This window comes from Frankia sp. R43 (genome assembly GCF_001306465.1).
Taxonomy (GTDB): domain Bacteria; phylum Actinomycetota; class Actinomycetes; order Frankiales; family Frankiaceae; genus Parafrankia; species Parafrankia irregularis.
The window spans coordinates 288,357-346,027 of the sequence record NZ_LFCW01000001.1; the positions used below are offsets into that span (position 1 = coordinate 288,357).

A 57,671-nucleotide genomic window follows, 5' to 3' on the forward strand; every position below is an offset into this window, starting at 1 on the left:
CGGCCGGCTGGCGGGTATGGACGACATCCTGCGCGGCGTCGACACCCCCGGCCGGAAGGTCTTCGGCCGGCACTGGAGCGCGGTGCGCGGGCGGATCAAGGCCGAGGTGCCGCTGAACCGGCTCCAGTACGAGTTCCGGGCGATGACCGCCGGCGACCCGATCGAGGTCGCCGTGCCGGGCGGACGGGTGCTGATCACAGCCTCGGTGCCGGCGGCCGGCGGTGGCCTCGCGCACATCGGCAACACCCCGCAGACCGCCTTCCACACCGGCACCGAGCAGACCAGCATCATCGCGACCACCGACGGCATCACGGCCCTCGGGCGCTCGCGCAGCCACGTGGTCAACACCCAGCTGCTCAGCAGGATCGACCCGACCGGCGGCGGGCTGCCGGTCGCGCCGCGTGTCGGCGGCACCGTCATCGGCGGTACCGGCCGGGACGACGTGGTGACCGCCTCGGTGACCACGCGGACCTCGATGTCGATCAAGACGAAGACGCCCGGGGCGGTGTTCGACGGGCCCGTGCTGATCCACTTCCGGATGGAGCGCAAGCCGCGGCTGCGGCGGCCCCGGCTCTCGATCGACGACGCGGGCGCGCGGCTGCAGGTGCTCTCCGAACAGGTCGAGTCGGAGCCGCTCCCACCCGCACCCGCCGTCACCCCCGACCCGACGAAGACCGACCCGACGAAGACCGACACCTCGAAGACCGACGGCGTGAACACCGACGGCGCGGCGAGGAGCACGCCCGCCCCGCCGGCCCGGGTCTGGAGCGACGGGGAGGACCGCGGCCTGCGCGACACCGACGTCGTCCGCAGCCTGCCCGACACCACGGGCCTGCACCGCGCCCTCGACATCTACGGCCCGCGCGTCTTCGGCGCGGGCAACTGGGCGAAGGTCGGCGACGTCGTGAAGGCGACCTTCAGCAACGCGAACCTCGCCACCTCGCTGCCCGGCATGACCCGCGGCCAGCCGCTGACCACACCGCGCCTGCTGAACAGCGCCACCGCACCGGACGTCACCGCCTCGGCCTCCGCGCAGATCATGCATCTGCGCCAGCTGCGCGTCGACGAGGGCGCCGAGCTCAACCCGGTGAACGAGACCACCACGCAGGTGTCCCGGCAGCGCCAGTACTGGTCGCAGAGCGGCCTGACCGTCCAGGTCGGGCTGGAGGGCGATCTCACCGAGGCCGTGCAGGGCAGTGTCGACGTCGCCGGCGGCGGGGCGTACCGCAGCCGGAGCGCCGACGTCATCAGCTCGACCGGCAAGGTGGTGGGAAACGGGAAGTTCGTCAACCCCACGGCGAACTACGAGGGGTTCACCGTCATCTCGATCGAGCTGAGCAACGGCGGGCGGACGGAGACCCTCACCGGCGTCGTACCGGTCGAGCTCGGCTTTCCCGTCGAGGAACTGTCCGCCAGGCTCGACCCGAGGTTCGTCACCACCTTCGAGCTGCCCGGTGAGAACGGTGAGCCCGTCCAGTGGTTCGGGCCGCGGACGATGGACCTGCCACTGCCGCCGGTGCCCGCGGTCACGCCAGCTCCCACGGACACATCCACCCTGCCGGTCACCGATCCGGTGACCTCCACGATCCCGCTGGCACCCGTCACCGAATCGACCGGCAGCACACCCCAGCCAGAAGACACCGCCCCGCAGCCCCAGCCCCAGCCCCTGTCTCCGCAGCCGCAGCCGCAGCCGCAGCTCGAGGCTTCTGCCCCGCAGCCGCAGCCGCAGGATCTCGCCCCGCAGCCCGTTCCCCAGGCGGAGAATCCCGCGCCTGTCCGGACCGACCACATCGGCGGATCAGAAGTCCCGGCCCCCCAGCCAGAAGCTCCTGCTCCGCTGCCAGAGGCTCCTGCTCCTGTGCCTCAGGCCGAACCCCAGCCGGAGAATCCCGCGCCCCTCCCCACCGACCAGCCGACTGTGAACCCTCCCGAGCTGGAAACCCTGCCGGCGGCGGCAGCGGCGCTGGCCGCGGCAGGAGTCACCGGGGTGACCACCGAGATCCCGGCACCGGCCGAATCGGCCAGCGCACCCCAACCGGAGAACTCCATCCCCCATGAGCAGCCGGAACCGGAACCGGCACCGGCGCCTGAACCAGAACCGGTACCCGGAGTCACCTCCGCGATGGAAGGCATCCCACAGCCAGCTCCGGCACCGGAAACACCCGCGGAAGTCGCGGTGCAACCCGGACCTCCACCACTGGCCGCCACCGCCCGGGAATCCCGGCGGCGAACCGTCTCCCGGAACAGTTCGGGAGAGATGGTGGTCGACGGCCGCAGGTTCCGGCCGCGGGCGGTCGGCCGCGACGGTGACTGCTTCTTCACCGCACTGATCATCAGCGCCCGCAGCCAGCGCCCGGGCAGCCGCCTCGCCAACCTGACGGTGCCCGAGCTGCGCGGTCTCGTCCACCAGTGGTTCACCGGGCCCGGCGGCGCGGCGCTACGAGCCGAGCTCGACGACCTGAACGCCAGCGGCTACGCCGCGATCGTCAACGATCTCCTCGACATGCTCACCACCGCCGACCTCGCGGCCGTCCTGCGCGTACCGGACCCCGGGGACGACGACGCCTGGCCCGCACTGCGCGCCCGGGCCGGGGCGGTGATCCTCGGTGACCCGCTCGGCGCCGCCTGGGACCGCCTCCTGCGACTCGCCCCCGAGCTGCGCCGGTTCGACCTGCGACCAGGCATTTCCGTCAGCGAGCTCGTAGCCCTGTCCATCCGGTCCCGACTGCTCTGGGAGACACCGGCCTTCGACCGGGTACCCGAAATCACCACTCACGTCCTCAACTCCGACCTCGTTGTCGTCCGACCCGAACGACCCGGCAGGTGGCAGGGCCCGCTCCGGGCCTACGACCTCAACCCCGCGGCCGGACCAGGGGACGACAGCGCCATCCACCTTCTCTACAACGGGCACAGCCACTACGACGCCCTGATCGCCGCCGCCACCCCGGACCAGAACCAGCCGAACGAGGCTCCGGTGCGGCCGCAGACCGCGGACCAGCCGAACGAGGCTCCGGCCCGGCCCCAGACCGAGACGCCCGGCCCGCCCGTGGACGAACCGCGAACCGTCCGGCCGGGTGTTCTGGTGAACTCCGCGCGGGGCACGGTCTTCACCTCCCGGACCGCCGGCCTCGCGGCCGGAAGGCGTCCCAGCCGGCAGATCACCACCGTGTTCCTGCCGCGCACCGCGGACGGCCGGATCGGCCTGCCCAACCCGACCGGCCCGGTGGGCCAGAGCAACCCGGTGGGTCAGGCCGGCCCGGGCGGTCAGGCCGGCCCGAACGGCCAGAGTGACCCGACCGACGCCTCCGCGGTCGAGGCACTCACCCCCGAGGCCCTGCGCGAGCTGCTCGAGCAGGCCGGCTGGCGCGGCGGCCCCGTCCAGCTCTGGCTGCCCGCCCCCGACCCGGCCGCCGTGAACCCGGTCCAGGGGCAGGCGCAGGAGCAGGAGCGGGCCCGGGCGCTGAACGCACAGCTGGTCGGGTTCGCCGACAGCCTGCGCACCGAGATCTGGACGCCGAACCCTGCTGCCGCGCCGCGCGTCGAGGGCGGCCTCCTGCGCATCGACCCCCGGTTCCCGCACGCCTGGACCGTGACCCCGCCGCGCCCCCAGGCCGAGGGCGGCTCACCGGTCGTGACTCCACCCGTCTGGCTGGCGCCGACCGACGACGGCAGCCTCGGTCCCAGCGGCCGGATCGACGATCCCGTGGTCTGGCCCGGCGGGATGGCCTCGATGAGCCTCGACGAGTACCTGACCGCGCTTCCGGCGCTGCGCGGGCTGGCCCAGGCCGGGCCGACACCGGGGCTGTTCGACCTCATCCTGCCCGACGGCGCGGACGGCGCGGACGGCCCGCAGCTGCGGCGTGCCGACGGCACACTCGAACAGCTGCCCGCAGACCGCACCGAGCTCCGCGCCTGGCTGACACGCGGCGGCTGGCGGAACGGCGAGGACCTGCGGATCTGGTTCCGCGCCGGTCCCGGTGCCGCCCGGGAGACGCTGCGGAGCCTGGCAGTCCACAACCAAATCGAGATCCTGATGCCCGCCGCGGGCAGCCGACCGTCCTTCCACACTCCCGGCGGGGCGCCGGTGCCCGCCGGTCCGCCGCGGCTCGTCACCGGCGACGGCACCCCGGGTGTCTGGCAGGAGATCGGGCGTCCCGGCGACCTGGACGCCAGCCGTTGGGAGACCGTCGACGGGCAGCTCCGGCGCCGCACCACCGACGCCGTCGCCCACACCGCCGGCGGCCTCGCGCTGCTCCCACCCGGCGGCCGTGAGGTGCCCGCCCGCACCACGACCCGTCCTGATCATTTCGAGATCTCCGACTCATCGACCCGGCTCACCGCCGGCGACTCCCCGGCACTGGTCGTGGGCCGCTTCGACGGGACGTCCTACGAGGTGCCCGTCGCCGACGTGCCCGCCTTCCTGGCCGCGTACGGCTGGGCGGGCCAGCCGCTCGTGATCGCCGACGACGACCTCCCAGCCGAAGCGCGCGCCTTCTGGGCCCAGGTCGGCGCCGCCGCCGGCACCTTCGTCTTCGCCCCACGCGCCTACGCCGTTCTCGGGCGCCAGCACGATGGCGAGCCCTTCATCATTACGCAGGGCAGCCCTCGGCTGAGAGCCTGGGAGGTGCTGCACCACCCGGAAGGCCGGCCGCTGCCCCTGGTCACCGACCCGATCGGCCGGCTGCGGCCACCCGACGACCCCAGCTGGCTGCCGCTGGCCACCCTCGGCCTGGCCTCACCGACCTCGGCGGACCTCAGCAGCGCCGTCAGAAACGTCATCGCCGACGACGTCCTTCCCTACCCGTCCGCAACCTTCGTGGTGGACCTGCCGGTCCTCCCTGACGGCCACCTCGGCGTCACCTTCGGTGACGGGACGGTCCGCCCCCTCACCGCGGAACTGACGCCCGCGCTGATCGACCAGATGTGGAGCATCCAGAGCGGACCCGTCCGCACCCTGGTCCTGTGGTCACAACCACCACCCGCCGCCACCGAAGCCGCCGGCACCTTCGGCCGGGACGTCCAGGCTCTGGCCGACGCGTCCGGTCTCGCCGTCGTCCGCATCCGCGCCGGTGCCGATCCGAGCTTCCGCCGGGACGTCCCCGGCGGGCCCCTCCACACCACCGGCTTCGACGACGACGGCGGCGAGTTCCACCCGCCGGAGATCGAGATCGTCCGACCCCGAGGCCAGGAGGATCTCCCGACCCACCTGACGGTGGACGACGACAGTGTCCTGATCCAGGCACCGACGCCGGACCAACCCCCCGGCCAGCCCCGCCCCCGGCCCCAGCCGCAACCGCAACCCCCAGCCCCCGGCACCAACCCCAGCCCCAGCCGCAGCACCAACCGCAGCACCAACCGCAACCGCAGCCGCAGCACCAACCGCAACCCCAGCCCGAGGCGGCGGCCGAGCAGGAGACAGAGACGGAGATCCTGCCGGGAGACGAGCCGCGTACCGTCCGGCCGGGTGTTCTGGTGAACTCCGCGCGGGGCACGGTCTTCACCACCCGGACCGCCGACCTCGCGGCCAGAATGCGTCCCAACCGCCGGATCACCACCGTGTTCCTGCCACGCACCGCGGACGGCCGGATCGGCCTGCCCGACCCGAGCCGCCAGACCGACGCCGCGCCCGAGGCACTCACCCCGGAGGACCTGCGCGAGCTGCTCGAGCAGGCCGGCTGGCGCGGTGGTCCCGTCCAGCTCTGGGTTCCCGCTCTGCGCCCGAACCGCGTCGACCCGGCGCATGAACGGGCGCTGCTGGGACAGATGGGCCAGTTCGCCGACAGCCTGCGGGCGGAGGTCTGGGCTCCCGAAGCGGGGGCTGGCCCCGGAGTGCGTGGCGGTCAGCTCCGCGCCTTCGAGGTGCTACATGATCACTGGCAGGTAGCCACGCCACAGCCCGCGGCGGACGAAGGCGCTCCGGTCACCCAGCTCACCGCACCCACCTGGCTGGCACCGACCGCCAACGGCGGCCTCGGTCTCAACAGCCGGATCGCCGGGCCCGTGGTCTGGCCCGGCGGTATGGCCTCGATGAGCCTCGACGACTACCTGACCGCGCTCCCGGCGCTGCGTGAGCTGGCCCAGGCCGGGCCGACACCAGGGCTGTTCGACGTCATCCTGCCCGACAACATCGACGGCCCGCGGATACGGCTGCGCAACGGCCACCTCGGCCAGCTCCCACGGTGGCCCACCGAGCTCGGCGCCTGGCTGGCGCGCGGCGGCTGGCGGGAAGGCGACGACCTGCGGATCTGGTTCCGCGGCGGTCCCGGCGACGCCCGGGAGAGGCTGCGGAGCCTGGCAGTCCGCAGCAACATCGAGATCCTGATGCCCGCCGCCGGCACCCGGCCCTCCTTCCACACCCCCGAGAGTGCACCGGACCCCGAGGGTGCGCCGGACCCCGAGGGCGCGCCGGACCCCGCCGGCCTCGCGCGGCTCGTCACCGCCGACGGCGCCCCGGGGCCCTGGCAGGAGATCGGACGTCCCGGTGAGCTGGACGCCAGCCGCTGGGAGACCGTCGACGGGCAGCTCCGGCGCCGCACCACCGACGCCGTCGCCCGCACCACCGCCGGCATCGCGCTGCTCCCACCCGGCGGCGGCGGAAATCTTCCCCCGGCCGGCCACATCGCCGCGCGACCTGACCGTTTCGAGATCCATGGCGGATCGACCCGGCTCACCACCGGCGGCTCCCCGGCACTGGTCGTGGGCCGCTTCGACGGGACGTCCCGCGAGCTGCCGGCCACCGAGGTGCCGGACTTCCTCGCCGCGCACGGCTGGGCGGGCCAACCACTCGTGATCGCCGACGACGCCCTCACCGCCGGGGAACACGCCTTCTGGGCCCAGGTCGGCGCCGCCACCGGCGCCTTCGTATTGGCGCCGTCCCCGGGCGCCACCCTGGAACACCTGCCCACCGGCGACCCGGCCATCCGGCAGGACACCACCCAGTGGGGCCGGCGGGAGTGGCAGGTGCTGCACCATCCCGCGGGCCGGCCGCTGCCCCTGGTCACCGACCCGATCGGCCGCCTGTGGCCACCCGGCGACCCCGTCTGGCTACCTCTGGCCGCCCATGGCCTCCTCTCGCCAGCCACGACAGACCTCGGCGACCTCGCCAGGGAAGCGATCAGGAACGACGACGGCAGCTACCCGCCCTCGGCTTTCATCCTGGACCTCCCCGTCCTCTCCGACGGCCAGCTCGGCCTCGCCTACGGCGACGGAACAGTCCGCCCCCTCACCCCGGACCGGATGCAGATTCTGATCGGCCAGGTACGGGCCACCCAGCGCGAACCTGTCAGCACCCTGGTCCTGTGGTCGCCACCGCCCCCCGCCACCGACGGCGCGGCCAACGCCACCTTCGACCAGGACATCCAGGCCCTCGCCGACGCCTTCAACCACCCCGTCGTCCGCACCCTGCCCGCTGGCTCAGCCGCCTCCGCCGGCTCAGCGGCTTCCCTCGCCTCCTCCGCACAGCAGATCGAGATCGTCCGCCCCAGGAGCCAGCGAGCCAGCCAGGACCGGCCAGATCTCCCGACCTACCTGACCGTGGGCAGCGACGGCAATCTGGCAGAGAGATCAGACAGGTACACCCCGCAGGCGTACGGCGACGGTTCGTACATGTTCGGATCGCACGCCACCGACGTGGGTACCGCGGCCGAGCTCGAGACCTGGGACTCCGGCCTCGCCGCCCTGGACACCGCCGCCGGCGCGCTGCCGCTGCTGGTCGTGCACACCGATGCCGCTGGAAACCCGTCCTGGGATCTCGAGAGACTCCGCACCCTCACCGCCGGGGAGGTCGCCGCCGTCGTCCGCGCCGACCGCGAGGCGCGGTGGCAGCTGGCCGGGCGCGACGCACAACGAGCCCGGCTCGACTCGCAGTTGGCCCAGCTCGATGCCGAGCTCGCCGCCGCACAGCAGGACCAGCCGTCGACGTCGGACACGTCCACACCGACACCGGGCACACCGGAGCCGGGCACACCGGAACCGGAGCCGGAGCCGGGACCCAACACACCGCTACCAGAGCCGGGATCGGGGTCGGGGCCGGTTCGGATGGTCACCATCCGAATCCTCACCCCCGAGGAGGAGAGGGCGTTCGAGGACTTCGCGCGAGAAGTCTCGGGACTCATCGGCGGCGACACGATCTACGTGGGTCACAACGCACGTCTGTCGCCCACCGCCCGTGACGTCATCGCCGACCGCTGGGTGCCGGTGACCGCGGCGCCACCGGACGCGACCCCGAGCGCCATCCCAAGCGCCATCACGAGCGCCACCCCGGGCACCACTCCGGACGTCACCCACGTCCGGGACAGCCTGACCGGGCGGCTCGTCCCGATCAGTGCGAGCCTGGACACCCCCGCGCTGGACTACACCGAGTGGTACCAGTTCGGCGCCTCGATCTCGGACGTCGCCGTGACGGTCCACTCCGACGAGCGGGGCGTCTACGCCATCGAACTGACCGACCCGTACGAATCCGCCGCCTCCCGGCGGGTCGTGGAGCGGGTCGACGGCGTGTTCCAGGTCTTGGTCGACGGCGACCGTGACCGGGTGACCGGGTGGCTGATCGAGATGGGTCCCGTCACCATCCCGCCGGAGCAGCTCGCGGGGCTCGTCCACCGGCACCTGCCGGACCCCGATGACGGGGTGTCCTTCACCGCCGTCGTGCTGGTGCCCCGCGAATCGCTGCCGCCGGCACTCGCGACGCCCTACCTCACCGCCTACCCGGTCCTGTTCGGGATGGAGCTGGACACGCCGGAGCGGACGATAAGGCTGGAGTTGCTGGCGGCGCACCTGCAACCGTCGTCGTCCACCCCCCTGTGGCAGCCGGTACCGCGACCCGCCCGGCTGCAGCCGAGGCGGCAGAACCTTCACCCGGTCTCGCTCGACCTGCATTCCACCGGCGACCTGACGCCAGCCGGCGACCTGCCCTCCGGCCTGGTGCAGGACGCCGAGAACGGCAGGTTCGTCGTCCTCGTCGGCAGCGCCCCCGACGGCAGACTGGTGCTGCGGGTGAACGGTGTGCTGGAGCCGGCCACCCCGCGGGTGGTCGTCCGCCTCATCGTCACGGGTGCCGAGAACCTCGGCGTGAGACCGACGCCGCGGATGCTGGCGATCTGGGCCCTGCCGCCCGCGGGCACCACCCCGAACACACCCCTGCCGCCCGGCGGCACCGGGCACCCCGCACACCCCGCGCAGCCTGAGCACACTCCGCCGCTGCCACCCGGCTACCTCGAACGACTCGATCGCTTCCGCCAGCGGGTCGCCGAACTGCTACCCCTCATCCCCGCCGCCACCACCCTGGCCAACCGGGAGCTCATCTACCCCGGCCCCGGCGGGATCGTCACCCTCCCCGACGGCTCCCAGGCCCGCGTCATCCCCGTCCCGACCGACCACTCCCACGACCAGGGCGGCCTCCTGAGCGCCATCCTCTCCAGCGCCGCCGCCCAACACCCCACATCACCCCTCGCCGGGATGCACCGACAGCTCGCCCTCGCCCCCGGACCAGTTCTCGCCCACCTGCGCGCCGCGCTCGCCGACATCCATCAGAATCTCGTCGCACCCCTCCTCCACCCCGACGACCCCCGCCCCGGAACCGACTTCCTCACTCACGCGGTGCTCCGGTACCTGAACGACGACGATGTCGCCGGCCTGCTCACGGACGGGACCACGGACAGCGGCGGGCCCGCGGAGACCGACGGTGGCACCGAGGACAGCGGCGGTACTGAGAACGGCGGCGGTACTGAGAACAGCGGCACAGATCTGCGCGGCTCTGTCGACGGCGGCACGGAAACCGGCGGCTCGGTGGACGGTGGCACCGCCCGCCCCGGTACGCCGGAAGGCGGCGACACGTCCGGGATGGCCGCGGCCCTGGCGGCCATCGAGGCATCCGTGGAGCGCGCCGGGCGGGCTGTCGCCGACGCCGCGGCCATGCTCGCCACGAGCCCCGCCCATCCCGCCTGGGACCGTCTCGAGACGCTGCTGTCCGGCCGCCGGGCGAGGCGTTTCGAACTGCTTGTGCTCCAGTCCCTGCGCGCCACCATGTACGAGCTCGGCGGACGCATGCCGACTGTGAGCGAGGTGGAGGCCCACGAACTCCGCGGCCCCGACCCGAGCCGCTGGCTGAGCGAGCGAGAGCTCCGGCAGATGCTCGTCGACGCCCTGGGAATACGGCTGGTGCTCCACACACCCGAATCGGCGCGGAGTGGAAGATTCGCCGAACCCGAGGAGGTCACCAGTGTGGCCGCCCCGTCCGAAACGGCCGAAGCACCCGAAGAGCTCGTGATCCACATCTTCCATGACGTCTACGCAGGGCGGTCACCCGGTTCCGACCGCTCCGGCGAATCCGGTGAATCGGACGCACCCAGTGAAGCGAGCGCACCCAGTGAATCGGGCGCGCCCAGCGAATCCAACGAATCGGATGCGCCCGGCGAATCGAGCGTGCCCGGCGGATCCGGCCGGTCCAGCAGTCCCAGCGGGTCGAGTGAGTCCGGCGAGTCCACCGAGTCCACCCAGTCCGGCGAGTCCACGTCCGCCGGCGTGTCCGTCCCCGACCCGTATCTCGCCCTGCACCCGCTCGGCGCGACGGCGCCCCCTCCGCTCCGGGACGCGCCGCTCACCCCCACCTCCACCACCGGCCCCGCGGAGGAGGGACTACGACTGCTGGGGGACTGGACCAGCGGACGTTTCCCGCCCCCCGGCTACGAGGAGGCGCCGGCCGGGCAGGGGACACAGACGGCGACCCAGCCCACGGACGAGCCGCGGACCGTCCGGCCGGGCGTCGTGGTGAACTCGGCCCGGGGCACCGTCTTCACCCCCCGGACCGCCGGCATCGCCGCCGGCATCCAACCCAGCCGTCTGATCACCACCGTGTTCCTGCCCCGCACCGCGGACGGCCGGATCGGCCTACCCGACCCGGCCGAGCGGACCAGCCCGGCCGGCGCCACCGCCTCCGAAGCGCTCACCCCGGAAACCCTGCGGGAGCTGCTCGAGCAGGCCGGCTGGCGCGGCGGCCCCGTCCAGCTCTGGCTGCCCGCCGTCGACCCGACCGACGACCTCGAACCAGCCCACGACGAGGCCCTCGCGGCCCAGACCGCCGAGTTCGCCGACAGCCTGCGCACGGAGATCTGGACGCCGAACCCCGCCGCCGCGCCGCGCGTCGAGGACGGCCTCCTGCGCGTCGACACCCGGATCCCGCAGGCCTGGAACGTCACCGTGCCCCGCCCCCCGGCGGCCGGCGGCGCACCGGTCATCACCCCGCCGACCTGGCTGGCCCAGTCCGCCGTCGGCGACGGAGCCCTCGGCCCGGGGGCGACCGCCGGCCCCGCGCCCGGGCAGGGCGGTCTCGTGCGCTGGCCCGGCGGCATGGCCTCGATGACCCTCGACGAGTACCTCACCGCGCTCCCGGCGCTGCGCGAGCTGGCCCAGGCCGGGCCCACCCCGGGCCTGTTCGACGTCATCCTGCCGGACACCACCGAAGGCCCCCGGCGGCGCTCACCCGACGGGACACTCGAACAGCTACCCGTCCAGCGCCGCGAACTCGCCGCCTGGCTGCGCGGCGGCGGCTGGCTGGAAGGCGACGACCTGCGGATCTGGTTCCGCGGTGGTCCCGGTGACGCCCGGGAGACACTGCTGGACCTGGCGGAGCTCAACTACACCGAGAACATCGAGATCCTGATGCCCGCCGCCGGCAGCCGGCCCTCCTTCCACACCCCCGGCGGGGCGCCGGTCCCCGCCGGCCCGCCGCGGCTCGTCACCGGCGACGGCACCCCAGGCCGCTGGCAGGAGATCGGGCGTCCCGGTGAGCTGGGCGCGAGCCGCTGGGAGACCGTCGGCGGCCGGCTCCGGCGCCGCACCACCGACGCGGTCGCCCGCACCACCGCGGGCATCGTGCTGCTCGCACCCGGCAGACGCACGGCACTGCCCAGGCCCGATCGTCTCTCCACCCGAACCGACCGGTTCGAGATCCAGGAAGCATCAGTCCAGCTCACCGCCGCCGGTACCGCGGTGCTGGTCATCGGCCGCTTCGACGGGACGTCCTATGAACTGCCCGCCGTGGACGTGCCCGCCTTCCTGACCGCGCACGGCTGGGCCGGCCAGCCACTCGTGATCGCCGACGACACCCTCACGGACGAGGGACGCGCTTTCTGGGCCCAGGTCGGCGCCGCCGCCGGCGCCTTCGTCTTCGCGCCGCCCCCGGGCGAGACGCTGGGCATCCGACCCGGCGGCGACCCGAGCCTGGTGATGCGCAGCGAACGGCACCCGGTCGCCTGGGAGGTGCTGCACCACCCCGAGGGCCGGCCGCCGCCACTGGTCACCGACCCGGTCGGCCGGCTGTGGCCGCCCGACTCCCCGGTCTGGATGCCGACGGTCACCCCGGGCCTGGCCTCACCGGCCACATCGAGTTTCACCACCCCCGTGCTGCGCGGCGGCTTCGCCTACCCACGCTCGGCCTTCGTGCTGGATCTCCCCGTGCTCCCCGACGGCCACCTCGGCCTCACCTACGGCGACGGAACAGTCCGCCCGATCACCCCGGACCGGACGCGGACGCTGACCGACCAGGTGCGGGCCACCCGGAACGAACCCGTCAGCACCCTGGTCCTGTGGTCGCCACCGCCCACCGCCACCGCCACCGACGGCACGGCCGACGCCGCCTTCAGCCAGGACGTCCAGGCACTGGCCGACGCGTCCGGTCTCGCCGTCGTGCGCATCCTCACCGGCACCGACCCCTACGCCGACGGCGGGATCCCCGGTGCCCTCACGTCCGTCTTCGGCATCCCCGACGGCGACTCCGTTCCGCTGACGATCGAGATCGTCCGCCCCCGGGGGCAGGAGGGCCTCCCGAGCTACCTGACGGTGGACAGCGGTGTCCTGACCGACGTGACCAGCAGGGACGTCCCGCGGGCGTATGACAACGGCTCGTACCTGTTCGGGTCGCACGCCACCCAGCCGGACATCGTCGCCGAGCTGGCGGCCTGGGATTTCGGTCTCTCCGTCCTGGAGACCGGCACCGGCATGCCGCCGCTGCTGGTCGTGCACACCGATGTCGCCGGAAATCCGTCCTGGGAGCTCGGGCGGCTGCGTGCGATCTCCGCCGGGGAGGTCGCCGCGGTCGTCCGAGCCGACCGTGGGACTCGCCGGCGACAGACGCAGCTCGATGCGCGGCAGGCCCGGCTTGATTCCGCACACGCACCGAGGCCGGGTAGACCGAGGCCGGGCGAACCGGAACTCGAACCGGAACTCGAACCGGGGCTGGAACCGGGGCTGGAAACCGCATCGGAGCCGGTGCCGGATCCGGTACCGAACGCATCGGTCCCGGACCCGGCACCGGAAACGCTTCGGATGGTCACCACCCGGATGCTCACTCCCGTGCAGGAAAGGGCGTTCGAGGCCTTCGCGCGAGAGGTCTCGGCACTGCTCGGCGGCGAGACGATCCATGTGGGTCACAACGCGCGCCCGGCACCCGCCAGCCGTGACGTCATCGCCGAACGCTGGGTGCCGATCGCCGCGACACGACCGGGCAGCACCCCGAACACCATCCCGAACGCCACCCACATCCAGGACGGCCTGACCGACCGGCTCGTCCCGATCAGCGCGGATCTGGGAATTCCATCGCTGGATTTCTCCGACTGGCAGCTGTCCGGGGCGTCGATCTCCGACGTCGCCGTGACGGTCTACTCCGACGAGCAGGGCGTCTACGCCATCGACCTCAGGAATCCGGACGAGGAACGCACCTCCCCGCGGGCCGTCGAACGGTCCGACGGGATATTCCAGGTGCTGGTCGACGGCGACCGGGACCAGGTGATCGTGCAGCTGGCGGAATTCGGCCCCGCAGCCATCCCGCCGGAGCAGCTCGCCGCGCTCGTCCAGCGGCATCTGCCCGGGCCGCGGGACGGTGTCACCTTCAACACCGTCGCACTGGTAACCCCCCGACCGCTACCGGCATCCTTCGGACCGCCCTACCTGACCGCGTTCCCCGTCCTGCTCAGGACGGAACTGGACCTACCGGTCCGGATTCGGCTGGACTACCAGCAGGATTCGGCGCCCGTCGCCCAGTGGCCGACGACGCCGAACCTCGACCAGACACAGCCGAGGCGAAGGAATCCCGAACATCCGGTCTCCCTCGACCTGCATTCCGAACGTTTCCCGACGCCCCGGCAGGATCTGCCTCCCGGCCTGGCACAGGATGCCGAGAACGGCAGGTTCGTCGTCCTGGTCGACAGCGCCGCCGACGGCAGGCTGATGGTGCGGGTACGCAACAGAGTCGAACCCGTCACTCCGCAGGTACTCGCCCGGCTCATCGTGACGACCGCCCACCGCGTCTACGGTGTGGAAATCACCCCGGATCAGCTGGCGATCTGGGTCTTCCCGCCCGCGGGCGTCACCCCGAACACTCCCCTGCCGCCCGATAGCCCCGCACAGTCCGGACACACCCCGTCGCTTCCGCCTGGTTACCTTGAGCGGCTCGACCGATTTCGCCTGGAAGTCGCCCGGTATCTGTCCGTCGCTCCCGAGGCGGGTGTGATCGCGCGGCCTGAACCGGTCTATTCCGGCCTGGGTGGGATCATCACTCTGCCGGATGGGACCCGGGCTCGTATCATGCCTGTTCCCACTGGTCATCCTCAGGATCGGGGTGGTCTTTTCGCCGCGGTTCTCGCGAGTGCCGCCGTGCAGCTTCCGGTGTCCGCGCTTGCCGCGATCCACCGTCATTTCCGGCAGGCGCCGGAGCTGGTTCTGGCGCGGTTGCGGGCTGCTCTCGCCGATGTCCATCAGAACGTGATCGCCCCGTTGCTGTCTCCCGGTGCCGTCCGTCCGGGGACGGATCTTCTTCGTGACCGGGTACTCGCCGTCCTGAGCGCGGATGAGCTGCGCGGTCTGACCACCGAGGACGGCGCTCCGGCCGCCGGGGATGGAGCTCCAGCCGGCGGGGTTGAAGGTGTGGTCGCGGTGCTCGCGTCCGATCCTTCTCACCCGGGCTGGGATCGGCTTGAAACGCTGCTTCTCGCGGGTGGGTATCCCGCCGAGGCGCTGATTCTCACGGTGACGATCCGTTCCGCCATGTGGGGGCTGGACGGTCGTGTGCCTACTGTGACGGAGCTGGAAGCGTCCGAGTTGCGGGTCGCTGGTCCGTATGGCGGGGGGTGGCTGGCTGCGGCCGGTTTCCTGGGTCTGGTCGCCGATGCTCTCGGGGTGCGGCTGGTACTGCACACGGCGGATTCGGTCAGTCAGGAACCGCCGGACCCGTTGCGGATCACCGGGCCGCTGGCCGCGGCATCCGAACCCCCCACCGCCCCGGCACCCGAAACACCCGCATCAGAAACACCCGCGGCCGCATCCGGAGCAGCCGAGGCCGCCCCGGCGCTCGAAACGGCCGAAACACCCGAAATTCATGTCTTCCTCGGCCAGGAATCCGGCCGGCCCGCCGACCTCACCTCCGACCCGGCCGACCACCAGTACTCCGCCCTGCGCCCACTCGGCGCCGACGACCCACCCCCACCAGCCGCGGTCGAGCCCGCGACACCGGCCGGCACGACACCCACCCCCGCGGACCAGGCACTCCGACAGCTCACAGCCTGGACCAACGAACGTTTCCCGCCCCCGCTACCCGCCCCCCACCGACCAGGCCGCACCCGTCGACCCGCCGGAGAACCGGTCGTCCCGCACCGCCGGACCGGAAAGCTCCACCGGCGCGACCGACAGCGCCCCGGGGGCTCAGCGCGAGAGCACCCCGGAGCCGCCGCGGGAGATCGCCAGCCAGCCTCGGCCGGAATCACCGCTCGCGCCGGACCACGTGGGCACCCTGCCTCCCGGTGTCCGCGTCGACGCCGGAAGGGGGGTGGTCTACACGGAGACGACGGCCCGGCAGGTCGGGCTCCTCACCCCCAGCACCTCCGTGATCACCTTGCTGCTCCCGCGCGCCGCGGACGGCCGCATCGCCCTGCCGGGCCCCGACGGCCCCGACGGCCCCGACGGCGCGATCAGCGACGAAGGATCGACTGAAGCGACGCCTGAGGCGGCACCCGAGACGGCGCTCGAGGCGCTGACGGTGGCCACCTTGCGTGAACTGCTGGCGGCTGCCGGCTGGCGGGGCGGACCGGTCCAGCTGCTGCCGATCGGCCCCCGGGCACAGACCCCGGAGCAGGCCGCCTCCTGGGACGAGGCCCTCACCAACCAGATGGAGGACTTCGCCGACAGCCTGCGTGCGGATTTCTACTCGCCCGACCCGGCCGCCCGGCCGCGGATCGACAACGGGCGCGTCCGGGTCAGCTCCAGCCTGCCGAACGGCTGGTTCCGGGCCGTGCCCCGCCGTCCGGAGAACGGCGGTGAACCGGTGGTGACGCCTCCCGGCTGGCTGCGGCCGGACGGCCTGGGCGGGCTCCGGCTGATCGGCGGCGGCACGGTGCACTGGCGCGGCGGAATGGCGTCGATGACTTTGAGTGAATACCTCGTGGCGCGCCCGACGCTTCAACAGATGGCACAGGCGGAACCGGAGTCCACGCCGGCCCTGTTCGATCTCGTCCTGCCGATCAACGCCCAGGGCCCCGGGCGGGTGACGGACGCGGGCCGGGTCGGAGCGCTGCCGCGGGACCTGACCGACTGGTTGACACACGGTGGCTGGCAGCCGGGAACGGACCTGCGGATCTGGAGTGAGGGCGGACCCGGTGGCCTCCTCCCGGCGCTGCGGGACCTCGCGGCCGGCAACGGCATCGAGATCCTGATGCCCGCCGCGGGCGGCAGGCCCTCCTTCCGCGCCTTCGGCTGGAACGCCGACCGTGCCGCGGGCGGCCCGCCGCGGGTCGTCGGGGCGGACGGGTCGCCGGGCACCTGGCAGGAGCTGGGTCAGTACGGCGAGCTGGGCGTGAGCGGGTGGGAGTCCGTCGACGGCGGACTGCGGCGACGGACGTCCGACGCGGTGATCCGCACCCCGGCCGGAGTGATCCTGCTACCACCGGGCGGCCGCGGGCCACTGCTGACAATCGCCGCGCCCGGTGCGCCCGGTGCCCGGCCGGACCGGTTCGAGGTGCGCGGCGGCACCCTGCGGGTTCGGGCCGACGGTACGCCGGTCCTCGTCGTCGGCCGGTTCGACGGGACATCCCGCGAGCTGCCGGCCACCGAGATACCGGACTTCCTCACCGCGCTCGGGTGGACGGGCCAGCCACTGGTGATCGGAGACGACGGGCTGAGCCCCGCGCTGCGCGACCTGTGGGCCCAGGTCGGCGCCGCCGCCGGGACGTTCGTCTTCGCGCCACCCGCGACCGCCAGGTTGCTGACCTGGCCCGACGGCGCCCCGTTCCTGATTGGCAACGCGCTGGACCCAGACGCCCTGGACAGCCTCGAAGACCTCGCCGAGGGCGCCCTCACCACCCGCGACCTCGCGGGCTGGGAGCTTCTGCACAGCACGGAGGGTGTTCCGGCGCCGCTGGTGACCGACCCGTTCGGCCGGCTGTCGCCGCCGGACGCCCCGATGTTGCTGCCGATGACCTCGCCCGGCCTCGCCTCGTCGACCGCGCACGCCTTCGACGGCCTCGTCCTGGACTCGATGCTGCCCTACCCGGACTCGGTCTTCGCGCTGGATCTGCCGGTGCTGCCCGACGGCCGCCTCGGGCTGCTGTTCGGTGACGGCTCGGTGCGCCCGCTCGGCCCGGACCTCCTGCCCGTCCTGGTCGCCGCGGTGGCGGCGCGCCAGGATGGCCAGCCGGTGGCGGCGTTCGTGCTGTGGTCGCCTCCGCCTGGCTCCGACGGGCCGGCCGCCACCTTCGAACTGGCGGTCCAGAACCTCGCCGACGCGCTCGGGCGCCCCGTCGCACGCATCGACCGGGGGGCCGACCCGTTCGCCGAGCTGTACGTCCCGGGCGCGGCCGCCCGCCGGCCGGGCGCGCCGGGCACCCCGCGCAGCACACCGCACCTCACGATCGTCACGCCCCGTGGCTGGCGCGGCGCCCGGGCCGAGGGCCTCCCGACCGAGGTGCGGCTGGACGTCGACGGCTCCCTGGCCGAGACGGAGGTCGACGGCGACCCCGCCCCGCTCCCCATCGCTCCCGAGACACCCGCCGTTCTCGCGGTTCCCGAGGCACCCGCCGTTCCCGCGGCACCCGCCGCTTCCGCGGTTCCCGAGGCACCGGCCGCTCCCGCGACGGTCGCTGCTCCCGCGGTACCTCCCGTCCCCGCCCCCGCGGCCGGGACGGATCCGGAGCCCGCCGGCCCGGTGGAGGCGGTGCGCCCGCTGCCGCCGGGGGTCCAGGTCGATGCCACGCGGGGAACCGTCTTCACCGCGGAGACCGCGGAGCTCGCGGCCCGCCTCCGGCCCAGTGACCGGATCACCACTGTCTTCCTGCCCCGGGGCCGGGACGGCCGGATCGTGCTGCCCGTCCTGGACGTCATGCCCGGCCTGCCCGGCGTGGACGGCCTGGACGTCACTCCGGACATCCTGCGCGGACTGCTGGAGAACGCGGGCTGGCGCGGCGGCCCCGTCCAGCTCTGGGTGGCCCCGCTCTATCCGGACGACGTGGAGCGGGAGCGGGAGCGGGCGCTGCTGGGCCAGATGACCGAGTTCGCCGAAAGCCTGCGTGCGGAGTTCTGGGCACCCCACCCGGGCGGCCAGCCGCAGATCCAGGACGGCCGCCTCCGGGCGCGTACGCCGGCTGCCTGGCGGATGGCCAGGCCACAGACTGGCGACGCGTCGGTGGTCACCCCACCGACCTGGCTGATGACGAACGACCTCGGCTGGCTCGTGTTCGAGATCGGCGGGCCCGTGATCTGGCCCGGTGGCCTGGCCTCCCTCACCCTCGACGAGTACCTCGACGCACTCCCGGCGCTGCGCCTGCTGGCCCAGGCCGGGCCGACCCCGGGACTGTTCGACCTGGTCCTGCCGGACACCACCGGAACCGACGCCGCCGGCCCGCGACTGCGGTCCACCCGCGGCAACCTCGAGCCGCTGCCCGGACGTGCCAACCAGTTCGCCGCCTGGCTGAGAGACAACGGCTGGCGGGGCGACGACATCCGGATCTGGGCCGCGGGCGGTCCGGGTGACGCCAGAGCGACGTTGGCGACCCTGACGGACCGGCATCAGATCGAGATCCTGATGCCGGCCCCCGACAGCAGACCTTCCTTCCACCTTCCCCCGGGCGGGCCGGTCGCAGCCGGCTCTCCACATCTCGTCGTCACCACCGCCGGCGCGGGCACGACCGCCGGTGCGGGCAGGACCGCCGCCACAGGTTCCTGGGAGACGACAGGACGTGCCCGTGAACTGAACGCCAGCCGCTGGGAGACCGTCCAGGGCCGGCTCCGGCGGCGCACCACCGCCGCCGTCGCGCGCACCGCCGCCGGTGTCGTTCTCCTGTGGCCCGGGGGCGGCAATCTGCCCGCCCCGGCCGGGATCGCCGCGCGAACCGACCGGTTCGAGGTGCGGGGCGGATCAGTCCGGCGCGCCGGCGACGGCACCCCGATCCTGGAGGTCAGCTACTTCGACGGGAGCAGGGAGGAACTGCCAGCCGTCGCCGTACCCGCCTTCCTGACCGCGCACGGCTGGGAAGGCCAGCCACTCGTGATCGTGACCGACGACCCGACAGGCGAGGAGCGCGACTTCTGGGCCCAGGTCGGCGCCGCCGCGGGCGTCTTCGTCTTCGGACCGCCGGACGACACGACCCTGCTGCTCCGGCTCGGGGGTGACCCGAGCTACGTGACCGGCTTCCCGCCCCGGCCGGCACCCTGGCAGGTGCTGCACCACCCGGAGGGCCAGCCGGTACCGCTGGTCACCGACCCGATCGGCCGGCTCTCACCACCGGGCGCCCCGGTCTGGATGCCAATGGCCTTCCACGGCCTCGCCTCACCGGCCACACCGGAGGTGAACCCTGCCGCCGGCAGGACCGATCTTCCCTATCCGCGCTCGGCGTTCGTTCTCGATCTCCCCGTCCTCCCCGACGGCCACCTCGGCCTCACCCACAGCGACGGGACGGTCCACCGCCTCGTCCCGGACCTGATGCCAGCGCTGATCGAGCAGGTGGCAGCCGCCCAGCGTGAGCCGATCAGCGCGCTGGTGCTCTGGTCGCCGCCGCCCACGGCCGACGAAGCCACGGCGGTCTTCGCCGCGGATGTCCAGGCGCTCGCCGAGGCGTTCCGCCGCCCGGTCGCCCGCATCCGCTCCGACGCCGCGCCGTTCGGTCCGCACGAGGTACCGGGCCGCGCCCAGCGACGGCCCCGCACCGCCAGCCCCGGGCGGAGCGGCTCGCCCACCCCGGATCTCGAGATCGTCGCACCCCGGCACCACCCCCCCGCCCAGGTGACGGTGAGCGTCCAGGGCATCCTGACCGAGGCGACCAGCACGGACGTCCCGCGGGCCTACGGCAACGGCTCGTACATGTTCGGGTCGCACGCCACCCAGCCCGCCACCGCCACCGAGCTGGAGGTCTGGGATACCGGCCTCGCCGCGCTGGAGACCGCGATCGGCATACCGCCGTTGCTGGTGGTGCACACCGACTTCGCCGGACATCCGTCCTGGGAGCCCGACCGCCTCCGCGCGATCACCGCCGGGGAGGTCGCCGCCGTCGTCCGCGCCGACCGTGAGACACGCCGGCGACAGGTCCAGCTCGAGGCGCGACAGGCGCAGCCGGGCACACCGGTTCCGGGGCCGGGGCTGGAGTCGGGGCTGGCGCCGGGGCGGAACACGCCGGTACCGGAGCCGCCGCCGGAAACGATTCGGATGGTCACCACCCGGACGCTCACTCCCGTGCAGGAAAGGGCGTTCGAGGCCTTCGCGCGCGAGGTCTCGGTGCTGCTCGGCGGCGAGACGATCTACGTGGGTCACAACGCGCGTCCGGTGCCCGCCGAACGTGACGTCATCGCGGACCGCTGGGCGCGGGTGGTGGCGACGTCACCGGACGTCACCCCGAACACCACCCCGAACGCTACCCACCTGCAGGACAGCCTGACCGGCCGGGTGGTCCCGATCAGCACCGGCCTGGAGCTCCCGAACCTGGACTTCTCCGACTGGTACCTGGCCGGCGCGTCCGTCTCCGACATCCCCGTGACGGTCTACTCCGATGAGCGGGGCGTCTACGCCATCGATCTGACCGACCCCATCGGCGACCGCACCCCGCCCCGGGCTGTGGAACGGGTCGACGGTGTGTTCCAGGTGCTGGTCAACGGCGACCTCGGCCAGGTGACCGTGCGGCTCGACGAGCACGGCCCCGTCCTCCTCCCGCCGGAACAGCTCGCCGCCCTCATCCAGCGCCATCTACCGAGCACCGGGGATGCCGTGGCCTTCAGCAGCATCGCGCTGGTGACACCGCAGCCGATGCCGTCGCCCCGGCAGCGTCCGCTGAACACGTTCCCGGTCCTGCTCTCGATCGAGTTGGACCTGCCGGTGCGGACGCGAGCCTCGGCGCGGTCTCCCGTCCACGAGTGGCCGCTGGCACCCGTCCCCGACCCGCCCGGGCCGGCGGGTGGGGGGGTCGGCCATCCGGTCTCCCTCGATCTGCGTTCCACCGGCGACCCGATACCGCCGAGCGACCTGCCCCCCGGCCTGACACGGGATGCCGAGAACGGCAGGTTCGTCGTCCTGGTCGACAGCGCCGCCGACGGCAGACCGGTGCTGCGCGTCAACGATCGGGCGGATCCCGTTGTGCCGCAGGCGTTGGCACGTTTCATCGTGACGGCCGCACACCGTGTCCACGGTGTGGAAATCACCCCGGATCAGCTGGCGATCTGGGTCGTCCCGCCCGCGGGTGTCACCCCGAACACGCCCCTGCCGCCGCCCGCCCGGACCACGCACCCCGAGAACGGCTCGACCACGCCGACATCGCCCGAGGACGCCTCGGCCACATCCGCGTCGCCCGACGGCGCCACGTACCCCCAGGACACCTCGACCGCACACCCGCCCGCCGGCGATTCCGCGCCGCCCGGGCCCGCCCCGTCGCTTCCGCCTGGTTACCTTGAGCGGCTCGACCGATTCCGCCTGGAAGTCGCCCGGAACCTGCCACTCGCCCCCGAAGCAGCCGTGATCGCGCGGCCTGAGCCCCCTTATGCCGGCCCCGGTGGGATCATCACCCTCCCGGACGGGACCCGGGCCCGCATCATGCCCGTCCCCACCGGTCACCCCCAGGACCAGGGCGGTCTTTTCGCCGCCGTTCTCGCGAGTGCCGCCGTTCAGCTTCCCGCGTCCGTACTCGCGCAGATCCACCGTCATTTCCTGCAGGCACCGGAGCCGGTTCTGGCCCGGCTGCGGGCTGCTCTCGCCGACGTCCATCAGAACGCGATCGCACCGTTGCTGCACCCCGGCGCCACCCGCCCGGGGACCGATCTTCTCCGGGACCGGGTACTCGCCGCCCTGAGCCCCGACGAGCTGCGCAGTCTGACCACCGGGGACGGCGCACCGGCCACCGAGACCGAAGGCGTCGTCGCGGCTCTCGCGTCCGACCCGTCTCACCCGGACTGGGATCGACTCGAAACGCTACTTCTCGCGGGCGGACATCCCGCCGAAGCGCTCATCCTCGCGGTGACGATCCGTTCCGCCCTGCGGGGGCCGGACGGTCGTGTGCCCACAGTGACCGAGCTGGAAGCGGCCGAGCTGCGGGCCGCCGGTCCCTATGGCGGAGGGTGGCAGGCCGCGGCCGGTTTCCTGCACATGATCGCGGACGGGCTCGGAGTGCGGCTGGTACTGCACACCGCGGATTCGGTCAGTCAGGAACCGCCGGTCCCGCTGCGGATCACCGGCCCGCTGACCGCGGCATCCGAACCCGCGCCCACAGCCACACCCGCACCTGGAACCTCCACATCCGCACCTGGAACAGCCGAGGCCGTTCCGGCAGTCGAAACAACCGGGACAACAGGGACTGCCGGAACGCCGGAAGTCCATGTCTTCCTCGGCCAGGAATCCGGCCGGCCGGCCGACCTCACCTCCGACCCGGCCGACCACCAGTACTCCGCGCTGCGCCCGCTCGGCGCCGACGACCCGCCCCCACCGGCCGCGGTCGAGCCCGCGACACCGCCAGACACGGCACCCACCCCCGAGGACCAGGCACTCCGCCAGCTCACAGCCTGGACCAACGAACGTTTCCCACCCCCCGCCTACCCGACCCCAGCCAACCAGGCCGCACCAGCCGACCAGATCGACGCCACCGAGTCCCGATCCGGGAGTACTGGCCAGCCCCCGGTCGAGAGCACCGCCGGAGCGCAGCCCGGAAGCCCTGTCGGGCCGCAGCCCGGAAGCGCCGGCCAGTCAGTACCCGAAATCGCCGACCGTCCCGCGGATGCACCGCAACCGTCGGCGCCGCGGACTCCGGGAGAACCCGATGTGCCCCCGGCGCCCCCGGTGCCCGGGGACTCCGGCCCACTGCCCGAATCCCCGGCGTCGCAGTCCCCGCCGCCCGTCTCCCGCACCGGATCCGGAGAGATCGTCGTCGGTGACCGCCAGTTCAGGCCGGTCCCGATCACCGACGACGGCGGCTTCTTCACGGCACTGATCACAAGCGTGCTCAGCCAGCGCCCGGGCACCTCGCTCGACAACACGACTCCGACAGACCTGCGCGAACGCCTGTTCCGCTGGTTTGCGGGAGGAACCGGAAGGTCACTGCGGGCACAGCTGGACGACCCGGTGAACGGAAGCCACCGCGTGATCGTCCAGGGCCTCCTCGACGGGCTCAACTCCGCGGCCCTCGCCGGCATCCTCGGCGAACCGGCGCCGTCCAGCTTTTTCGCCTGGTCTTCGCTCCGGCAGCGCGCGGAGGCCGCGATCATCGGCAATCCGTTCGGTACCGCCTGGAATCGCATGTTGCAGCGAGTCCCCGAGCTGAACAACCTGATTCCACCCAGGGGCATGATGATCAGTGACCTCGTCGGGATGGCGATCCGATCCCCGCGGCTGCGGAACACTCCGCTCTTCGATCAGGTGCCCGCCGTGGTCGCGCAGGCCCTCAACATCAACCTCGTGATCGTCCGCCCCACTCGCCCGCAGGACCGGAACAGCCCTCTCGCTCTTCTCGACCTGCCCTCACCCGCCGGCTTCGCACCCGGTCAACCCGTCTATCTCAGCTACAACGGGCAGAACCAGTACGACGCCCTGATCGCGAACACCGCGGCGCAGCCCGCCTCGGCGCCGAGGGACGGCTCGGCAGCGCCCGAGCGCGAGTCGTCAGCTCGCTGAGTCCGGCCGTCCCACACCCCTGCCGGGCCCCGGAAGGTGAACCGCACTCACCGAAGGAGGCGTGTTCCCGGCAGGAGCCGCGCCCGAGACACGGTCGAAGCAAGGCCGCGGCGAACATGGAGGTGGCACGGAGATGGCGATGTCCCAGGCGCCGGAGGCGGATGCGGCGGCCACCCCGGCGGGTGACACGCCGGCGGGCGGACTGGCAGCGGGCGATACGTCGGCGGGTGAAATGGCAGCGGGCGAAGTGGCGGCGTCCGTGGAGGTGACGGTCGCGGTGGACGCGACCGCGGTGGTCACCGCGTACGACCTGGAGATGACCCGGGCCTGGCACTGGGCGCTGCTGGACCTGGCGGGCCACCTCCCCGACGAGCTGCTCCACCAGGCCAGGGCGTGGCTCGCCGCCGGCCGCCGGTTGGAGGTCGCGCGGGCCGTCGCGTTCGCCGTGCTCTCCGGGCAGCTCGGCGTGGGTGGCGGGGAGGTTCCACTCATCCGCGAGGAGCTCGCGGCCACCGAGACCGACCCGGATCTGCTGCGGGCCCTGGACGCGCTGCCGCTCGGCGAACGCCAGCTCAGCGCCTGGGTGTTCCTCGCCAGCGACCCGGCACTGCCCGGCCCGCCGGTCTCGCTGCCCATCGACCTCACCATGACGGCGGGCAGCCGCGACGGGGCGGGCAGCGGAGCCGGGACGGCGCCCGGCGGCCGTGCGGCCGACGACATGACCGCGGCCGACGCCGCATTCGCCGTGGCCGACGGGGCCGACGGGGCTGATGCGGTCGACCGGGCGATCGTCGCGGCCGTCGCCGGAGAGCCGGATGTTCTCGGTGTCTGGCGGTCGTGGCGGCTGCCGGCCTGGGAGACGTCGTGGCCGCCGCCGCGGCGGGTCTTCGTCGTCACGCTCGAGCCGCTCTCGGATGCGGCAGTGGCCGTGACCGCACGGTTGCAGGAGGCTCTGGTCGCCGCCGGTGAGCCCGACCCGCGGGTCGAGGTGCATCCGGCCGGCGTCGACGCGCCTGCCTACCAGGTACTCGCCCGGGTCTGCGGTGCCCTGCTGTGGGCGCGCCGGTCCGCCGGCGAGGTGCGGGTGGCGCGGGTGTTCGACGACGTGGATCCGGAGGGCGGCCCGGCGTTCGCCGTCGACCGCCCGCGGGTCGACGATCTTGATCAACGCGACGACCTGCTGGCTTACCTGGACGCGGGGCTGCCCGTCATCGGCACGACCGCCCTCATGCCCGACCTGCTGGATCCGGCGCGCGGCGAGGTGGTTCCGATGACGATGCGCACCGACGGCCAGTGGATCTGGACCGACACGGTCAGCTACTACCTGGAGGAACACGGCCTCGCCCCGGATCCGGACCTGCTCCGGCACATCGAACGGTCCGGGCTGCCGCCCGAGCCGGTCGACGAGGTGGCGCAGCACCGCGTGCTCGCCCACCTCCTCCTGCAGGCGGTGCCCGTCGACGACGAGGCGTGGGCCGTCCCGCAGACCGCCGCCCCGGCGCGTCGGGTCCCGGGACGAGGACCGGCTGATCCGTCCTGAACCGTCATGACCTGCCGGGACGTGTTCTCGGTAGGAACCGTGCGCAACCGGTACCGCGACCGCTGACGGCGCGTTCGACCAGGCGCGTCGGACCGGCGCATCGGACAGGTCGCGTCTGACAGGTCGCGGCGACGACGAGACACGGAGGTGGCAATGTCCCTGGCGCCGGAGCGGTGGGACTGGTCCTCGGCGCCGACGCCCACCGCCGCCGACGACGACGCCGGGGCCGGGGCTGGGGCTGGAGCCGATGCCGGGATCGGCGCCGGGGGCGACGTTGATGCGTCCACCGAAGCGGCGACATCCTCGGTGGACGCGGCGGCCCGGGCCACCACGGCGGAGTCCACCGCGTACCACCGGGAGATGACCCGGGTCTGGCACTGGACGCTGCTCGGGCTGGCGGGCCACCTGCCCGACGATCTCCTGTTCCAGGCCCGGACGTGGCTCGCCGCCGGCCGGCGGCTGGACGTCGCGCGGGCGCTCGCCTTCGCGGCGGTCTCCGGGCACCTCGGTGTCTGTGCTGGAGAGATCCCGCTGATCCGCGAGGAGCTGGCCGCCGCCGAATCCGACCCGGATCTGCTGCGTGCGCTGGCCGCGCTGCCGCTCGGCGAACGCCAGCCCGGTGCCTGGGAGTTCCTCGCCACGGACCCCGCGCTGCCCGGCCCGCCGGTCGCCCTGGCCCTCGATCTCACCACCGCCGCCACCGCCACCACCGCGGCGCTCGATGTGGCTGACCAGGCGGCCGTCGCGGCGGCGGCGGGTGAGCCGGATGTTCTCGGTGTCTGGCGGTCGTGGCGGTTGCCGGCCTGGGGGATGTCGTGGCCGCCGCCGCGGCGGGTCTTCGTCGTCACGCTCGAGCCGCTCTCGGATGCGGCAGTGGCCGTGACCGCACGGTTGCAGGAGGCTCTGGTCGCCGCCGGTGAGCCCGACCCGCGGGTCGAGGTGCATCCGGCCGGCGTCGACGTGCCCGCCTACCAGGTGCTCGCCCGCCTGGGCGGTGCGCTGCTGTGGGCGCGGAAAGCAGCCGGCGAGATCCAGGTGGCGCGGGTGTTCGACGACGTCGACCCGGTGGGCGGCAGCCCGGTTCTCGCCGTCGACCATCCCCGGATCGACGACCCGCGGCGCCGCGAGGACCTGCTGACCTACCTCCACGCGGGACGACCGGTCATCGGCACGACCGCGCGCCTGCCCGATCTGCTGGATCCGGCGCGCGGCGAGGTGGTTCCGATGACGCTGCGCACCGACGGCCAGTGGATCTGGACCGACACGGTCAGCTACTACCTGGAGGAACACGGCCTCGCCCCGGATCCGGACCTGCTCCGGCACATCGAGCGGTCCGGGCTGCCGCCAGAGCCGGTCGACGAGGTGGCGCAGCACCGCGTGCTCGCCCACCTCCTCCTGCAGGCGGAGCGCGCCGAGGAGGAGGCGTGGGCCGTCTCGCGGACGCCCGGCCCTCCACGACCGGTCTCGGTATGACGCTGACCGCCCTGCGTCCGCGTTCCGTGCCCGACTCACCGCCCACGTCCGCCGAGCCGCCCGAATTCGCCGAGGCGCACGAATTCGCCGAGGCGTTCACGTCCGCCTGGCCGTCCACGTCACCGAGGGCCAGGCCCGGGCAGTCATCGCCGGCCCGACACCGGATCACGCCAGGACGACCGGCGGCGCGGGCGCGGCCCGGCGGGCGCGGCAGGCCGGACGTGTCCGCGCCGCTGCGCGGCACCGCCGTCTCCTGGGACGCGTCGGGACGTCCCACGGCCACCGGGGTGACGCCGGCGGCGCTCGCGCCGCACGGGACCCCGTTCCGGCGGCCGCCGGTCCGCCCGGAGCCGGTGGACGAAACGGTGCGTGAACTCCTCGATGGCAGCCTCGGCACACCGGCCGGGCGGTTCTTCGTCCCCGCCTGGACGAATCCCGGGCGGCTCCCGCTCGCTCCGCCGGGCCTGTTCGTCGTCCATCTCGGTGCCGAGCGGACCGGCTTTCTGGCGAACGGCCAGCCGGTGGCGCCCGAGACGCTGGCCCAGGTGATCGAGAACTGCCACGAGTGGGGCCACCGCCCCGTTCTGGTGGTCGCGCGGCCATGCCCGTCGGAGACCCTGCTGGCGGGTCTCGCCGAGGTACTGACGGCCCATCTGCGGGTCAGCGTCCACGCCGCCGACACCGGCCTCTGGCAACTGCCCGGCATGGTGTTCACGGGCGGCACCCTGCGGCGTTGGGGCGCCGTGGACCTGGACGACGGCACCCACGACGCCCCGACCGCCCCCGAACCGCTGCCGGCAGCCGAACCGCTGCGGGTAGCCGAAGCGGTGCAGGCGCCGGCGCTGACGGCTGAGCCGGCGTCCGCGGCCGGGCTGGAGCCGACAGCCGAGCCGGTGCGCGGGTCGGTGCCGGGGGCGACCGCCGGGGCGGAGCCGGCGCATGTGGTCGCGGCGGCGCTGGTACCCGTGCCGATGTCGGTGGGCGCACAGGCCGTCCAGCTGCCGGCGGCACTGCCCGCGGTCGTCCGCTGGACCGCACCGGCCCCCGCGGAATGGTCACCGACGGCCCGGCCTCAGACCCTCGCGGCCCGGCCGGCACCCGTCCGGGGAGGGCCGTCGGCCCCGCCGGTCGGGCCGCGGGCGGAATCGGTCGAACTCCTGCCGTGGGTCGCCGTGCGGCCCGGCGCGACGCCGGCGGACCGCGAACTGCTGCGCGCGCTCCTCGGCTGGCGGTACGAGGCACACGCGCGCGCGATCATGGGCATGCTCGCCCTGCAGCCGGGCCTGCGGTCGGTGTCCGACTCGGTCGACGTCCTGTCCGGCCTGGTCGCGCTGCGCGCCTACCTGTCGGCCGCGGTCACCGACGACGCGGCGCGGACCGGCGACGACTCACCCGTCATGACCGCGGGCCTCGTCGACTCCGTCCTGCGTGGCACGCCCGCGCCCGCGACCGCGGGCGGGGCCGGGGCCGGGGAGGCTGAGCGCGCCGGTGCGCTGCTGCTGGCCCGCTGCGCGGCCGCCGGTCTGAGCCGGCTGCCGGCCGCCGCCGGGCCGGTGTTCCGGCCCGCGCTGGCCGACCCGCGGCTGGCGACCGGCCTGCGCCGGGGCCAGATCCTGGCGGAGCCCGGGTTCCTCAGGGTCTCGACGACGCCGTGGACCGTCCCCGGTCAGACCGTGTGCTACGCGATCTGGTCCGCCACCGCTCGGCGCACGGACCGGCTGGGATCACCCGGGCAGCCGGCCGGCCCCGGCGGTCCTGGCAGCCCCGGGGGTTCTGGCGGCCCCAGCGGGTCTGGCGGATCTGGCGAATTCGGCAGCCCCGCCGACCATGCGCTGTTCACCGCCGGCACCCGGTTCGTCGTGCTCGACGTCCTGCCCGGCGGCGGAGCCGGGCACCCGTACGAAGGCACAGGCCCGGGGAACCCGGCGGGCACCGGGCCGGCAGGGCAGCCGCCGGGGGAGCCATCGCGCCCGGTCTGGGTTCTGCTGCGCGAGTGTTTCGGTGGCCGCGCCGACGACGCTCTCGACGAACGCGCCCGCGGTCGGCTGCGGGAACTCGTGGCCCGCCTCGCTCAGCTGCCCGCCCCGGGACCGCTCGCCGCGGCGTCTCCCGGCGCGGTCGAGCCCGGTCGCACGGCCGGCCCGCTCATCGGCCTCGGTGACGGCGACCGTCCCTACGCGCCCGAGGGCGGCGATGTGCCACCACACAGTCGGGACGTCCCGTCGCCGGGCGGGGAGAGAGCCGAGGAGCCACAATGACCGCGGGCGTGCTGTCCGTCTCCGCCACCGACGAGGACTGCCTGCGCGGGCTCGCGCGGGCGCTGCTCGCCGCCGGCCCCGGGGACACGGTGGCCATCCGGCCGGGGGTGTACCGGGAGGCGCTGGTGTTCACCCGCGACGTCGTCCTGGTCGCCGAGGAGGGCCTCGGCACGGTGACCGTCGAGGTGCCGCCCGGCTCGGCGTTGCTGTGCGCCGACGGCGAGGTCCGCCTGCACGGCATCCGGCTGCGCGGCGGCGACGAGTACCTGCCGCTGGTGCAGGTGGCGGGTGGTCACCTCACCCTGGAGAACTGCGACGTCGAGGCGTCCACGGCGGCACTGCTGCATGTGCGCGGTGGACAGGCGCGGGTGCACGCCAGCCGCCTGGCCAACGAGACCGGCGCCGGTGTCGTCGCCGAGGGCGGCCGCGCCGAGCTGACCCATGTCGAGATCATCGTCGGCGGCACCGGCGGCGATGGGGACGGCGGTGGCGATGACGCGGGCCGGGGCCGCGGTGTCACCCGGGCCGCGACCCAGGGCGGGGCCGCGACGCTGGGCGGGGGGCCGGCCCAGGGCGGGGGCGGGGGACGGGACGAGAGCGGCTCCCGGGGCGGCACCGGCGGCGCGGGCGTGGGCAACGCGGTCGTGCTCGTCGGCGGCACGGGCCACGTGCTGCGTTCCTGCTCGATCGCGGTGGCCGGCGGGATCGGCGTGCTCACCGCGGGCACCGCCGGTCCGCTGCTGGAGCGCTGCTGGATCGACGCGGGCAGCGGCGTCGGCATCCTCGCCCGCGAGGACTCCCGGGCACGCCTGACCGACACCCGGGTCGGCCGCGGCCTCGTCGGCCTCTACGCGGCGGACGATGCCCGGCCCACCCTCGAGCGCTGCGAGTTCCGCGGCACGGCGGGGCACGCGCTGATGACCCTGGACCAGGCTGCCCCGATGCTCGTCGACTGCCTGGTCGAGACGCCGGAGGGCCACGGCCTGCACGCCACCGGCCGCTCCGCGCCGGAACTGCACGGCTGCATGGTGCGCGGCGGCGGGGCGGCCGGGCTCGTCGCCACCGAGGCGGCACGCCCCCAGCTGACCGGCGGGGAGATCGCGTCCTGCGGGGACGCCGGCGCGCTGCTGATCGCCCGCTCGGCGGCGCTGTTCGACGGCACCGCCGTGTACGGCAGCCCGGCGGGGCTGGTGATCGAGGACGCGGCCGCGCCCCGGCTGCGCGGCCTGGACATCACCGACGTCGACCACGGGGTGCGGGCTGTCGGCGGCGCCGGGCAGCTGGAGGAGTCCCAGGTCGTCGGCGCCCGACGGGCCGGCGTCGAGCTGTCCGGCGACACCCGGCTGGAGGTGAGCAACCTGCGGGTCGTCGGCTGCCGGGTCGGCGTCGAGATCCGCGAGCGGGCCACCCCGAGCCTGGCGGCGGTGGACGTCGACGGCGCGCGCACCGTCGGGATCGTCGTCCGTGACGCGGCGCACCCGCGGATGGCCGGTGCCCGGGTCCACGACACCCGCGGCCCGGGTCTCGTCCTCGCGCCCGGCAGCAGCGCCACGATCACCGACGTCGACCTGGCCGCGAACGAGGGACCCGGCCTGCTGGTCGAGACGGACGGTGAGGTGTCCGTCGTCGGCGGGCTGTCGCGCGGCAACGGCGGGGACGGCGTCGAGGTCGTCGCCCGGACGTCCAACCTGCGACTGAGCGGAGTCGACACCGGTCACAACAACCGTCCCGTGCTGCCCACACCGGCTCCCGCGCCCACGTCCGCGCCCGCCCGCACCCCGGTCCCCCCGCCGACTGCCGGCGCGGCGAACGGCGCGGCCGACGCATACGCTCCGGGCCCCTCCGACCATGCCGTGCGCGACGACGACCCGCCGCGCGGTCCCGTCTTCCCGTCCGGCCCGTCCGCCCCCGTCACTTCCAGCGGCGGTGGCACCGGCACCGGCACCGGCGGAGGCGCTGGCCCCGGCGGCATCAGCGGCGCCGGTGGTGGCGCTGACGGCGGCGCCGATCGCGGAGATCGCGCCGGCGGCACCGGCGCAGGCGCTGGCACCGGCGGAGGCGCTGGCACCGGCGGAGGCGCTGGCACCGGCGGAGGCGGTGGCACCGGCGGAGGCGGTGGCACCGGCGGAGGCGGTGGCACCGGCGGAGGCGGTGGCACCGGCGGAGGCGGTGGCACCGGCGGTCGAGGCGATGGAAGCCGCAGCGGTGGCAGCGGCGGCCCGGCGGCCACCGGCGACCAGTCGGAGCAGGTCGCGGCGCTGCTGGCGGAGCTGGACGCGCTGGTCGGCCTGGAGGGTGTCAAACGCGAGGTCGCGACCCTGGTCGGGCTGCACCAGATCGCGCGGCGCCGGCGGGAGGCACGGCTGCACGCGCCCCCGCCGATGTCGCGCCACGTGGTCTTCGCCGGCCCGCCCGGGACCGGCAAGACCACCGTCGCGCGTCTGTTCGGGAAGATCCTCGCCGCGCTCGGCGTCCTGGAGACCGGCCAGCTCGTCGAGGTCGCACGCGCCGACCTCGTCGCCGAGCATGTCGGTGGCACCGCCGTGCGGACCACCGCGAAGTTCGAGGAGGCCATCGGCGGCATCCTGTTCATCGACGAGGCGTACACCCTCGCCCCGTCCGACGGCGGTCACCAGGACTTCGGCCGGGAGGCCGTCGACACGCTCGTGAAGCTCATGGAGGACCGGCGAGACGAGCTCGTCGTCATCGTCGCCGGGTACTCCCCGCAGATGCGCTCCTTCCTCGCCGCGAACCCGGGTCTGGAGTCCCGCTTCTCCCGCACCATCGAGTTCGACAGCTACAGCAGCGCCGAGCTCGTCACCATCGTCGAACGCCTGTGCCGCGACCATCACTACGCCCTCGAGTACGAGACCAGGGAGGCGCTGCGCCGCCACTTCGACAAGGTGCCGCGCACCGAGACGTTCGGCAACGCCCGCGCCGCCCGCCAGCTGTTCGAGACGATGCTCGGCCGGCAGGCCTACCGGCTCGCCCGCACCCCCGACGCCCCCGACCTCGAACTGGCCCGCCTGCTGCCCGAGGATCTCGGTGACACCGTCGGCCCGCAGGCCGAGGACGCCGCGGCGGAGCGCAACCGCGTCGTCGAGGGCCTGCTGCGCCGCCTGAACGCGATGACCGGACTCGCCGAGGTCAAGCGCGAGGTCTCCGACCTGGTGGACCTGGTCGCCTCCGCGCAGGCCCGCGCCGACGCCGGTCTGCCCGCCCCCGCCGTCTCCCGCCACCTGATCTTCGCCGGGCCGCCCGGAACGGGCAAGACCACCGTCGCCCGGCTCTACGGCGAGCTGCTCGCGGCCATGGGCGTCCTGCGGACCGGTCAGCTCGTCGAGGTCTCCCGCGGCGACCTCGTCGGCCGGTACGTCGGGCACACGGCGGCGAAGACCGCGGAGGTCTTCGACTCCGCCCGCGGCGGCGTGCTGTTCATCGACGAGGCCTACGCCCTGGCCACCGGCGGCGACGGCGCCGACTTCGGCCGGGAGGCCATCGACACCCTGGTGAAGCTCATGGAGGACCACCGCGACGACATCGTCGTCATCGCCGCCGGATACACCGCCGACATGGACCGGTTCCTCGCCGGCAACGCCGGCCTCGCGTCCCGGTTCAGCCATCGCATCCGCTTCGCCTCCTACTCCGCCGACGAACTGGTGGCGATCTTCGAAAGCCTCGCCCAGGCGAGCGGTTACGAGCCGCACGGCGGCACCCTGCAGGCCCTGCGCGAGCACTTCGACGGTCTGCGCCGCGACGAGGCGTTCGGCAACGGCCGCTACGCCCGCCAGATGCTCGACCGGGTCATCACCCGCCAGGCCAGCCGCCTGCGCCGGATGCCGGCGCCCACCGTCGACGACCTGCAGCAGCTGCTGCCCGGCGATGTCGCCGCGGCCCTGCTGCGCTGATCGCCGGGCCCGACCGGGCAGGACCGGGGCCGGGCAGGGCCGGGGCCGGGCAGGGCCGGGGCCGGGCAGGGGCCGGCCGGGCCGGAACCGGCCCCGGCCGGGGCGGGTCGACCGGCGTCAGGATGTCGGCGTACCGCGCCGTCCGCCGCAGGTCCGGCGGGAGTGGTGCCCGGTGGAGGCGGGCCGGACCGCGACGCGGGCGGAGGGGCGGGCGGAGGTGGGCCGGGCCGCGGTGTGGCCGGGGCCCAGGCCGAGCTGGTCCGCGACCTGGCGCAGGGCACGCCGACCGTAGTGGACGCGGCTCTTCACCGTCCCCACCGGCACTCCGAGCCGTGCCGCCGCCTCCTCCGACGTCCGCCCGTGCAGGTAGACCTCGACGAGGGCGGACCGGTGGACGGGCCAGACCTGCCGCAGGGCCTCCTCGACGACCACGGACAGGACCACGGCCTCGCAGGTGTCCCAGGGCATGGCGATGTCGGCGTGGTCGGCGGTGAGCTCAAGCTCGGTGGGACGGGCCTGCCGGGCCCGGTGGCCGTCCACGGCCAGGTTGTGCGCCACCCGGCGCAGCCAGCCGTGTACCGAGCCCGGCTGGGTCGTCAGCCGCTCCAGATGATGCCAGGCGCGCAGGAACGTCTCCTGGACGACGTCCTCCGCCCGCCCGCGGTCCCCGCCGGTGAGGCGTGTCGCGTAGGAGAGCAGCGGCCCGCGATGGGTCCGCACGAGTTCCTCGAAGACCTGCTCCCGGGGCAGAGCCGCAGGCGCGGTGATGTCAGGTTCGCTGTCGGAAAGCATGCGGTAAACGTCGCGGAGAAGCGGCATGCCCCGACAGGGAGCGGACCCTCCACCCGGTGACGCCCACCCCCGCTCCGGGTAGGGCTGTCCCTACCCGCCGACCACCGCCGACCCTGGGCACAGCCAGTCGAAGAGTGAGGATTCTGGTCCGCCCAGAGGCTGTCTCAGATCAGCACCGATCGAGATCGTTGGTCGGTGGGCGGGAGGTTCGCGCTCCACGAACGCGGCCGGACCTCCGAGCGCCCGATAGCCCTGTTTGGCGAGTCGCAAGAGTGAACGATTTTAGTCCCAACGACCAAAATCCTTACTTCTTGCGGGTTGCCAGGTGAACCTGCGCCCCTTTTGCCGCTCTTGAGGTGAACTGCCTGTGCCGCGCGGCGGTAACAACCGAAATCGTCAAATCCTGCTCGGCAGCAACGACAACCCGAAGCTCGTACGACTTGCGGTCGGCGGCAGGGCCCGAGCCTGCGGAACGCCGGCACCCGGGGTTTCCAGCACTGATGCCGGCGCGGAGGACGCGGTGTCGCGGTGGGTGTAGCCATAGACCGCGCCGGCGACGACCGCGAGGAGCAGGCCGACAACCGCGAGCACGAGACGGCGCCCGAGCGGTTGTGCCGCCGCGGGCATGCCGCTGTTCCCGCCGGCTGCCGGTCCAGCACCGGCGGCTGCATCCCCCGAATCTCCTGGCTCCCCCGAATCTCCCGGCTCCGCTGGATCCCCCGGATCCGGTGATGCTTCGCCCTTCCCCGAATCTCCCGCGTTGCCGGGTACGGCGGCCGGCACACCGGCCTGCCCGGCAGCCGCGGGCCTGCTCGCCGCGGGCCTGCTCGCCGCAGGTTTGCTCGCCGCAGGTTTGCTGGCCGCGGCCCCTCCGAGCGCGGGTTCGGCGACCGCGGGCGCCGGGCCGGAGGCCTGCGCTCCCGCCGTCACCGATGGCCTCGGGTTCTCCCCGGACGGCGACGACGGCGAGGAGCCGGGCCCAGCCGGTGCCGGGGCTTCGTGCCCGTCCGTGGGGCGTGCGGGCCCGGGGGCGTCCGTGGGCGGAGACGACACGGCGGTGGTGCGGACGGGGACGGAGATCGTCGGCCGGGGCGTCATCCCCGGCACAGGCGCAGGCCCGGCGGCGAGCAGCGCAGCGCCGAGAGCCACGGTACGCTGCGGGTGGGTGTCGACGATCACGGGACGGCCCAGGCTCTCCTCAACCATCCGCGCCACCAGGGGGATGCGCGAGGAGCCGCCGGAGAGCAGGACCGCGGTCAGGTCCGCAGGCTCGACGTCCGCGGACCGCAGGGCCCGGTGCAGGGCCTCGACGGTCGAGCTCAGGGCCGGGCGGATCAGTTCCTCGAACTGCGCCCGGGTGATCTCGACGTCCCGCCGGACGGTGCGCAGGAACACGGGTATGACCGCCTCCGCGTCGAAGGAGAGCGCCTCCTTCGCGAGGATGCAGTCGGACCGCAGCCGGGCGAGCGCGGCAGCGTCCTCCCGCGCGACGGGGTCGGCGGCGGTCGGCGCGGAGCCGCCGAGCGTGCCGGAGGCGGCGAGCGTGCCGGAGGCGGCGAGGTCGCCGAGGGGTCCGGCCACGGGCCCCAGCGCGGACACGGCCCCGTCGAGGGCCCGGTCCACGTACTGGAACACCGCCTCGTCGAAGTCCGCGCCGCCCAGCCACTCGACGCCTTCGGGGGTGCCGAGGACGCGGGCCCTGCCGTCCTCGTAGTGCAGGACGGCGGAGTCGAAGGTGCCGCCGCCGAGGTCGTAGACGGCGATGACGCTGCCGTCGGCCAGCTGCTGGCGCCCGGCCCCGGCCGGCCCCGCGGGGTGCCCGGCACCCGCCGTACCCGCGAGCCCACCTGCCGCCGTGCCGCCCGCACCCGCACCCGCACCCACGCCCGCGAGCGCATCCGCCGCCGCGGCGACGTTGTCCTCCCCCAGCGCGTAGTAGATGGCCACGGCCTCGGGCTCGGTCACCATCCGAACAGCGTCCAGACCGGCCAGCCGGGGCACCTCGTCGAACTGTTCGAGCCGGTACTGCCCCCACACCGCCGGCCGGCTCAGGACGATCCGCGCCGGTGGGTGGCCGATCCGCGCGGTCGCGGCCGCGACGGTGTCGGCCAGCACGGCGGCCAGGAGCCGGACCGGTGAGAACGGCGCGCCACCGAGGAGCAGCGGAGTGGGGTCACCGAGCCGGCGTTTGAACTCCCACGCCGCCCGGCCCGGGTCTCGGCGCGCCTGCCGGTCGGCGGCGTCGCCGGTGAGCAGGCTCGAATCGGATGCCGCGAACGCGACGGACGGAGTGAGCAGGTCGCGACCACCGAGGCCGACCATCTCGATCCGCCCGGGACGCCCGATGGCCGCAGCCGTGGAGGTCGTCCCGAGGTCGACGCCGAGACCGTAATCCACCGTGGCCGCTCCCGGGGCTTAACCGCACGATTCCGTGCCGAATGATAGCGGCGCCCGGTGTCGCCGGTAGGTTCATCTCACCCGGCGTCCTGGGAGACGAGCGCGACGGCCTCGACGATCCCGGTGGTCTCGGTCGTCTCTCCTGGGCGGGTGCGCCCGGTCTCGAGGTGGTGGCCGAGCTCCTCGATCGTCCGGGTGGCGATGAGCCCGTGCCCGCGGGCGGACATGTGCATCCTGTCGGAGCTGTAGGCGTCGCGGTCACCGGCGGCGGGATGTGCCCACAGCTCGACCCAGATCGTCCCGTACCCGCGGGCGATCTGGTGCGTCGCGTCGTTGAGCTGCTCCAGCCGCGGCCGGATTCCGGCCAGCTCCGGCAGCCCGGCGGTGATGTCCATCAGGCTGTAGAGGAAGATCGTCGCGCCGGCCCCGGCCAGCGCGCCGACCATCGCGTCGAGGTTCTCGCGGTAGACGTCGGGGTCGAAGGCCGGCGCCAGGATGTCGTTGCCGCCGCAGACGACGGTGACCAGGTCGGGCCCGAAGTCCAGCACCTTTCCCAGCTGGGTCTCGCGGACCTCGGTGGACAGCTGGCCGCGGCGGCCGGTGTTGAGGTAGGCCAGCCCGGGCCGGACGCGCCGGAGCGCGGCGGCGATCCGGTCCGCCCAGCAGGTCGGGTCGTAGCCGTCCAGCGGCTCGAGGATGCCCTCGGCCATCGAGTCGCCGAGGGCGGCGTACCGGTTCCAGGTCGCGGCCCTGAGCAGGATGTCCGTCTGCTCCGGGGTGGCGATGTACCTGTCCTGCCGTTCGGCGGTCGGCAGCACATGGTGACCGGGCGCGTGGTGACCGGGCGCGTCGTCACCAGACACGTGGTCACCAGACACGTGACCACCAGGCACATGGTCACCAGCCACCTGCGCATCCGCCTCGCCGAGGTCGTCGCTCATTGCTGCCTCACGTTCCCGTCTGCGTCGAGAAGGTCTTCGGCCGGAGATCCCCGCGGCGCACCACAGGGACGCCGCGCACCGTGTCGAGCACGGCGACGGCGAAGCGTGAGCCCGCCGCGGCCATCAGCATAGCGATCGATCGTTCGCTATTGAAGTGCGAACGTTCGGTCGCTAAATTGCCGCCATGAGCTCCCGAGCCCCTGCTCCCCCATCCGCACGGACGCCGCTCCTGCTCGCCTGCGGCGGCTCGTTCCTCGCCTTCCTCGACGCGATGATCACCAACCTCGCGGTGCCGGACCTGGCGCACGACTTCGAGGTCGGCGTGACGTCCGTGTCCTGGGTGGTCACGATCTACGCGATCCCCCTCGCGGCGCTGCTCGCACCCGCCGGGCGGCTGGCCGACGTGCTGGGCCGCCGGCGGCTGTTCCTCATCGGCGCAGCCGTGTTCACGGCCGCGTCGCTGCTCGTCGCCGTCGCCCCGGTGTTCGCGGCCCTGCTGGTCGGCCGCGCGGCCCAGGGAGTCGGCGCGGCACTGCTGATCCCCGCGTCGTTCGCGATCGTGCTCGCCGACACCGCGCCCGAACGCCGGGCGGCGGCCATCGCGCTGTGGAGCGCCTCGGCCAGTCTCGCGGCGGTCCTCGGGCCGGTGGTCGGCGGAGTTCTCGTCGACGCCGTCGGCTGGCGGGTGCTGTTCTGCGTGAACGTGCCACTCGGAATCTGGCTGCTCGCCCGCGCCCGGCAGCTGCCGACCGCCACCCCCACCCCAACTCCAACTCCAGCGCACACCCAGACAGCCGCCACCCAGCGCGGACGTTTCCCGGACGCCACGGCGACAGCACTGCTCACCGGTGGGATCGCGGCCCTCGTCCTCGGGCTGACGGAAGCCGAACGGTGGGGCTGGGCGGACCCGGCGACGCTCGCCTGCCTGATCGGCGGCGGCGCCGCGACACTGGTGGCCATCGGCCGGTCCGCGGGCCATCCCAGCCCGGCGATCGAGGTCGGCCTCTGGCGCAACCGCACCTACGCGGCCGCGAACGCGGTCTCCGCCCTGTTCGGCGCGTTCCTCTTCGCGTCGCTGCTGCTGGGCGTGCTGTTCCTGGTGAGCGTCTGGGACTACTCGGCGCTGCGCGCCGGGCTCGCGATGACGCCGGGAGCGGTGTTCTCCGCGCTGGTCGGGATCACGATCAGCCGATCGAAGCGGCAGGCGTCACCGCGGGTGCTCGTCGTCGCCGGCGCGCTCACGCTGGCGGCGACGGCCGGCGCGCTCGCGCTGTGGCTCCCGGCCGAGCCGAGCTTCCTCACCGCGTGGCTGCCCGGCGGGTTCGGCCTGGGCCTCGGGATCGGCGCCATCTCCGTCGGCTCGTCGAGCGCGGCGGCGCTGTCCGTCGACCCGACCCGCTTCGCCGCCGCCGTCGGCCTGAACATCGCCGCCCGCCAGATCGGCGGCGCCCTCGGCATCGCGGCACTGGCGATGCTCCTCGAGAGCCGCGCCGGGAGCGATCCCCTCACGCCCTACGAGCACATCTACTGGCTGATGGCCGCGCTGTCCTTCGCCGCGGCGGGTGCCGGCCTCCTGCTGCGCCCGAACCGCCCGGAAACCACAACCGTGCCCACACCGCCGCCAGCATCGCCGTCGCCGTCGCCGTCGGTGGAGGCTGCGGAGGCTGCGTCGGCGTCGATGCCGACACCGCCGCCGGTCCAGAACCTGGCCGACACGCGGCCATGACGCCGTGCGCACCCGGCTGCCGCTACCGGACGTCCGTCGGGAAACGGGCGTCGCACGGTGCCGCCGTGGGAGCACAGGTACCCACGACGCTCACCTGACTGGGCGAGTCGAAGGCGGTGGTGAGGTCCTCGACCCGCAGCAGGACGGCGGGGGGCCGGCCGACACCGTTGCCGTCGAGCTGGATGGTTCCGTAGACGCCGGGGTAGTCGGTGCTGGTGCAGACTCCGGCCGCCGGGCCGCGCAGGCAGCCCAGGATCCGTCCGCGGGCGTCCGACGCGGTGGGTGGAACACCCGCTCGTATCAACGCGTCGTTGATCAGCAGGAGTGAGTCGTAGCTGAACGCCGCCCACCCGCCGGCGAGCCAGCGGTCCTCCGGGTGGGCTCCCGGCCCCGCGCAGCGGCCCAGGTAGGCGCGGATGTCGTCGTAGAAGTCCAGCTGCTGTCCGCCGGCGCCGACGCCGGTGTCACCGGCGCCGGCCATTCCCGCGCAGGTCAGCGTGCGGCCCCGGTAGGCGATGAGCACCTGCACGCCGTGCGGCACATGGCGGGCCAGTTCCCGGTCCGCCAGGAAACGCCCCGCGGAGTCGGAGACCGCCACCTGCGGCATCCTGGATCCGCAGGCGAGACGAAGTGCCTGGGCGAACTCGGCGAAATCCGTGTACCGCCCACCGAAGAAGACCACAGGGCGCCCAGCACCGGACGTCTCCTCCGTAGCCGTAGCCGTAGCCGTGCCCGGACCCGGACCCGGACCCGAAGCCGAGGCCGAGGCCGAGGCCGAGGCCGTTCGAGGTTGGACGTCGGGTGTCTCCGGCGGGCAGGCGACGCGGGCGGTCTCGGAGAGCGGCCGGTCCGACGACCACGGTACGAGGGAGACCGGCACCGGCGGTGCGGCCGGGATCGATGCTGCCACCGCCACGGGCGCTGGCGGGCAGGTCGACCGCGCCTTCCCGAGGCCTGCGGCCCCCCCGGAGAGCTCCTGGACGTGTGACGACAGGCGCCGCCGCCGCACGTCGCAGTACAGCGAGGTCAGATAGAGATCGTCGGCGGCCGGCTCGGTCTGCGATGCGTCGGTGACCGGGAAGAAGAAGGCCAGCGGCTCGTTCCGGTTGCGGGCGTACTCGTAGATCAGCTGGACCTGGTCGTCGTTGGTGGAGTTGATCTGGAAGAACATCGGCTGCGGGCGGGGCGCCGCCGCGCCGGCAGCCGCGCTCAGGAGCGCGGCACCGGTCAGGGAGGTGCCGGGCGAGGAGGTACCGGGCGAGGAGGTACCAGCCGGGGAGGTGCCGGGCGCGCCCGTGGCGAGGTCGTCGTCGCGCCCGACGGCGCGGGCGAGAGGCTCCCCGAATCCGTCCGCGCTCATCGTCGGGCTGATCATCGGGACGCCGGCGGCGCCGAGCGACGCGCCCAGGGCGTCCTGCACCTGCGCCACGCTGTTCACGGTGATGACGGCGGCGGCCAGCGTCGGGTCCGCGGCGAGCTGCCGCAGCTTCTTCGTCAGGGTTTCCAGATGTCCGCCGATGGCGGTCTCGGTGCCGCGGCGGACCGTGAGGTCGCCGGTGTTGACGATGGCGAGACGCACGTACGGCAGGTGGGTGCTGCGCGCGCTGTTTATCCGCCGCTGTGCGGCGTAGGCGCCGGCGAGGCCCTCGTGCTCGGCCACCACCGACCGGATCGCCCTGGTGGGGGCGGCGGAGGTGAGAGAGGTGATCAGCGCGACCGTGACGAGTGGGCGCTGGGCGCCGGCCAGCTGTCGCACTCTCTTGTTCTCCCGGTAGATCAGGTCCTCGTCGAAGAGGTCGGGAGTGTCGTCGGGGCCCGGCTGGCGCACGGCGAGCCGGGCGGCGACGGCGGACACCGCCCCACCGGCGACGTTCCCGGCGAGCTGGCTCCAGCCGAGGCAGGTCCGGTAGCCGATCCACTCGTCCCCGGCGCTGTCGGTCGACAGGTCCTGCTCCGAGCCGGCCATGGGCCGCAGGCAGTAGGGCTGGCTGGGGCTGCGCTGGATGTACAGCGCCGTCGCCGTCAGGACTGACACGAGGGCATACGCGGTCAGCCGGCGCAGCCGCGGTCGGGCCCGCCGCGGCCAGGCAAGGGCGAGGAGCGCGAGGAACCCGCCGGCCAGCCGGGCACGGCAGCGCCTGGCGAAGCGCAGGCGAGCCACCGCCAACGCGGCGGCTCCCGGCCGCCACCATGCCGGGCCCGGCAGGCTGTTCCACCAGGTCACGACGGCCGCGGGCAGGCCTCGCAGGGCCCGGCGACGCGCCCGCAGCCAGGAACGGCCCTGCGCGCGTCGCCGCCAGGCGGCACGGATCTGCTGGTCCACGGTCGCCGGCATCGGATGGTCGGTCACGACGATCGCCGAGGGCCGGCGAGCGGCAGCGACGATCCACCACATCCATCGGGGCAGCCGCGGGGAATGCCAGCGGAGGTACTCGTCGAGCAGGACCGGCCGCCTGCCGTCCGCGGGCGTGGCCACGAGCAGGACCGGCAGGCGCCCCGGCACGTCACGCGCGCGGAACCAGCCGGTGGGGAAGAAGCGGCGCGCGTCGTACCGAAGGTCACGCAGGAGCGCCTGTGCCAGTTCCTGCTCCGTCGGTACTGCCCGGATGCCGCCACGGGCCAGTCGCCACAGCCCGGCGAGCAGCCGTGCGGCGATGAGCAGCATGCCTGTGCCCAGGCAGACGGCGCCGAGGTTGTACGCGAGGTCCCCCTGGCCGAACTCCCTGACGTCGGCGGCACTCATCAGGGAGGCGCCCAGGCTCGCGAGACCGAGCCACAGCAGGACGACCGGCTCCACCGCGTGCTTCCACCGCTCCCGCCGCGCGGCGATCCGCCGCCGGTCGAGGAGATCCTCCGCCTCACCGGCTCCGCCACCCGATCCACCGCCGGCTCCGCCCGATCCACTGACGGCTCCGGCCGGTCGCCGCAGCGCGGCGGTGAGATCGTCGTACCTCCGTGTGTCCGGAGCCGCCGAGCCCGCCCCGCGCAGCGCCTCGTCGATCGCGTCCTGGACGCGCCGGTCGTCGGCCCGTGGCACCCGCACCACCCAGGCACCGGGCACGGCGGCCGCGACCGCCGCCGCGAGCTCGTCGGACACGACCGGTGCCGAGACAACCGGACGGGCTCCCCACCACCACCATCTGCTGCTGCCGCCGCCGCTGCCGCTGCCGCTGCCGCCAGCCAACGCCACGACGTCGCGAACGACGTCCGGTACATCGCGCCGATCCGGTGAACCCGCCACTCCCCACCCCACCCGTGGTCACGCCAGGTGCATGAATGGGCACTGTAGCGGCAGGCGCCTCGTCACCCTGAGCGCGGCCAGGGGCGCACTAGCCCAGGGCGAGGTCTTCCAGAACGTCGGGATCGGAGACGTCCCGGCCCGCCGCCACGGCGTCGTCGTAGCGCTGGGCGGCCTGGGCGTCGACGTCGTCGGAAGTGACTCCGGCCTTCCAGTAGGCCGCGGCGCGCAGGTCGTCACGGGCCACCCCGAGATCGGTGAGCAGCACCCGGCGGATCGCCCGCACCTCCCCCGCCTCGCCGGCGACCCAGGCCAGCGTGCCGCCGCGCGGACGGGGCAGTGCCCGCACCCCGTCGGTCAGGCTGCCGGCCGGCACCCAGCGCACGTCGTCGCCGGGCCGGTCGGGCAGGAGTTCCCGGTCAGCCGGGGCGGCCCCGCTGATCACGACGACGGCTCGCTGCTCCGGCGGCAGGGCGGCGACGATCGCGGCGACCGCCGGCAGGCCGCAGACGTCGGCGGCGAGAATCGTCAGCTCCGGCCGCGCACCCCCGACCTGCGATCCGACCACGAACTCGATGCGCATTCCGATGATGCCGGCGACGTCGCCGCCCGCCAGGTCGTCGAGCCAGCGGGCCACCAGACCGGTGCCATGCGAGTGGACGTCGAAGGTGAGCCGGCGGGTGCCCGGGTCGAACGAGCGCACGGTGAACGCCCGCGACAGGCCTGGACCGTCGTCGCCGTCGTCGTCGCCAGCCCCCGGCGGGAACAGGCGGAAGGCATCGGCGGGCGTCGGGTCGGTGTAGGCGGCCAGGCCGGCTCCGACGACGGTCACCCGGCGGAAGGACGGCGAGACCTCGGCGACGGACTCGACCTCCACCGAGCAGTCGAGCAGGCGACCGGCACGGTCGGCACTGCGGGAACGGATCGCCTCGCGCAGGCTGGGCATCGCGTCAACACCCCTCATCTTCGGCTTAGGTAAGGCTAACCTAGCCAAAGCTGGGGCGCGGCGGAATACGAACGAAGCGCACGCCATGACGTAACAGCGCAGGTCAGCAGCCTCGCGCCGAGATCAGGCCCGCCCCATCCACGCTTGCCACCCACCGGTCAGAACCCGACATCCAGCGTGCCCGTTGCCCGGGTCGCTAGAGTCGATTCCGGTGATCAGAACGGCAGCGTGCGTCCACCCGCGGTCCGGGTCCGGAAGGGTCCGGAAGGGTCCGGAACAGCGGGCGGAACACGGTGACGGAACGGGGGCGAAGTGGCGGCACCAACTGACCTCAAGGTGATCAGAGCGCTGGCGGAGGAGTTCTCGGACCCGCTGGAGGCGAAGACCCTTGTGGAGCGCGCGGAGCTAAGACGGGGGCGGCAGCCCGGGTGGCAGACCGGGAACGCGGAGCTGTTCTGGTCGGAGGTGCACCGCCTCTTCAAGGGCGGCGCGGTTCTGGGTGGCTGGCCGAAACTGCTGCGCGAGGCCCACCTCGAACGGCCGGGCAATCCTGTCATCACCGCGGCGGCGGCCGCGGCAGGCGTCTCGATCACCTCCGCGGCGAAGCCCGCCTCCTCGCCCGATGACGCCCACGCCGCAGCGGATGACAGCGGTGGTGCCGGGCCAACGAACACAGCTGGTCCAGCAGCCGGCGCAGCCGGTTCGCCAGCGGGCACAGGCGGTTCACCGACGGGCACAGCCGGGGCCGCGCCGACCTCCGCGGCCAGCGGGCCGTCGACGGGCGCCATCGGCCCCTGGGACTTCTTCATCTCCTACACCGGGGCTGACCAGCGGTGGGCGGAATGGATCGCCTGGCAGCTGGAGGAGGCGGAATACTCGGTCTACCTCCAGGCCTGGGACTTCGTGGCGGGGTCGAACTGGATGAACATGATGACCAGGGGAATCGAGCATTCCCAGCGGACCATCGCGGTGCTCTCCAGTGCCTACATGACCTCGGTGTGGGGGGCGGCCGAATGGCAGGCGGCGCTGCGTCACGACCCTGACGGCTTCAAGCGCAAGGTGATCCCCGTGCGGATTGAGAACTGTCCGCGACCCGAACTGCTGGAGGGCGTGGTCTCCGTCGACCTGTTCGGTCTTGCGCGGGATCAGGCGAAGGAACGTCTCCTCGACACCGTCACGAGCGTTGTCGCGGGCCGGAGGAAGCCGGCCACCGAGCCGGACTTCCCACCCGACGGACCGGGTTCCACGCCCTGACAAGCGCGCCCGGGCGGGTGTTCGCCCCCTCCCCGGTGGTCATTCCAGCCCGATGCGACCAGACCAGGACAGCTAGACTTTACCCAGCCTGCATTCTGCAGCGATAATGCAGGCATGACCGTTGCAGTCACCGTACGCGACGTACCAGAAGACGTACGGGACACGCTTGCGCAGTATGCCCGCCAACAAGGCCAGTCGCTGCAGGCGTTCCTGCTCGGAGTGCTCGCACGGCAAGCCGGGTATGCCCGGAACCAGCAGATCCTTGCCGCCGTGGGCGGCGAGCTCGCGGCGGGTGGCGGCGCCGGCCCGGATGCCCCAGCTGCCGCCGACGTCCTGGCCGCTGCCCGCGCCAGTCGCGTCGAGGAGACGTCCGCGAACGAGCCCGGAGCGCACGTTTCCGGATGATCGTCGTGGACGCCTCCGTGCTTGCCAACGCCCTCGTCTACGCCGATGAGCGAGGGCATCGGGCCCGCTCGATCCTGAGTGCCGATCCCGAATGGGCGGCTCCCGAGCACTGGAAGATCGAGCTGTTCTCGGTCATGCGGGGGCTGGCACTCGGAAACAAGATCAGTGATGACATGGCGCACGCTGCGATCAGTCGGATTCCCGAGCTTGGCGTCGACCACGTTCCCGTCGAACCGCTCCTGCCTCGCATGTGGCAGCTTCGTGCCGGCATCAGCGGCTACGACGCCGCCTACGTCGCCCTCGCGGAATCCCGAGCCATCACCCTCGTCACCTCCGACGCCCGGCTCGCCCGCGCCGCCACCCGCTACTGCGCCATCCGCCTCGTGGATTAGACCGTCGCGGCGACCGCGGGCAGGCGCGACGTCGACCGCAGGATCATCCAGGTCCGCAGCGAGAACTGCCGGGAATCCGGTCATCGTCGCGCGCTCCGACAAACGAGGCCGGCAGGGCGGTTTGTGCTGAGGCAACCGGTGACCGAGTGACCAGTTTGGCGGGCAGGCACCGAGTCACCACGGCAATTTCCCGTGTCCGGCGTGTCAGGGTCTTGAGGGCGGCCGACCAACGCCTGGGCGAGTAGGCCGTCAGGAAGATGCGTAGCGGGCGGGGCCCGGCATCACCCGCCTGGGCGGTCCGCGTCGGTCACGGTCCATCCAGGCGCAGTTCGGCGGGTGGGACGGCGTAGCCGTCGTGGGCACCGGCTCTGGCCTCGGCACCGAGGGTCTTGGACAGTTCGTCCGCCGTCCAGGTGTCGCCGGCGGCGGTGTAGACGGCCTCGACGCGGGGCCGCGCCAGCACCCCGATATGGGTTCCGTAGGTGATGAGAACCTGGCCGGTGATCGGCGCCGAGGCGGGGGACGCGAGCCAGGTCACGACCGTGGCGACGTGCTCGGGGGCGAACGGGTCGGGGCCCTCGTCCGGTGCCGGCCGGAAGGTCGCCGACGTCATCGCGGTGCGGGCCCGCGGGGCGACGGCGTTGGCGCGCACGCCGTAACGGGCCGCGCCCTGGGCGGTCGACAGGGTCAGCGCGGTGACGCCGGCCTTGGCCGCGGCATAGTTCGGCTGGCCGGGCGGCGCGAGCAGGAAGGACTCCGAGGTGGTGTTCACGACGCTGGCCTCGACCGGGCCGCCGACGGCCTTGGAGCGCTCCCGCCAGTAGGCCATCGCCGCGCGGCAGGTACCGGCGTGCCCGCGCAGGTGTACACGCACGACGGCGTCCCAGTCCTCCTCCGGGAGGCTGAACAGCATCCGGTCGCGGATGAAGCCCGCGTTGTTGACGAGGATGTGGAAGCCGCCGAACGCGTCGACCGCCGCCTGCACGAGGCTCGCTCCCACCTCCCAGTCGCCGATGTCGCCGCGCATCGCGAGGGCCGCTCCCCCGCTCGCGTTGATCTCCTCGGCGGTGTCGGCGACGGACTCCGCCAGGTCGTTGACGATCACGCTGGCGCCGGCCGCGGCGAGGGCGAGCGCCTCGGCCCGTCCCAGGCCCTGGCCGGCTCCGGTCACCACCGCGACCCGGCCGGCGAGCGGGCCCGGGCCCACCGGACCACCCGCGCCACCCGCGCCACCCGCGCCGCCCGCGCCGCCGCCTGTGTCATCCCGATCGGTCGCCGCACCACCGGACATGTTCGGCCTCCCGTCCACCGCCGGGGCCCACCGTGACCCACGCCAGGCGGAAGTAGAACACGTTTCATTCGATCTGGACAACAGCCCTGACGGCTCATCAGGTTTTCGTCCATCGCGGTTGTGCGCGACTGGAACCCGTTCTAGATTCGCTCTGCGAACGGGAGCGCCGCACCCACTGGGAGGACGCGTGCCGACGGCTGCCGACACGACCATCACGCCCGCGGAGGACGGCTCCGGAGCCGCCACGCCAACACCGGAACCGGGCCCGGCGCAGGAGCAGGAGCGGGCCGGGCTCGCCGATCGGCTGCGCGCGGAGGTGGGCGCCCGGGCACCCCGGCGCGTCGCGCGCCATCCCGTCAACGAGCCGATGATCGCGCACTGGTGCGACGCGATCGGGGACGCGAACCCCGCCTACACCGACGCGGCGCACGCCGCCACCACGGTGCACGGCGGCCTTGTCGCTCCTCCCGCGATGCTCGACGTCTGGGACCGGCATGGCCTGCTCGAACGCCGCGAGGCGGACGACCCGCGGGCGCGCGTCATCGCCACGCTGGAGCAGGCCGGGTTCATCTCGGTGGTCGCCGTCAACGCCGAGCTGGAGATCCACCGCTACCTGCGGCCCGGCGACCTGCTCGGCAACGTGCAGACGCTGGCGGACGTCTCCGCCGAGAAGCGGACGGCGCTCGGCGTCGGGCATTTCGTCACGTCCCGGCACCGGTTCACCGACCAGGCCGGCGAACACGTCGGCGACCTGCTCTTCCGCATCCTGAAGTTCCGGCCGGGCAGCGGGCAGCGCCCACCGGCCGCGGCGAAGCCGAACTCCGCGAACGCCTCGGGCGCCAGCTCCGTCCCGACGCGGTCAGGACCGTCGATGCCGTCAGGGCCGCAAGAGCCGCAAGGGCCGCCTGATCCGGATCCCGCTCGGCGGCCGCGGCCCGCGATCAACCGCGACAACCAGTTCTTCTGGGACGGAACACGAGCCCGGGAGCTGCGCATCCAGCGGTGCGACGGGTGCGGGGCGTTGTTCTCCCCGCCCACCGCCAGGTGCTGGCACTGCGGCGGCTTCGAGCTGGGATGGATCGTCGCCTCCGGCCGCGGCCGGCTGTATTCGCACGCCGTCGTCCACCACCCGCCGGCACCCGGGTTCCGCTATCCGCTGCCGGTCGGGCTGATCGAGCTGGCGGAGGGGACGCGGGTGGTCGCCGACCTCGTCGGCTGCCCCCCGACCGGCCTGCGGGTCGGGATGCCGGTGGAGCTGACCTGGGTGGAGACCCATCCGGCGCTGGTCGACGGCGCGGCCGACGAGCGCGGGCCGATCGTCCTGCCCGCGTTCCGCCCCGCTCCCCCGCCGCGGCGCACCGACACCCTGACCGCCCCCGAGGCCGCGGCAGCCGTCCAGCGCTCCGAGGCCTCCGCAACCCGCGAAGGGCCCGAAGGCCCTGATGGCCCTGAACGCTTCGAAGGCTTCGGAGGCCGCGAGGCGGAGCTGGCGTTGTGGTCGGTTCCGGTCACCGCGACCCTGATCGTCTCGGGTGCGATCGCCACCCGGGACTTCCAGCCCGTCCACCATGATCGGGAGCTGGCCGCGCGGCGCGGGTCCGCCGACATCTTCCTGAACATCAACACCTCGGTCGGCCTGCTGCAGCGCTATGTCAGCGACGCGCTCGGCCCGGACCTGATCGTCCGCGCCATCCGGGTCCGGCTCGGAGCACCCGCCTACCCCGGCGATCATCTCGTCTTCACCGGCCGCCTCACCTCGGCGGACGCCCGAACGGGACGGGTCACCGTCGCGGTCCGCGCGACCGGCGGCCTCGGGGACCATCTGGTCGGCGCCGTCGAGGTCGTCCTGCCCGGCGGCCGGGAACACGACGAGGCCCGCGCCGCCGCCGCCTGGCAGTCGCGGTCGTGAGCGGGCACAGCTACGCCGGGCGGACGGCGATCGCCGGCATCGGCGCCACCGACTTCTCCAGCGACTCCGGGCGCAGCGAGCTGCGGCTCGCGCTCGAGGCATGCGTGGCCGCGCTCGACGACGCCGGGCTGCCGGCCTCCAAGGTCAACGGGCTCGTCACCTTCACCATGGACGGCAACCCCGAGTCTGACCTGATGCGCGGGCTGGGGATCAACGAGCTGACCAGCTTCAGCCGCATCCATTTCGGCGGCGGGGCGCCGTGCGCGACCGTGCAGCAGGCGGCGCTTGCCGTCGAGGCGGGCGTCGCCGACTACGTGCTGTGCTACCGGGCGTTCAACGAACGCTCCGGGCGCCGGTTCGGCTCCGGTGTCGGTGACCGGCCGACCGGCACGACCACCGAGCAGGCGTCGTTCGCCTGGACGTCGCCGTACGGGCTGCTGACCCCGGCGTCGTGGGTGGCGATGTTCGCGACCCGGATGATGCACGAGCACGGCGTGACCACGGAGGACTTCGGGCGGGTGGCCGTCGCGTGCCGCCGGCACGCCGCGACGAACCCGCTGGCCCGGTTCCATGGACGTCCCATCACCCTCGCCGACCATCAGGCGAGCCGGTGGATCGTGGAGCCGCTGCGGCTGCTCGACTGCTGCCAGGAGACCGACGGCGGCCAGGCCATCCTGGTCACCACCCTCGAGCGGGCCCGTGACCTGCGCCAGCCGCCGGCCGTCATCGAGGCCGCCGCGCAGGGCATGGCCGACGACCAGCAGATGATGCGCTCGTTCTTCCGGGAGAGCCTGGTCGGCCTGCCCGAGGCCGCGACCTGCGCCCGGCAGCTGTGGGAGACGTCCGGGCTCGGCCCCGACGACATCGCCGCGGCGGTGCTGTACGACCACTTCACCCCGTTCGTCCTCACCCAGCTGGAGGAGTTCGGGTTCTGCGGGCGGGGCGAGGCGGCGGACTTCATCCGCGACGGCGCGATCGAGCTCGGCGGGCGCCTGCCGGTGAACCCGCACGGCGGGCAGCTCGGCGAGGCCTACCTGCACGGGATGAACGGCGTCGCGGAAGGTGTACGGCAGGTGCGCGGCAGCGCGGTCAACCAGGTCCCGGACGCCGACCATGTGCTGGTCACCGGCGGCACCGGCGTCCCCACCAGCGCACTCGTCCTCGGGAGGGACCGTTGACCGCGCCCGGGTGGCTGGATCTCGACGACGGGGCGACGGTCTGGGAGCTGGTGCGCCAGCGTGCCACCCTCACCCCGGACGCACCGCTCCTGATCATCGACGACCCGGCGACGGCCGACCACGGGAGCGGCAGCGACAGCGGCACCAGCACCGGCACCGGCACCGGGAACACGCTGAGCTGCGCGGAGTTCGCCGCGGAATGCGAGCGGGTCGCCGCCGGCCTGCACGCGCTCGGCATCGGGCCCGGGTCGGCCGTGAGCTGGCAGCTACCGACCAGGCCGGAGACCGTCGTCCTGTCGACGGCGCTGGCCCGCCTCGGCGCCGTCCAGAACCCGATCATCCACATCTACCGGGAGCGCGAGGTCGGCTTCGCGCTGGCCCAGACCGGTGCGGAGCTGTTCTGCGTGCCGGGCCGCTGGCGTGGCACCGACTTCCAGTCGATGGCGCAATCCGTCGCCGCCGCCCTGCCGCACCCGCCTCGGGTGCTGTCCATCGGTGCCGGGATCGACGGCGAGAGCGACGGGAACAGCACGAGCCGCTGGATCGGCGGGCTGCCCACCGGTGACCCGGCGACCCTGCCACCGCCGCCCCCGGCGACCCGCGAGTCGGCCCGCGCGGTCCGCTGGATCTACTACACCTCCGGGACGACGTCCGACCCCAAGGGTGTGCGGCACAGCGACAGCACCCTGATCGCCGGCGGGCACGGCCTCGCCGCGGCGCTCGGAACCGGCCCGGCGGACGTCGGATCCATCGCGTTCCCGTTCGCCCACATCGGCGGCCCGGACTATCTGATCATGATGCTGGTGAGCGGCTTCCCCGCGCTGCTGCTGGAGACGTTCGACCCGGCCGCGGCCATCGCCGCCTACCGGCGCGCCGGGGTGACGATCGCCGGTGGGTCGACCGCGTTCTACGCCGCAGTGCTCGGTCAGCAGCGCGCCGCCGCCGCGCGCGGTGAGCGCGGGCCGGTCGTACCGACCCTGCGAATGCTGTCCGGCGGTGGCGCGCCCAAGCCGCCGGAGCTGTTCGCGCAGCTCCTCACCGAGGCCGGTGTGCCGATCGTCCACGGCTACGGCATGACCGAGGCCCCAATGATCACCTCCGGCCGCCGTGTCGACACCGACCACCAGCTCGCGCACACCGACGGCCACCCCGTGCTCGGCGTGCAGGTACGGATCGTGCGCCCCGACGGAACAGTCGCCGCACCCAGCACGCCCGCCACGCCTGGTGCTTCTGGCGAGCCTGGCGCCGAGGGCGAGATCCGGGTTCGTGGCGCGACCGTGTTCCACGGCTACACCGACCCGGCGCTGACCGCCGCCGCCTTCGACGACGACGGCTGGTTCCGCACCGGCGACCTCGGAACCCTCGACGCCGACGGCCATCTCACCATCACCGGGCGACTCAAGGACGTCATCATCCGCAAGGGCGAGAACATCTCCGCGAAGGAGATCGAGGATCTCCTGTTCACCCATCCGAAGGTCGGCGACGTCGCGGTCATCGGCCTGCCCGACCCGGAACGCGGCGAGCGCGTCTGCGCCGTCGTCGAACCGCTTGCCAGCGCCCCGGTGACCGACCACCCGGCCACCGGTGACCCGAGCCACCTGACGTTCGCCGAGATGACCGAGCATCTGCGGGCGGCCGGCCTGGCCCGGCACAAGGTCCCGGAACAGCTCGAAGTCGCGGCGGAACTGCCCCGCAACGCCACCCTCAAGATCCTCAAACACGTCCTGCGCGACCGGTACGGAACCAGCTGAAGCTCACTGGATCCGCGACTGAATCCCGGATCTTCGGTCTACGCCCGTGCGAGCCTGTCGCGTCCACCAGCCTGGCTCGCACTGCCCACTGGCGCTCGTCAATGTCTGCGCCCGTCCGTCCCTCCGTGTGTTTGTGCTCGTGCATAGCTCACTGCCCGTGACCGGCTCCGATGGGCCGAGGATCGACTAGATGCCTTGCATGGAATATCCCCTCGATGTAATACTGCGGTGGTGGATATCGACTGGCCCGAGGACTTCGGCCGGTGGCTCGACCGCCTTGAGGGAGAGGCGCGGACTGGCGACGAACACTCGCGTCTCCTGCTGACTTACACCGCCCGCGCCCTGGACCAGTTGCGGAGCCTGACAGATCCGCCATCTCGGGACGGCGAGACTGCCACCCTGCGCTGGGTACGGCAGTCTCGCCGCTACCCGCTCTGGCGGGTCTCGCACGCCTACGACCCGCGGGTGGCCGTCCGGCTGATCTGCTGGTTCCCCCTGGGCGCCGGCACCGTGGTGGTCACGCTGTTCGCCGCGGACAAGGCCGGGTTGGGAGACGTCTTCTATGACGGAGTGGCCGCCAGAGCCGATCCCATGATCGACCAGTGGAAGCGCGAGACCTCCTACGAGGAGAAGTCATGACAGAGGACGCCCCGCAGCGGCCGTCGAAGTTCGTCCGCGGCAACGACCACCTGGACCGGCTCCTGTCCGACCCCCGGCTCGCCGCCGATGTCGCCGAGGCCCACACGGCGGCCGAGGAGATGGACCGGGTCCATGCCATGAACCTGGCGATGATCCGCAAGGCGGCACAGATGACCCAGACAGAGGTCGCCAAGAAGCTCGGTGTCGGCCAGGCCGCCGTCTCGCGCCTCGAAAGCCGTGAGGACATGCTCCTGTCGACCCTCTACGACTACCTCACCGCCACCGGCGCCGACACCGCCAGCATCGTCGTCACCGTCCACGGGCGCCGCATCGAACTCGACCTCGGTACCGTCCGAGGTGCCCGGACCGCCTGACAAGAGACCAGGGCGCCGAACGGCGCTCGCCTCGTGATGTTTGTCCTCGCGGTCGAACGCGGCGTAGAGAGGACCGGTATCCCACAGGATCACCGACGTCTCGCCCAAGGCCGTCAGCGTCGAACAGCCCCTCATCCACCCGTTCGGACAGATCATCGCGGCCACTGTCGAATGCGCCGATGACGGCGGGAGGGCTCATAACCGAGTTCCACGACTGGGACGACATCCGCGCCGAACTGCATGACGGTGACGATGCTGCGCTGGCAGCCGAGCGGGGGTCGTTTCCTTGCGCCCTCGCACAAACGCCAGCGACGCGCCGATCGGTTGGGGGCACCGGTTACCACAGCGCCGTGTCCTAAACGCCGGTTCGGCTGTCGCCACAGACCGACGTACCTGGCCTGGGCGCCGGCGGTTTGGGCTACTTCACCGCGACCGGGGCGACGGGGGCGCCGAGGGCTCCGGTGAACGGTTCGGGGGTCGCGCAGAGCAGGAAGCGGTACTCGCCGTCGGCGGCGCAGTCGGCGGCGAGGGCTTCCAGGTCGAAGTTCTGGCCCTGCAGCAGGCCCATCTCGACCAGGTGGAGCAGGTGGACGGGCAGCAGCAGGTCGGGGCGTTCGCAGGGGAAGACCTCGAAGGTCAGCGTGTCGATGGCGACGGCGGCGACGTCCCGGGTGCGCAGCCAGCGGACGGTGCCCAGCGACATCCCCGGTGACGGGTAGGTGTAGCCGGTGCGGTCGCCGGCGTGCAGCAGCTGGACGTGCCCGGTGCGCACGAGCACGATGTCGCCGGGTGTGACATGGGCGCCGGCGAGGTCCGCGGCGGCGTCGAGGTCGTCGGCGGTGATGGCGTGGCCGGCGGGCAGGCGGTCGACGCCGCGGGCGCGGGCGACGTCGAGCAGGATCCCGCGGCCGGCGACGGCGCCGATCTTGTCGGCGCCGCAGCGGCGGGCACCGGCGGTGGTCACCGTCGACGTCGGGAAGCCGTTGTACAGCCGGCCGGCGTAGGTGGCGTGCGCGAGGGCGTCCCAGTGGGTGGCCGCCTGCAGGCCCATGATGACGATGTCGTCGCTGAAGCTGACGTCGGCCGGGTCGCCGGTCAGCGGCTCGTTGACCGACAGCATGGTGCGCAGCGGGTTCAGGCGGCCGGGCACCATGCCGGTCTGCGGGCCGTTCGCCGACAGTCCCAGCGCGAGCGGGAACAGCCGGCCGTGGCGGGCGAGGGCGGCGCCGGCCCGCACCGCCTCGGGGGTGAGCAGGTTGAGCGTCCCGCGCTCGTCCGCCGGGCCCCAGCGGCCCCAGTTGTTGACCGCCCGCGCCAGTTCGTGGAACTCCTCCGGCATCGCCAACCGACCGGTCCCCTCCCTGCCACGGTGAAAGCGAAACGACGAGATGACGAGACGGTCAGCCGTCGAGGGACGTCCGGACCACCCACATCGAGAAGTACTGGGCGGCGCCGCCGTAGGCCTGGGCGAGGGCGACCCGGGCGCCGTCCACCTGGTGTTCCCCCGCCTGCCCGCGGACCTGCTGCGCCGCCTCGGCGAAACGCAGCATGCCGGACGCGCCGATCGGGTTGGACGACAGCACCCCGCCCGACGGGTTCACCGGGAAGCTGCCGCCGATCTCGGTCTCGCCACGGTCGACGAGCTTCCACCCCTCCCCCGGCCCGGCGATGTCGTGGCCTTCCAGCCACATCGGCTCGTACCAGGAGAACGGGACGTACAGCTCGGCGACGTCGATGTCGGCCAGCGGGTCGGTGATGCCGGCCTGGCGGTACAGGTCCGCCGCGCATTCGACGCCGCCACGCGGGCGGATCGGGTCACGGCCGGGGAACGACGACGGCTCGCTGCGCATCGCGGTGGCCGCGACCCAGGCCGGCGCCCGGCCGTCGGCGGCGGCTTCGAGGCCGCCCGCCTCGTCGGTCAAGACCAGGGCGCAGGCGCCGTCCGAGGACGGGCAGGACTCCAGCCAGTGCAGCGGGTCCCACAGCATCGGCGACTCGCGGACCTTCTCGATCGTGATGTCGGGCAGCCGCAGATGGGCGTACGGGTTCTTCAGCGCGTTGAGCCGGTCCTTGACCGCGACCTGCCAGCCGATGTGCTCCGGCGCCCCGCTGCGGCGGATGTAGGCGCGGATCCACGGCGCGAAGATGCCGCCAGCGCCCATGCTGCCGGACTTCCCGCCGCTCAGCCCCCACTGCGCGTTGCCCTCGGACTGCTTCTCGAAGGCGACCGCGAGCACCCGGCGGTGCGCCCGGGCGTGGATGAGGTGGGAGGCGACGATGGCGGTGGAGCCGCCGACGCTGCCCGCGGTGTGCACGCGCATGATCGGCTTGCCGGCGGCGCCGAGCGCGTCCGCCAGGTACAGCTCCGGCATCATCACGCCTTCGAACGCGTCCGGCGCCTTGCCGATCACGATCGCGTCGATGTCCCGCCAGGTCATCGCCGCGTCCTCCAACGCGCGCAGCGCGGCCTCGCGAACCAGGCCGGCGAGTGAGACGTCCTGGCGCTTCGTCCGATGGTGGGTCTGGCCGACACCGACCACCGCGCACGGCTCAGCGCTCACTGCGTACCTCCGGTCCTCCGGTCGTCGTCGTCTCGAGCAGGCAGACGAGGTTCTGTTGCAGGCACGGCCCGGACGTCGCATGGGCCACGGCACGCACGGCACCGCTCTCCCGGGTGGCACCGTTTCCCCGGGTGACACCGTTCCTCCGGGCGGCTGCGCGCTCGCGAGCGGCCCGGGCGGCCTCGGCGATCCGGACCAGGCCGGTCGCCATCACCGGGTTCGCCGCCAGCGCGCCGCCCGACGGGTTGATCTGGACGGCGTCGGGGTCGAGGCCGAGGGCCTCGGTGAGGATCAGCTCCTGGTGGCTGTAGGTCGCCGACAGCTCGGCGACGTCGACCGGCCCGTCGCCCACCCCGGCGGCCTCGCCGGCCAGCCGGGTCGACGTCGAGGTGGTGAGGTCACGCATACCGGGCTGGTGTGGTTCGACGCGGTGCTCGATCGCCCTGATCCAGACCGGGACGATGCCGTGCTCGGCGGCGAGCCGCAGCGCGACCGGGCGGGTGGCGAGCACCACGGCGCACGCCCCGTCCGTCACCGGCGGCAGATCGCTCGCACGTAACGGGTCACGCACGTACGGGGTGGCGAGCAGGTCGTCCGCCGTCTCGGTGCCGGAGACGACGGCGTGCGGGCTGCCGACGCCGGCGCGGCGGGAGCGGGCGGCCACCTCGGCGAGGTCGCGCTCGGTCGCCCGGCCCGCTTCGATCAGGGCCCGGGCCTGCAGTGCCGCGAACGTGTGCGGGTCGGCGCCGAGCGGCGCCAGGTAGTAGGGGTCGCCCTGCAGGGCCAGCACGATGTCGAGCTCGCCGGTGGACGACTTCCCGGAACCGAAGACGAGTGCCGTCTGTTCGGGGTCGGCACCGGTGTGCGGGGCGATCCGCAGCCGGATCCACGCCTCGTGCAGCGCCCAGGCGCCGTCCATCTCGACGTGGGATTCCCTGATGGGCGGCCAGGCGCCGACGGCGTCCAGGTTGGCGACGAAGGTGAACGTGCCGCCGGAGAGGTAGTCGCTGCTGCCGGAGCAGGTGAAGTCGATCTCCTGGCGGGTCAGGTGCGCGGCGGCGAGCGCCTCGGTCACGGTCGCGAGGCACAGCTGCACCTCGGTCTGCTCGGCGAACGACACCATCGGCGACACCGCGTAGCCCACGATGGCGACCTCGGGCTCGGCGGCGCCGGTCGTGTTGTCAGTCATCGTCAGAACACCCGCTCGATCGCGTCGGCGACGGCGACGTCCGGCTCGCCGGTCGGCCGCCAGCCTTCGATGACCCCGTCGACAGCGCCCCAGCCCCGGTTGGTCAGGGCGCTGGTGTCGCGTACCTCCGGCGGCAGCCAGGCAGCCGCCACCCGCATCCCGACCCGGACGTCGGCGTTGTCGACGTCGACGACGGCCTGCAGGCCCAGCAGCGCGTCGGCCTCGTCGAGCAGCACCGACACCCGCGCGAACGGCTCGGTCTCGCGCTGCCCGGGGTAGGGCACGGGCGTGACGATCGTGAAGTTGGTGACGACCCCGCGGTCGGGCAGCACGACGTCGTCGTCCGGGCCGAGCGGGACGGCGTCGATCGGGCAGAAGTCGCGCGGCGGGACGTAGACGAGGCCGCACCGGGTGCAGCGCTGCCCGAGCAGGACTCCGGCGAGCAGCGAGTCGGCGTACCGGGAGCCGGCCGGGGCGAGCCGTTCGACGTACCGCAGCGACGACGGGATCTCGACCACCGAGACCGGCTCCAGCGCCAGGGCCGGCTCCAGCGCCGGGGCGGGCTCGGCGGCCTCAGTCGGAGCAGCCGCCGCCGCCGGTTCCGCGGCACCGGCGGGAACGAAGCAGACGAGGTCGTCGAGGTGCCCGCGCGGGGTGTCGCACCAGCGTGGGACGACCCGCAGGCCGGTGCTCATCGCGGCCGGGTCACCGGCGTCGACGGCGTGGAACAGCGCGGTGTCGGCACCGTCGAGCTGGATGAGCGCGAAGGCGAAGGGATGGTCGAACGGGTGCGCGCGGGTCGGCTCGGGCACCCAGGTCCAGGTGCGCACCGTGCCCGCCGGGCCGACGTCGACCGGGGTGGGATCGCTGGCCTCGCCGGTCTCCGGGTCGTATTCGAGCGGAGGGACCAGCACCCGGCCGCCGGCACGCACGCCGGTCAGGCGGCGCTGGCCGAGGGCGGCCACGTAGCCGCCGACGACCGGTCCGAGGCTGCGCCGGTAGGGAAACTCGACCTTGCTCTCCAGCAGCCGTGCCACGTCTTTCGACCTCCCGTTGGCCGGTGGGTCCGTTCGCTGAGGGACGGTAGGGGCGGCAGTGCGTACGGTCAAGCGCTTGCTTGGGTAACACGAAACCGAGCAGGTCGGCCCGTAGGTGGCGGGTGGGCCGTTGCGCACCCATACGAGAACGTGTTTCATTATGTGACCCGAAGCACAACATCGGTAGTCCGTCGGGCGATCCGTCGGCCGCGGTCTCCCGCACGGACCGCACACGGCCCGGCCACCGCCGGCCGCCGTCGGCGACCACGCGGCTTCCACCACCCGGGCCGGGCGACGTCACAGAGAAACGGCAACCGGATGCACGAGTTCCTCGTCTTCACGATCAGTGGT

27 protein-coding genes (2 of these 27 cut by a window edge) are annotated in these 57,671 nt (G+C 73.5%); 16 read left to right on the forward strand and 11 right to left on the reverse strand.

Features of this window, described 5'->3' with window-relative positions:
• From ACG83_RS45195 to ACG83_RS01045, 6 genes are all read left to right on the forward strand, one after another.
• Positions 1-5,476: the 3' portion of a hypothetical protein gene (locus ACG83_RS45195; protein WP_054564277.1), read on the forward strand. 29,696 nt of this gene lie to the left of the window's left edge; only the last 5,476 of its 35,172 coding nucleotides appear in the window; its start codon lies beyond the left edge, outside the window; the stop codon is at positions 5,474-5,476.
• A complete protein-coding gene (locus ACG83_RS45200; RefSeq protein WP_054564278.1) occupies positions 5,473-15,981 on the forward strand; it encodes a hypothetical protein in 10,509 nt (3,502 codons plus the stop codon). Before ACG83_RS45195 ends, ACG83_RS45200 begins: the two co-directional genes overlap by 4 nt.
• 8,279 nt (positions 15,982-24,260) lie before the next feature.
• A complete protein-coding gene (locus ACG83_RS01030; protein WP_152991222.1) occupies positions 24,261-25,661 on the forward strand; it encodes a hypothetical protein in 1,401 nt (466 codons plus the stop codon).
• 153 nt (positions 25,662-25,814) lie between these two features.
• Positions 25,815-27,134: a hypothetical protein gene (locus tag ACG83_RS01035; RefSeq protein WP_054564280.1), complete on the forward strand. Its 1,320-nt coding sequence runs from the start codon at positions 25,815-25,817 to the stop codon at positions 27,132-27,134.
• Positions 27,086-29,392: a hypothetical protein gene (locus tag ACG83_RS01040; RefSeq protein WP_054564281.1), complete on the forward strand. Its 2,307-nt coding sequence runs from the start codon at positions 27,086-27,088 to the stop codon at positions 29,390-29,392. Before ACG83_RS01035 ends, ACG83_RS01040 begins: the two co-directional genes overlap by 49 nt.
• The gene (locus ACG83_RS01045) at positions 29,389-33,300 is read left to right on the forward strand and encodes an AAA family ATPase (RefSeq protein ID WP_054564282.1); all 3,912 of its coding nucleotides are present in this window, start codon (positions 29,389-29,391) and stop codon (positions 33,298-33,300) included. The genes ACG83_RS01040 and ACG83_RS01045 overlap by 4 nt, the downstream gene beginning before the upstream one ends.
• Before the next feature lie 117 nt (positions 33,301-33,417).
• Here the strand turns inward: ACG83_RS01045 and ACG83_RS01050 are convergent, their stop codons facing one another.
• The 4 genes from ACG83_RS01050 to ACG83_RS47545 form a co-directional block, all read right to left on the reverse strand.
• Positions 33,418-34,092 (reverse strand): sigma-70 family RNA polymerase sigma factor, encoded by a 675-nt coding sequence (locus ACG83_RS01050; RefSeq protein WP_054565324.1) that lies wholly within the window; start codon positions 34,090-34,092, stop codon positions 33,418-33,420.
• Positions 34,093-34,488: 396 nt separating this feature from the next.
• Positions 34,489-36,489: an Hsp70 family protein gene (locus tag ACG83_RS01055; RefSeq protein WP_054564283.1), complete on the reverse strand. Its 2,001-nt coding sequence runs from the start codon at positions 36,487-36,489 to the stop codon at positions 34,489-34,491.
• Positions 36,490-36,566: 77 nt separating this feature from the next.
• Positions 36,567-37,430 carry an SGNH/GDSL hydrolase family protein gene (locus tag ACG83_RS01060; RefSeq protein WP_054564284.1) on the reverse strand — a complete coding sequence of 288 codons (864 nt, stop codon included), beginning with the start codon at positions 37,428-37,430 and terminating at the stop codon, positions 36,567-36,569.
• A gap of 7 nt (positions 37,431-37,437) precedes the next feature.
• On the reverse strand, positions 37,438-37,560 hold the full coding sequence (locus ACG83_RS47545; RefSeq protein ID WP_255354675.1) for a hypothetical protein: 123 nt from the start codon (positions 37,558-37,560) through the stop codon (positions 37,438-37,440).
• Positions 37,561-37,614: 54 nt separating this feature from the next.
• On the opposite strand from ACG83_RS47545, the gene ACG83_RS01065 reads away from it, so the two are divergent.
• Positions 37,615-39,156 (forward strand): MFS transporter, encoded by a 1,542-nt coding sequence (locus tag ACG83_RS01065; RefSeq protein ID WP_054564285.1) that lies wholly within the window; start codon positions 37,615-37,617, stop codon positions 39,154-39,156.
• A gap of 22 nt (positions 39,157-39,178) precedes the next feature.
• Here ACG83_RS01065 and ACG83_RS01070 read toward each other — a convergent pair whose 3' ends face one another.
• Together ACG83_RS01070 and ACG83_RS01075 are read right to left on the reverse strand one after the other, a co-directional pair.
• A complete protein-coding gene (locus tag ACG83_RS01070) occupies positions 39,179-42,397 on the reverse strand; it encodes a hypothetical protein (protein WP_054564286.1) in 3,219 nt (1,072 codons plus the stop codon).
• Between the two features lie 88 nt (positions 42,398-42,485).
• Positions 42,486-43,358 (reverse strand): siderophore-interacting protein, encoded by an 873-nt coding sequence (locus tag ACG83_RS01075; RefSeq protein ID WP_235497492.1) that lies wholly within the window; start codon positions 43,356-43,358, stop codon positions 42,486-42,488.
• Between the two features lie 294 nt (positions 43,359-43,652).
• Between ACG83_RS01075 and ACG83_RS01080 the strand changes: the two genes are divergently transcribed.
• The 3 genes from ACG83_RS01080 (at position 43,653) to ACG83_RS01090 (ending at position 45,391) form a co-directional block, all read left to right on the forward strand.
• The gene (locus tag ACG83_RS01080; protein ID WP_054564288.1) at positions 43,653-44,594 is read left to right on the forward strand and encodes a toll/interleukin-1 receptor domain-containing protein; all 942 of its coding nucleotides are present in this window, start codon (positions 43,653-43,655) and stop codon (positions 44,592-44,594) included.
• Positions 44,595-44,708: 114 nt separating this feature from the next.
• Positions 44,709-44,999 (forward strand): hypothetical protein, encoded by a 291-nt coding sequence (locus tag ACG83_RS41835; protein ID WP_076823657.1) that lies wholly within the window; start codon positions 44,709-44,711, stop codon positions 44,997-44,999.
• The gene (locus ACG83_RS01090) at positions 44,996-45,391 is read left to right on the forward strand and encodes a type II toxin-antitoxin system VapC family toxin (protein WP_054564290.1); all 396 of its coding nucleotides are present in this window, start codon (positions 44,996-44,998) and stop codon (positions 45,389-45,391) included. Before ACG83_RS41835 ends, ACG83_RS01090 begins: the two co-directional genes overlap by 4 nt.
• A 307-nt stretch (positions 45,392-45,698) precedes the next feature.
• Here ACG83_RS01090 and ACG83_RS01095 read toward each other — a convergent pair whose 3' ends face one another.
• Positions 45,699-46,682: an SDR family NAD(P)-dependent oxidoreductase gene (locus ACG83_RS01095; protein ID WP_200931255.1), complete on the reverse strand. Its 984-nt coding sequence runs from the start codon at positions 46,680-46,682 to the stop codon at positions 45,699-45,701.
• Positions 46,683-46,869: 187 nt separating this feature from the next.
• Here ACG83_RS01095 and ACG83_RS01100 point away from each other — a divergent pair, with 187 nt between their 5' ends.
• The 5 genes from ACG83_RS01100 to ACG83_RS01120 all read left to right on the forward strand — a co-directional run bounded on the left by ACG83_RS01100 (position 46,870) and on the right by ACG83_RS01120 (position 52,533).
• Entirely contained in the window at positions 46,870-48,591 is a 1,722-nt protein-coding gene (locus ACG83_RS01100; RefSeq protein WP_054564291.1) for a MaoC family dehydratase N-terminal domain-containing protein, read from the forward strand.
• Positions 48,588-49,769 carry a lipid-transfer protein gene (locus ACG83_RS01105; RefSeq protein WP_054564292.1) on the forward strand — a complete coding sequence of 394 codons (1,182 nt, stop codon included), beginning with the start codon at positions 48,588-48,590 and terminating at the stop codon, positions 49,767-49,769. Before ACG83_RS01100 ends, ACG83_RS01105 begins: the two co-directional genes overlap by 4 nt.
• Positions 49,766-51,520 carry an AMP-binding protein gene (locus ACG83_RS01110; protein ID WP_054564293.1) on the forward strand — a complete coding sequence of 585 codons (1,755 nt, stop codon included), beginning with the start codon at positions 49,766-49,768 and terminating at the stop codon, positions 51,518-51,520. Before ACG83_RS01105 ends, ACG83_RS01110 begins: the two co-directional genes overlap by 4 nt.
• Positions 51,521-51,748: 228 nt before the next feature.
• A complete protein-coding gene (locus ACG83_RS01115) occupies positions 51,749-52,159 on the forward strand; it encodes a hypothetical protein (RefSeq protein WP_235497494.1) in 411 nt (136 codons plus the stop codon).
• Entirely contained in the window at positions 52,156-52,533 is a 378-nt protein-coding gene (locus ACG83_RS01120; protein ID WP_063792961.1) for a helix-turn-helix domain-containing protein, read from the forward strand. Before ACG83_RS01115 ends, ACG83_RS01120 begins: the two co-directional genes overlap by 4 nt.
• A 418-nt stretch (positions 52,534-52,951) precedes the next feature.
• On the opposite strand, the gene ACG83_RS01125 is transcribed toward ACG83_RS01120, so the two are convergent.
• From ACG83_RS01125 to ACG83_RS01140, 4 genes are read right to left on the reverse strand one after another with little or no spacing between them, the layout of a single operon-like run.
• The gene (locus tag ACG83_RS01125) at positions 52,952-53,878 is read right to left on the reverse strand and encodes a cyclase family protein (protein ID WP_054564294.1); all 927 of its coding nucleotides are present in this window, start codon (positions 53,876-53,878) and stop codon (positions 52,952-52,954) included.
• Between the two features lie 55 nt (positions 53,879-53,933).
• Positions 53,934-55,094, reverse strand: coding sequence for a thiolase domain-containing protein (locus tag ACG83_RS01130; protein WP_054564295.1), 1,161 nt, complete (start codon positions 55,092-55,094; stop codon positions 53,934-53,936).
• Positions 55,084-56,283 (reverse strand): lipid-transfer protein, encoded by a 1,200-nt coding sequence (locus ACG83_RS01135; protein WP_054564296.1) that lies wholly within the window; start codon positions 56,281-56,283, stop codon positions 55,084-55,086. The genes ACG83_RS01130 and ACG83_RS01135 overlap by 11 nt, the downstream gene beginning before the upstream one ends.
• Positions 56,284-56,285: 2 nt before the next feature.
• Complete coding sequence (locus tag ACG83_RS01140; protein ID WP_054564297.1) at positions 56,286-57,320, reverse strand: Zn-ribbon domain-containing OB-fold protein; 1,035 nt, start codon at positions 57,318-57,320, stop codon at positions 56,286-56,288.
• Positions 57,321-57,638: 318 nt separating this feature from the next.
• Between ACG83_RS01140 and ACG83_RS01145 the strand changes: the two genes are divergently transcribed.
• Positions 57,639-57,671: the beginning of an ABC transporter permease gene (locus ACG83_RS01145; RefSeq protein WP_054564298.1), read on the forward strand. Its footprint extends 2,169 nt past the window's final position; only the first 33 of its 2,202 coding nucleotides appear in the window; its start codon is at positions 57,639-57,641; the stop codon falls past the right edge of the window.

Excerpts from the sequence above, each read along its gene's own strand:
- ACG83_RS01030 (WP_152991222.1), top strand. The coding sequence starts at position 24,261 with ATGTCCCAGGCGCCGGAGGCGGATGCGGCGGCCACCCCGGCGGGTGAC.
- ACG83_RS01035 (WP_054564280.1), top strand. The coding sequence starts at position 25,815 with ATGTCCCTGGCGCCGGAGCGGTGGGACTGGTCCTCGGCGCCGACGCCC.
- ACG83_RS01045 (WP_054564282.1), top strand. The coding sequence starts at position 29,389 with ATGACCGCGGGCGTGCTGTCCGTCTCCGCCACCGACGAGGACTGCCTG.
- ACG83_RS01050 (WP_054565324.1), bottom strand. The coding sequence starts at position 34,092 with ATGCTTTCCGACAGCGAACCTGACATCACCGCGCCTGCGGCTCTGCCC.
- ACG83_RS01060 (WP_054564284.1), bottom strand. The coding sequence starts at position 37,430 with ATGAGCGACGACCTCGGCGAGGCGGATGCGCAGGTGGCTGGTGACCAT.
- ACG83_RS47545 (WP_255354675.1), bottom strand. The coding sequence starts at position 37,560 with ATGCTGATGGCCGCGGCGGGCTCACGCTTCGCCGTCGCCGTGCTCGAC.
- ACG83_RS01065 (WP_054564285.1), top strand. The coding sequence starts at position 37,615 with ATGAGCTCCCGAGCCCCTGCTCCCCCATCCGCACGGACGCCGCTCCTG.
- ACG83_RS01075 (WP_235497492.1), bottom strand. The coding sequence starts at position 43,358 with ATGAGGGGTGTTGACGCGATGCCCAGCCTGCGCGAGGCGATCCGTTCC.
- ACG83_RS41835 (WP_076823657.1), top strand. The coding sequence starts at position 44,709 with ATGACCGTTGCAGTCACCGTACGCGACGTACCAGAAGACGTACGGGAC.
- ACG83_RS01090 (WP_054564290.1), top strand. The coding sequence starts at position 44,996 with ATGATCGTCGTGGACGCCTCCGTGCTTGCCAACGCCCTCGTCTACGCC.
- ACG83_RS01095 (WP_200931255.1), bottom strand. The coding sequence starts at position 46,682 with ATGTCCGGTGGTGCGGCGACCGATCGGGATGACACAGGCGGCGGCGCG.
- ACG83_RS01120 (WP_063792961.1), top strand. The coding sequence starts at position 52,156 with ATGACAGAGGACGCCCCGCAGCGGCCGTCGAAGTTCGTCCGCGGCAAC.
- ACG83_RS01135 (WP_054564296.1), bottom strand. The coding sequence starts at position 56,283 with ATGACTGACAACACGACCGGCGCCGCCGAGCCCGAGGTCGCCATCGTG.